41 protein-coding genes and 1 pseudogene (1 of these 42 cut by a window edge) are annotated in these 46,000 nt (G+C 72.2%); 24 read left to right on the plus strand and 18 right to left on the minus strand.

Going from position 1 to position 46,000, the window contains the following annotated elements; translation table 11 throughout:
- A protein-coding gene (locus tag ACGF8B_RS17005; protein ID WP_392739295.1) for an MFS transporter crosses the window boundary here: on the minus strand, nt 1-1,022 show its 5' portion. The gene continues 244 nt to the left of window position 1, outside the view; only the first 1,022 of its 1,266 coding nucleotides appear in the window; the start codon lies at nt 1,020-1,022; its stop codon lies beyond the left edge, outside the window.
- Between the two features lie 390 nt (nt 1,023-1,412).
- On the opposite strand from ACGF8B_RS17005, the gene ACGF8B_RS17010 reads away from it, so the two are divergent.
- Genes ACGF8B_RS17010 through ACGF8B_RS17045 form a run of 8 tightly spaced genes read left to right on the plus strand, consistent with a single transcriptional unit; the run spans nt 1,413 to nt 8,410 of the window.
- Nucleotides 1,413-2,888 carry a 2-hydroxymuconic semialdehyde dehydrogenase gene (locus ACGF8B_RS17010; RefSeq protein ID WP_392739045.1) on the plus strand — a complete coding sequence of 492 codons (1,476 nt, stop codon included), beginning with the start codon at nt 1,413-1,415 and terminating at the stop codon, nt 2,886-2,888.
- Nucleotides 2,885-3,700 (plus strand): 2-keto-4-pentenoate hydratase, encoded by an 816-nt coding sequence (locus ACGF8B_RS17015; protein ID WP_392739048.1) that lies wholly within the window; start codon nt 2,885-2,887, stop codon nt 3,698-3,700. The genes ACGF8B_RS17010 and ACGF8B_RS17015 overlap by 4 nt, the downstream gene beginning before the upstream one ends.
- Nucleotides 3,697-4,653 (plus strand): acetaldehyde dehydrogenase (acetylating), encoded by a 957-nt coding sequence (locus ACGF8B_RS17020; protein WP_392739051.1) that lies wholly within the window; start codon nt 3,697-3,699, stop codon nt 4,651-4,653. Before ACGF8B_RS17015 ends, ACGF8B_RS17020 begins: the two co-directional genes overlap by 4 nt.
- On the plus strand, nt 4,650-5,681 hold the full coding sequence (dmpG, locus tag ACGF8B_RS17025; RefSeq protein WP_392739053.1) for a 4-hydroxy-2-oxovalerate aldolase: 1,032 nt from the start codon (nt 4,650-4,652) through the stop codon (nt 5,679-5,681). The genes ACGF8B_RS17020 and dmpG overlap by 4 nt, the downstream gene beginning before the upstream one ends.
- Nucleotides 5,678-6,442, plus strand: a complete 765-nt coding sequence (locus tag ACGF8B_RS17030) for a 2-keto-4-pentenoate hydratase (RefSeq protein ID WP_392739055.1) — start codon at nt 5,678-5,680, stop codon at nt 6,440-6,442. Before dmpG ends, ACGF8B_RS17030 begins: the two co-directional genes overlap by 4 nt.
- Nucleotides 6,442-6,888, plus strand: a complete 447-nt coding sequence (locus ACGF8B_RS17035) for a RidA family protein (RefSeq protein ID WP_392739058.1) — start codon at nt 6,442-6,444, stop codon at nt 6,886-6,888. The genes ACGF8B_RS17030 and ACGF8B_RS17035 overlap by 1 nt, the downstream gene beginning before the upstream one ends.
- The gene (locus tag ACGF8B_RS17040; protein ID WP_392739061.1) at nt 6,885-7,406 is read left to right on the plus strand and encodes a 3-hydroxyanthranilate 3,4-dioxygenase; all 522 of its coding nucleotides are present in this window, start codon (nt 6,885-6,887) and stop codon (nt 7,404-7,406) included. The genes ACGF8B_RS17035 and ACGF8B_RS17040 overlap by 4 nt, the downstream gene beginning before the upstream one ends.
- A 2-nt stretch (nt 7,407-7,408) precedes the next feature.
- Entirely contained in the window at nt 7,409-8,410 is a 1,002-nt protein-coding gene (locus tag ACGF8B_RS17045; protein WP_392739064.1) for an amidohydrolase family protein, read from the plus strand.
- A gap of 99 nt (nt 8,411-8,509) precedes the next feature.
- Here ACGF8B_RS17045 and ACGF8B_RS17050 read toward each other — a convergent pair whose 3' ends face one another.
- Both ACGF8B_RS17050 and ACGF8B_RS17055 read right to left on the minus strand, forming a co-directional pair.
- Nucleotides 8,510-9,463, minus strand: a complete 954-nt coding sequence (locus ACGF8B_RS17050; RefSeq protein WP_392739067.1) for a LysR substrate-binding domain-containing protein — start codon at nt 9,461-9,463, stop codon at nt 8,510-8,512.
- A 117-nt stretch (nt 9,464-9,580) separates the two neighbouring features.
- Nucleotides 9,581-11,236, minus strand: coding sequence for an FAD-binding dehydrogenase (locus ACGF8B_RS17055; protein ID WP_392739069.1), 1,656 nt, complete (start codon nt 11,234-11,236; stop codon nt 9,581-9,583).
- A 211-nt stretch (nt 11,237-11,447) separates the two neighbouring features.
- Between ACGF8B_RS17055 and ACGF8B_RS17060 the strand changes: the two genes are divergently transcribed.
- The 6 genes from ACGF8B_RS17060 (at nt 11,448) to ACGF8B_RS17085 (ending at nt 15,187) form a co-directional block, all read left to right on the plus strand.
- Nucleotides 11,448-12,341: a DMT family transporter gene (locus ACGF8B_RS17060; RefSeq protein ID WP_392739072.1), complete on the plus strand. Its 894-nt coding sequence runs from the start codon at nt 11,448-11,450 to the stop codon at nt 12,339-12,341.
- A gap of 70 nt (nt 12,342-12,411) precedes the next feature.
- Entirely contained in the window at nt 12,412-13,041 is a 630-nt protein-coding gene (locus ACGF8B_RS17065) for a TetR/AcrR family transcriptional regulator (protein WP_392739074.1), read from the plus strand.
- A gap of 68 nt (nt 13,042-13,109) precedes the next feature.
- Entirely contained in the window at nt 13,110-13,883 is a 774-nt protein-coding gene (locus ACGF8B_RS17070) for a glucose 1-dehydrogenase (RefSeq protein ID WP_392739077.1), read from the plus strand.
- Nucleotides 13,884-13,918: 35 nt separating this feature from the next.
- Nucleotides 13,919-14,440 carry an NUDIX hydrolase gene (locus ACGF8B_RS17075; protein WP_392739079.1) on the plus strand — a complete coding sequence of 174 codons (522 nt, stop codon included), beginning with the start codon at nt 13,919-13,921 and terminating at the stop codon, nt 14,438-14,440.
- 43 nt (nt 14,441-14,483) lie between these two features.
- Nucleotides 14,484-14,879 carry a YidH family protein gene (locus ACGF8B_RS17080; protein ID WP_392739082.1) on the plus strand — a complete coding sequence of 132 codons (396 nt, stop codon included), beginning with the start codon at nt 14,484-14,486 and terminating at the stop codon, nt 14,877-14,879.
- Entirely contained in the window at nt 14,876-15,187 is a 312-nt protein-coding gene (locus ACGF8B_RS17085) for a DUF202 domain-containing protein (RefSeq protein ID WP_392739085.1), read from the plus strand. Before ACGF8B_RS17080 ends, ACGF8B_RS17085 begins: the two co-directional genes overlap by 4 nt.
- A 40-nt stretch (nt 15,188-15,227) precedes the next feature.
- Here the strand turns inward: ACGF8B_RS17085 and ACGF8B_RS17090 are convergent, their stop codons facing one another.
- Together ACGF8B_RS17090 and ACGF8B_RS17095 are read right to left on the minus strand one after the other, a co-directional pair.
- Nucleotides 15,228-16,184: an NADP-dependent oxidoreductase gene (locus ACGF8B_RS17090; protein ID WP_392739087.1), complete on the minus strand. Its 957-nt coding sequence runs from the start codon at nt 16,182-16,184 to the stop codon at nt 15,228-15,230.
- A 63-nt stretch (nt 16,185-16,247) separates the two neighbouring features.
- Entirely contained in the window at nt 16,248-17,537 is a 1,290-nt protein-coding gene (locus ACGF8B_RS17095; RefSeq protein WP_392739089.1) for a glucarate dehydratase family protein, read from the minus strand.
- Between the two features lie 153 nt (nt 17,538-17,690).
- On the opposite strand from ACGF8B_RS17095, the gene ACGF8B_RS17100 reads away from it, so the two are divergent.
- A complete protein-coding gene (locus tag ACGF8B_RS17100) occupies nt 17,691-18,713 on the plus strand; it encodes a phosphotransferase family protein (protein WP_392739092.1) in 1,023 nt (340 codons plus the stop codon).
- A gap of 7 nt (nt 18,714-18,720) precedes the next feature.
- Entirely contained in the window at nt 18,721-19,935 is a 1,215-nt protein-coding gene (locus ACGF8B_RS17105; protein ID WP_392739094.1) for an acyl-CoA dehydrogenase family protein, read from the plus strand.
- 21 nt (nt 19,936-19,956) lie between these two features.
- On the opposite strand, the gene ACGF8B_RS17110 is transcribed toward ACGF8B_RS17105, so the two are convergent.
- Together ACGF8B_RS17110 and ACGF8B_RS17115 are read right to left on the minus strand one after the other, a co-directional pair.
- Nucleotides 19,957-24,633: a HEAT repeat domain-containing protein gene (locus ACGF8B_RS17110; protein WP_392739097.1), complete on the minus strand. Its 4,677-nt coding sequence runs from the start codon at nt 24,631-24,633 to the stop codon at nt 19,957-19,959.
- 73 nt (nt 24,634-24,706) lie between these two features.
- Nucleotides 24,707-24,871, minus strand: coding sequence for a hypothetical protein (locus ACGF8B_RS17115; RefSeq protein WP_392739099.1), 165 nt, complete (start codon nt 24,869-24,871; stop codon nt 24,707-24,709).
- A gap of 74 nt (nt 24,872-24,945) precedes the next feature.
- On the opposite strand from ACGF8B_RS17115, the gene ACGF8B_RS17120 reads away from it, so the two are divergent.
- Entirely contained in the window at nt 24,946-25,824 is an 879-nt protein-coding gene (locus ACGF8B_RS17120) for a LysR family transcriptional regulator (RefSeq protein ID WP_392739100.1), read from the plus strand.
- Between the two features lie 145 nt (nt 25,825-25,969).
- On the opposite strand, the gene ACGF8B_RS17125 is transcribed toward ACGF8B_RS17120, so the two are convergent.
- From ACGF8B_RS17125 to ACGF8B_RS17135, 3 genes are read right to left on the minus strand one after another with little or no spacing between them, the layout of a single operon-like run.
- Nucleotides 25,970-26,563, minus strand: coding sequence for a TetR/AcrR family transcriptional regulator (locus ACGF8B_RS17125; RefSeq protein ID WP_317865567.1), 594 nt, complete (start codon nt 26,561-26,563; stop codon nt 25,970-25,972).
- Between the two features lie 37 nt (nt 26,564-26,600).
- The gene (locus tag ACGF8B_RS17130; RefSeq protein ID WP_392739102.1) at nt 26,601-28,259 is read right to left on the minus strand and encodes an AMP-binding protein; all 1,659 of its coding nucleotides are present in this window, start codon (nt 28,257-28,259) and stop codon (nt 26,601-26,603) included.
- A 32-nt stretch (nt 28,260-28,291) separates the two neighbouring features.
- The gene (locus ACGF8B_RS17135; protein WP_392739105.1) at nt 28,292-29,056 is read right to left on the minus strand and encodes an SDR family oxidoreductase; all 765 of its coding nucleotides are present in this window, start codon (nt 29,054-29,056) and stop codon (nt 28,292-28,294) included.
- 185 nt (nt 29,057-29,241) lie between these two features.
- On the opposite strand from ACGF8B_RS17135, the gene ACGF8B_RS17140 reads away from it, so the two are divergent.
- Nucleotides 29,242-30,507, plus strand: a complete 1,266-nt coding sequence (locus ACGF8B_RS17140) for an exo-beta-N-acetylmuramidase NamZ domain-containing protein (RefSeq protein WP_392739107.1) — start codon at nt 29,242-29,244, stop codon at nt 30,505-30,507.
- 59 nt (nt 30,508-30,566) lie between these two features.
- Here ACGF8B_RS17140 and ACGF8B_RS17145 read toward each other — a convergent pair whose 3' ends face one another.
- Entirely contained in the window at nt 30,567-33,389 is a 2,823-nt protein-coding gene (locus ACGF8B_RS17145; RefSeq protein ID WP_392739108.1) for a penicillin acylase family protein, read from the minus strand.
- Nucleotides 33,390-33,659: 270 nt separating this feature from the next.
- On the opposite strand from ACGF8B_RS17145, the gene ACGF8B_RS17150 reads away from it, so the two are divergent.
- Nucleotides 33,660-34,259: a hypothetical protein gene (locus tag ACGF8B_RS17150; RefSeq protein ID WP_392739111.1), complete on the plus strand. Its 600-nt coding sequence runs from the start codon at nt 33,660-33,662 to the stop codon at nt 34,257-34,259.
- Nucleotides 34,260-34,477: 218 nt separating this feature from the next.
- On the opposite strand, the gene soxR is transcribed toward ACGF8B_RS17150, so the two are convergent.
- The gene (gene soxR, locus ACGF8B_RS17155) at nt 34,478-34,951 is read right to left on the minus strand and encodes a redox-sensitive transcriptional activator SoxR (protein ID WP_392739113.1); all 474 of its coding nucleotides are present in this window, start codon (nt 34,949-34,951) and stop codon (nt 34,478-34,480) included.
- Between the two features lie 132 nt (nt 34,952-35,083).
- Between soxR and ACGF8B_RS17160 the strand changes: the two genes are divergently transcribed.
- A complete protein-coding gene (locus ACGF8B_RS17160; protein ID WP_124718635.1) occupies nt 35,084-35,545 on the plus strand; it encodes a MaoC family dehydratase in 462 nt (153 codons plus the stop codon).
- 135 nt (nt 35,546-35,680) lie between these two features.
- On the opposite strand, the gene ACGF8B_RS17165 is transcribed toward ACGF8B_RS17160, so the two are convergent.
- The 3 genes from ACGF8B_RS17165 to ACGF8B_RS17175 form a co-directional block, all read right to left on the minus strand.
- Nucleotides 35,681-36,304 (minus strand): TetR/AcrR family transcriptional regulator, encoded by a 624-nt coding sequence (locus ACGF8B_RS17165; RefSeq protein WP_392739115.1) that lies wholly within the window; start codon nt 36,302-36,304, stop codon nt 35,681-35,683.
- Nucleotides 36,305-36,385: 81 nt separating this feature from the next.
- Nucleotides 36,386-36,676, minus strand: coding sequence for a YiaA/YiaB family inner membrane protein (locus tag ACGF8B_RS17170; RefSeq protein ID WP_326764734.1), 291 nt, complete (start codon nt 36,674-36,676; stop codon nt 36,386-36,388).
- A 91-nt stretch (nt 36,677-36,767) separates the two neighbouring features.
- A complete protein-coding gene (locus tag ACGF8B_RS17175; protein ID WP_392739117.1) occupies nt 36,768-37,919 on the minus strand; it encodes an acyl-CoA dehydrogenase family protein in 1,152 nt (383 codons plus the stop codon).
- Between the two features lie 65 nt (nt 37,920-37,984).
- Here ACGF8B_RS17175 and ACGF8B_RS17180 point away from each other — a divergent pair, with 65 nt between their 5' ends.
- From ACGF8B_RS17180 to ppk2, 4 genes are all read left to right on the plus strand, one after another.
- Complete coding sequence (locus ACGF8B_RS17180; RefSeq protein WP_392739119.1) at nt 37,985-38,659, plus strand: TetR/AcrR family transcriptional regulator; 675 nt, start codon at nt 37,985-37,987, stop codon at nt 38,657-38,659.
- A gap of 15 nt (nt 38,660-38,674) precedes the next feature.
- A complete protein-coding gene (locus ACGF8B_RS17185; RefSeq protein ID WP_392739121.1) occupies nt 38,675-39,397 on the plus strand; it encodes an ArsR/SmtB family transcription factor in 723 nt (240 codons plus the stop codon).
- A 33-nt stretch (nt 39,398-39,430) separates the two neighbouring features.
- Nucleotides 39,431-40,408: a DMT family transporter gene (locus ACGF8B_RS17190; protein ID WP_392739123.1), complete on the plus strand. Its 978-nt coding sequence runs from the start codon at nt 39,431-39,433 to the stop codon at nt 40,406-40,408.
- Between the two features lie 145 nt (nt 40,409-40,553).
- On the plus strand, nt 40,554-41,447 hold the full coding sequence (ppk2, locus tag ACGF8B_RS17195; RefSeq protein ID WP_392739297.1) for a polyphosphate kinase 2: 894 nt from the start codon (nt 40,554-40,556) through the stop codon (nt 41,445-41,447).
- A 28-nt stretch (nt 41,448-41,475) separates the two neighbouring features.
- On the opposite strand, the gene ACGF8B_RS17200 is transcribed toward ppk2, so the two are convergent.
- From ACGF8B_RS17200 to ACGF8B_RS17210, 3 genes and pseudogenes are all read right to left on the minus strand, one after another.
- Nucleotides 41,476-42,558 carry a Zn-dependent alcohol dehydrogenase gene (locus ACGF8B_RS17200; RefSeq protein ID WP_392739125.1) on the minus strand — a complete coding sequence of 361 codons (1,083 nt, stop codon included), beginning with the start codon at nt 42,556-42,558 and terminating at the stop codon, nt 41,476-41,478.
- Between the two features lie 122 nt (nt 42,559-42,680).
- The gene (locus ACGF8B_RS17205; protein WP_392739126.1) at nt 42,681-44,069 is read right to left on the minus strand and encodes an aldehyde dehydrogenase family protein; all 1,389 of its coding nucleotides are present in this window, start codon (nt 44,067-44,069) and stop codon (nt 42,681-42,683) included.
- An 83-nt stretch (nt 44,070-44,152) separates the two neighbouring features.
- Nucleotides 44,153-45,886, minus strand: a pseudogene (locus ACGF8B_RS17210) (ABC transporter ATP-binding protein); the annotation flags it as partial.
- Nucleotides 45,887-46,000 lie beyond the last annotated feature (114 nt).

Raw genomic sequence — 46,000 nt, forward strand, 5'->3', positions numbered from 1 at the left:
ACGTTGACGGGGAAGGTGTCGACGATGATGCTGCCCTGCACGCAGTGGGTGACCGGGATGATGAGGCCCATGCCGAGCAGCGCCACCACGGCGAGGGCGGAGTTGCCGGTGTTGATGAGCGGGAAGAAGGCGACGCACCAGACGAGGATGGCGGCGGATCCGGCGATGAACATGGTCCGGCGGCCGTGCCGGTCGGCGATCTTCGTCCACACCGGAATGGTCACGAACCACAGGGCCGCCGCGACCGTGACGCTCACGATGAGGAACTGCTTGTCGTAGCCGAGGTGCTGGGAGCCGTAGGAGAGCGTGAAGACCATGAACACGTAGGCGACGGCCGAGTTGGCCACGACGGCGAGCAGGGTCAGCGCGAGCCGGGGGAAGCCGACCTTCATCGATTCGGCCAGCGGGAACCTGACCACTTGGTCCTGGGCCCGGACACGGTCGAACGACGGCGACTCGGTCACCCGCAGCCGGATCACCAGTCCCACGGCCACCAGGACGAAACTGAGCAGGAAGGGGATGCGCCAGCCCCATGAGGTGAACGCGTGGTCGCCCATGACCGCGTTGGTGACCAGGAAGATCACATTGGCCAGGACCAGGCCGCCCGGTGTGCCCATCTGCGGGAAGCCCGCGTAGAGGTTCTTCTTGCCCGGTGGCGCGTGCTCCATCGACATGAGGGTCGCTCCGGCACCTTCGCCGCCGAGCCCGATGCCCTGGACGATGCGCAGCGCGACCAGGAGGACCGGGGCCCAGAAGCCGATGGATCCGTAGCTCGGGATGGCGCCTATGAGGGTGGAGCCGATTCCCATCAGGACGAGCGAGACCACCAGCGTCGCCTTGCGGCCGATGCGGTCTCCGTAGTGGCCGAAGACCAGACCGCCCAGGGGGCGCGCGATGAAGCCGACGGCGAAGGTGCTGAAGGCGGCCAGCGTGCCGGCGGCGGGACTGAGCGAGGGGAAGAACTGCTCGTTGAAGATGAGGGCCGCGGCTGTTCCGTAGAGGAAGAAGTCGTACCACTCCAGCGTGGTGCCCGCGAGCGTGGCGAGGGCGGTTCTGCCGGCAGTGGCTCGGGCGCCGCCCGAGTGTTCTTCGTGAGGCGAAGTGTTCACGGGGTGACCTATCACTTGGATGGCGGGCTGTGGGCGGTTCGCCCCGGACAGCCGCTACGACGGCCGGGCTTCACCCGTCGTTAACCGTGGATCCTGATGGTCCGAGAAATGACACACAAATACCGAATCCGGGATCTGCCATACCTGTTCGGGTATAGGAGAACATCCTCGCGAGCATACGGATGACCGTTCAGTGATCCCGCGCGCACATCCGTCACGGACAACCCGGTATTTCATTTCGGGTATGGCTCGGCACGAGAATCGCATTTGTCCGGCATGGCTGTGCGAATCACAGTGGGACGCATGACGGCAGAGACTGGGCGGTGGATCCGCAACTTCGTGGCCGGGCAGTTCGTGGAGCCCGACGAGAACCGCAGCTTCGACAAGACCGATCCGGCGACCGGCCGGGTGTTCGCCCGGGTGCACGAGGCGGACAGGGACCTGGTGGACCGCGCGGTGAACGCGGCCAGGCGCGCCCTGCACGACGGGTGGGCGACGACGCCGGTACGGGAGCGGGCCGCGCTGCTGCGCCGGGCCGCGGACCGGATCGAGGAGCGCTTCGAGGAATTCGTCGCGGCGGAGGTCGCCGACACCGGCAAGCCGGTCACCCAGGCCCGGGAGCTCGATGTCGCCCGCGCGCTGACGAACTTCCGCACCTTCGCCGACGTGGTGGCCGCCGCCGGCCAGGAGTCCTTCCTCACCGACCTCGCGGGCGGCCGGCAGGCGCTCAACTACGCGGTACGCAAGCCGCTCGGCGTCGTCGCGGTCGTCGTCCCGTGGAATCTGCCCCTCCTGCTGCTGACCTGGAAGGTCGCCCCCGCCCTGGCCTGTGGCAACGCCCTGGTCGTCAAGCCCAGTGAGGAGACCCCGGCCACCGCCACGCTGCTGGCCGAGGTACTCGCCGAGGTCGGGCTGCCCGCCGGGGTGTACAACGTCGTCCACGGCTTCGGCGGCGACTCCGCCGGTGAGTACGTGACCTCGCACCCGGGGATCGACGGGGTGACCTTCACCGGCTCGTCGGCCACCGGCTCGCACGTCATGAAGACCGTCGCGCCCCGCGTCCGTCCGGTCTCCTTCGAGCTCGGCGGCAAGAACGCCGCCGTCGTCTTCGACGATGTCGACATCGACGAGGCGCTGGCCGGGCTGACCAGGTCGGTCTTCACCAACACCGGCCAGGTCTGCCTGTGCACCGAGCGGGTCTACGTACAGCGCTCGGTCTTCGCCGATATCGCCGAGGGGCTCGCCGAGCGGGCCCGGGGCCTGCGGCTGGGCGACCCACTGGACGAGCGGACCACCACCGGGCCGCTGATCTCCCGGACCCACCGGAACAAGGTGCTGAGCTACTTCGAACTGGCCGAACAGGCCGGGGCGAAGGTGCTCACCGGCGGCGGCGTGCCGCAGCTCGGTCCCGGACTCGCGGGCGGCTCGTGGATCGAGCCGACGCTGTGGACGGGCCTGACCAACGCCGACCGGCCCGTGCGCGAGGAGATCTTCGGCCCGGTGGCCGCCCTGATCCCCTTCGACACCGAGGCGGAGGCCGTCGCCCTGGCCAATGACACCGAGTACGGTCTCGCGGCTTCCGTGTGGACCAACGACCTGCGCCGCGGCCACCGGGTGGCGCAGTCCATGAACGTCGGCATGGCCTGGGTCAACACCTGGTTCCTGCGCGATCTGCGCTCCCCCTTCGGCGGTGTCGGGCTCTCCGGCATCGGCCGCGAGGGCGGCGAATCCTCCCTGCACTTCTACACCGAGCCGACGAATGTGTGCGTACAGCTGTGACCGATCACGACACCCCTGGCCTGCCCGCTCGGATCGAGGCGGCGGCGGCACGCCTCACCGCCGCCGCCGGATCACGGACCCCGTGCGCTCCCGTCCGGGAGTTCCTGGGCCGCGAGGACATCGACGCCGCCTATGAGGTGCAACGCCGGATCGCGGCCGGCCGGAGCGCCGCCGGGGCCCGGGTGGTGGGTGCCAAGATCGGCCTCACCGCGCCCGCCGTGCAGCAGCAGTTCGGCGTGTTCCGCCCCGACTTCGGGGTGCTCTTCGACGACATGATGTACGCCCACACCGAACCGCTGCCGCTGAACCGCTTCCTCCAGCCGCGTGCGGAGGGCGAGATCGCTTTCGTGCTCGGCCAGGACATCGACCGGCCCGGGGCCGGCGTCGCCGACGTACTGCGGGCCACCGAGTTCGTCCTGCCCGCCATCGAGATCGTCGATTCCCGGATCACCGGCTGGGATCTGGCCATCACCGACACGGTCGCCGACAACGCCTCCAGCGGCGCGTTCGTGCTCGGCACCACTCCGTATCCGCTGAGCGGGCTCGACCTGTCCCGGGTCGGCATGGTGCTCCAGCGGGACGGCGAACCGGTCTCCTTCGGCGCGGGACACGCCTGCCTCGGCTCCCCGGCCGTCGCCGTGGCCTGGCTGGCACGCGAACTGGCCGCCCGGGAGCAGCCGTTGCGCGCCGGGGACGTCGTCATGTCCGGGGCACTGGGCCCGATGGTGCCGATCGGCGGCCCCGGCCGGTACCGGCTGGCGCTGGACGGGCTCGGCGAGGTCGAGGCAGTCATCGAGGAGGAGACCAAGTGAGTTCCACCGCATCCGGCACCGTCCCGGTGGCCGTCATCGGGTCCGGCAACATCGGAACCGACCTCATGATCAAGGTGCTGCGGCTCTCGAAGACGCTGCGCATGGGCGCGATGGTGGGCATCGACCCGGACTCGGACGGCCTGGCCCGCGCCGCCCGGCTCAAGGTGGCCACCACGCACCGCGGTGTCGACGGGCTGGTGGAGCTGCCCGGATTCGCCGACATCAAGGTCGTCTTCGACGCCACCTCGGCCAAGGCCCACGTACGCAACGCGCGGATCGCCGCGGAGCACGGGAAGCTGATGATCGACCTCACTCCGGCGGCTCTCGGACCGTTCGTGGTGCCGTCGGTCAATCTGGACGAGCATCTCGCCGCCGGGGACGTCAACATGGTCACCTGCGGCGGCCAGGCGACCATTCCGGTCGTCGCCGCGGTCTCCCGGATCGCGCCGGTCGCCTACGCGGAGATCGTCGCCTCCATCGCTTCGAAGTCGGCCGGTCCCGGAACCCGGGCCAATATCGACGAGTTCACCGAGACGACTGGTGAGGCGATCCGCCTGGTCGGCGGCGCCGAGGTCGGCAAGGCCATCATCGTGCTCAACCCGGCCGAGCCCCCGCTCGCCATGCGCGACACCGTCTTCTGCCTCGTCGAGGGCGGGCTCCGCGACGCCGACCGGGACCGGATCGTGGCCTCCGTCGAGCAGATGGCGCAGTCGGTACGGGAGTACGTGCCCGGCTACCGGCTCAAGCAGGACGTCCAGTTCGACCCGGTCGAGGACACCGTCGTCCCGGCCCTGGGCCGGCGGGTCACCGGGGTCAGGGTCTCGGTGTTCCTGGAGGTGCTCGGCGCCGGCCACTACCTGCCCGACTACGCGGGCAATCTCGACATCATGACCTCCGCCGCGGTCCGCACCGCGGAGAAGATCGCCGCGCTCCGAGGATGGGTGACCTCATGAAGCTGTACGTCCAGGACGTGACCCTGCGCGACGGCATGCACGCGATGGGGCACATGTACACCGTCGACCAGGTGCGCCGGATCGTCGCCGCGCTCGACCGGGCCGGGGTCGCGGCCATCGAGGTCGCGCACGGCGACGGGCTCGGCGGTTCGAGCGCGAACTACGGGTTCGGCGCGCACAGCGACGAGGAGTGGATCGAAGCCGCGGCGGACGTCCTCGAACACGCGAAGCTGACCACCCTGCTGCTGCCCGGCATCGGCACCATCGACCATCTGCGCCGGGCCCATGCGCTCGGGGTACGCAGTGTGCGCGTCGCGACACACTGCACCGAGGCCGACGTGAGCGCGCAGCACATCTCCTGGGCCCGGGAGAACGGGATGGATGTGTCCGGGTTCCTGATGATGAGCCATCTCAACTCCCCCGAGGGCCTGGCCCGTCAGGCCGCGCTGATGGAGTCGTACGGGGCGCACTGTGTCTATGTCACCGACTCCGGCGGGCGTCTGACGATGCGCGAGGTCGCCGCCCGGGTCGACGCGTACCGCGAGGTGCTCGACGGGGCGACCGAGATCGGCATCCACGCCCACGAGAACCTCTCGCTGTCGGTCGCCAACAGCGTGACCGCCGTGGAGCACGGCGCCTACCGGGTCGACGTGGCACTGGCCGGTCAGGGGGCCGGGGCCGGGAACTGTCCGGCGGAGCCGTTCGTCGCCGTCGCGGACCTGCTGGGCTGGGAGCACGGCTGCGACCTGTTCGCGCTCCAGGACGCCGCCGACGACATCGTCCGCCCCCTGCGCGACCGGCCGGTCCAGGTGGACCGGGAGACCCTGACGCTCGGCTACGCCGGTGTCTACTCCAGCTTCCTGCTGCACGCCGAACGCGCGGGGCGGCGTTACGGGGTCGACACCCGGGAGATCCTCCTGGAGGTCGGCCGGCGGCAGATGGTGGGCGGTCAGGAGGACCTGATCGTGGACATCGCACTGGACCTGGCCGCGCGGCGCGCGGCCGGCACGGAAGGGAACGGAAAATGATCCCGGCAGAGCTGACCGGCACACTGGCGCGGCGGCTGGACACGGCACAGACGTCCCGCAGGGACACCCCGAGCCTGGCCGACAGCCACGAGTTCGACATCGATGACGCGTACGCGGTGCAGGCGGCGCTGCTGGAGCTGCGGGTGGGCCGCGGCGAGCGGGTCGTGGGGGTGAAGCTGGGGTTCACCAGCAGGGCCAAGATGGCTCAGATGGGTGTCTCCGACGTGATCGTGGGCCGGCTCACGGACGCCATGCGGATCGCAGACGGCGACGAGGTCGACCTGTCGCGCTTCATCCACCCGAAGGTCGAGCCCGAGGTCGCCTTCCGGCTCTGCCGGGACGTGGATCCGGAGGATCCGGCGACGGACATCGAGTCGTGCGTGGATGCCGTGGCCCCGGCCGTCGAGATCATCGACTCGCGTTACCGGGACTTCCGGTTCACCTACAGCGATGTCGTCGCGGACAACACCTCCGCGGCCGGCTACGCGATCGGGCCGTGGCGGCCCATGACGGACGTCGCCAACCGCGCGGTGCGGCTGCGTACCGCGGCGACGGAGACGGTGGGATCGACCGCCGCTGTTCTCGGTGACCCGGTGCGCGCGCTGCACGCCCTGCTGGACATGTGCCGTCGCCGCGGGATTTCGCTGAAGGCGGGTCAGGTGGTGCTCGCGGGCGCCGCCACGGCGGCCGTGCCGCTGGTGGCGGGGGTCACCGAGTGTGATGTGGCGGGCATCGGGTCCGTCACGGTGAAGGGGTTGTGATGAGCGGTTCACGGGTGATCGAGGGCAAGGCCGCTCCGCGCGGGCGGTTCCCCCATGTGAAGGTCGTCGGGGACCTGGTGTTCGTCTCCGGCACCAGTTCCCGCCGGCCGGACAATACGTTCGTGGGTGTCGAGGCCGACGGGTTCGGCACCACGGAACTGGACATCCGGGCGCAGACCCGGGCGGTGATCGAGAACATCCGGGACATCCTGGCCGAGGTGGGCGCGGAGCTCTCCGACGTCGCCCAGATCACCACCTATCTGGTGTCGATGAACGACTTCGGCGGATACAACGAGGTCTACGGCGAGTTCTTCGACGAGCGTGGACCGACCCGGACGACCGTCGCGGTGCACCAGTTGCCGCATCCCCATCTGCTGATCGAGATCCAGGCGGTCGCCCATCTGCCGCGGCCGCGCCAGTCACACAGCACGGAGGTGTCCTCATGACCGCCATTCCCCCGGTCATCGATTTCCAGGGCTGGATCACCGAGCACGAGCACCTGCTCAAGCCGCCGGTGAACAACCGCACCATGTCCCTGGGCCAGGACTTCATCGTCCAGGTCGTCGGCGGGCCCAACCAGCGGACCGACTTCCACCTCGACCCGTACGAGGAGTGGTTCTACCAGGTCAAGGGCGATATGCATGTCGACCTCATGACCGAGGACGGACCGCGGACCGTACGCATCCGGCAGGGCGAGGTCTGGCTGCTGCCCGGCAATGTGCCGCACTCCCCGCAGCGGCCGGACGCCGGGTCGATCGGGCTGGTCATCGAGCGGGTCCGGGAGGAGGGCACTCTGGAGCGGTTCCAGTGGTACTGCCCCGAGTGCGCCACGAAGATCCATGAGGTCGAGCTCCAGGTGCGGGACATCGTCGCGGATCTGCCGCCGGTCTTCGCCGAGTTCTACGGCGACGAGAAGGCGCGTACGTGCCCCGAGTGCGGTGCTCTGCATCCCGGGAAGGGCTGAGCGTGGACCGCACGATCGACGTACACACGCATTACGTTCCGCGCGGCTGGCCGGATCTGACGGCCGAGGCCGGTCCGGACGCCCCCTGGCTGCGGATCGAGTCCGAGTCGGACGCCATGGTCATGATGGGTTCCAGGGAGTTCCGGCGGATCCGGGCCGATGCCTGGGACGCCGGGACCCGGCTGCGGGACATGGACGCGGACGGGGTGCACCGACAAGTGGTCTCCCCCACTCCGGCGTTCTTCACCTACGGGCGCAGCGGGGCCGAGGCCGCCAAGGTCTCACGGATCTTCAACGATCTCGCGCTGGAGATCACCGCGCCGGCGCCGGACCGGCTGATCCCGTTCTGCCAGGTGCCGTTGCAGGATCCCGACGCGGCCTGCCGCGAGCTGGAACGGAGCATCGCCAACGGCCACCGGGGCGTGGAGATCGGCAATCATGTCGGGGATCGCGACCTGGACAGCGAAGGGGTCGTCACCTTCCTTCAGCACTGCGCCTCGCTCGATGTGCCGGTGTTCGTGCACCCCTGGGACATGGCGAGTTCGCCGCGGCTGGACCGGTGGATGGCGCAGTGGCTCACGGCCATGCCCGCCGAGACGCATCTGTCGATCCTCGCCCTGATCCTGGGCGGGGCCTTCGACCGGATCGACGACCGGCTGAAGATCTGTTTCGCGCACGGCGGCGGCTCGTTCGCGTTCTGGCTCGGCCGGATGGAGAACGCCTGGCACGGCCGGCACGACGTCATCGGCACCTCCGAGTACCCGCCCTCGCATTATCTGGGCCGTTTCTACGTCGACTCGGTGGTGTTCGACGATCGTGCCCTGCGGCTGCTGGTCGACACGGTCGGTGCGGACCGGGTGATGGTGGGCAGCGACTATCCGTACCCGCTGGGGGAACGGCCGGTCGGTGAGGTGGTCCGCAAGAGCTCCTTCCTGGACGACCGCAGCCGGGAGCTGATCACGCACGGCAACGCCGAGCACTTCCTGGGGCTCACCCGTCCCTAAGGGCTGTCCCGCAATTCCTGGCGGGACAGCCCTTGGGGCCTTTCGCCGAAATCGCCGCACGGCCGCCTTCGGGCGGCGGCGGCGGTTCGACGGCACGGCCTACAGCGGACCGTCGCCGCCGGCCGCGCTCTGCGACGCCATGCCGGCGGCGATGTCCTCCAGGCTCCGGATCAGCGCCTGCGCGGACGGGCCCAGCGCCCGGGCGGCCGACAGGGTCAGCCCGACGCTGTGCCCGATCGGGTCCAGCGGCACCGCCAGCCGGACGATACGGGGGTCGTCCCGGATGATCAGACCGGGCAGCGCCGCGACGACATCGGTCTCCAGCAGAAGCTGGCGCACGGTCAGGAACGAGGTCGTCTCGACCCGGTTCATCGGCAGCGGCATGCCGTGCCGGGCGAAGAACTCCTCGATCTCCCGTCGCAGCGCGGTCTCCGCGCCCGGCAGGATCCAGGGATAGTCCGGCAGGTCCGCAAGCTCCACCGCACTCTGCCCGGCGAGCGGGTGCGAGGCCCTGACCACGAGTTCGACCGACTCGTCGTAGAGCTTGCGGCGCACCGTCCGCTCGTCGGAGGGGACCGTGAGCCGACCGACGACGAAGTCGATCCGGCCGGCCTCCAGTTCCAGGAGCAGAGCCTCCGGCGACGCCTCCCTGACGATCACCGTCAGATAGGGGCGTTCCTTCTTGATGTCGGCGATGGCTCGCGGCAGAAGCACGTTCGAGCCGGCCAGATGGGTGCCGACGATGACCGTGCCGCGGTCGGCGTCGGCCAGCTCCACCACATGGCGGCCCGCCTGCGCGAGCTGGGCGAGCACGGACCGGGCGTGCTCGGTGAATGCCTCTCCGAACACGGTGGCGGTGACGCCCCGGGGCCCGCGTTCGTAGAGCGGGACGCCGAGGATGTCCTCCAGCTCGTGCAGACTGCGGGTGGCGGCGGGCTGGGTCACGTGCAGCTCCGCGGCGGCGCCGACGACGCTTCCCTGCCGGGAGAGCGCGTCGACGAGAACCAGGTGGCGGAGCTTCAGCCGACCGTCGAGGAGACGCGGGATCTTCACGCCACGACTCTATCCACGCCCGCCGGGGGCGGGTCCGGCCGCCCTGGACCGTACGCAGCGGTACGGAACTGGCTGCGGGCCGGTACCGGCACCGCGGGGCCGCCCCGGCCGATGGCCCTAGCCGACCGCCTTCGCCGCCGCCCGCCCGGCCGCGCGGCCGGAGAAGATGCAGCCGCCGAGGAAGGTGCCTTCCAGCGACCGGTAGCCGTGTACGCCGCCGCCGCCGAAGCCGGCCGCCTCCCCCGCCGCGTACACACCCTCCAGCGGGGTGCCGTCCGCGGTGAGCACCCGGGAGGACAGGTCCGTCTCCAGGCCGCCGAGCGACTTGCGGGTCAGGATGTTCAGCCGGACGGCGATCAGCGGGCCGGCCTTGGGGTCGAGGATGCGGTGCGGCGCGGCGGTGCGGATCAGCTTGTCGCCGAGGTAGGTGCGGGCCCCTCGGATCGCGGTGATCTGGAGGTCCTTGGTGAAGGGGTTGGCGACCTCGCGGTCGCGGGCGGTGATCTCGCGGCGCAGTTCGGCCTCGTCGATCAACGGCTTCTCGGTGAGGGCGTTCATGCCCCGGACGAGCGCGGCGAGGTCCTTCTCGACGACGAAGTCCGCGCCGTTGTCCATGAACGCCTTCACCGGGGCCGGTACGTCGGCGCGGGCCCGGCCTATGACGTCGCGGATCGACTTTCCGGTGAGGTCCGGATTCTGCTCGGAGCCGGAGAGCGCGAACTCCTTGCCGATGATCTTCTGGTCGAGGACGAACCAGGTGTGGCCGTGGCCGGACCTCATGATGTGTTCGAGGGTGCCCAGGGTGTCGAAGCCCGGGAAGAGCGGGACCGGGAGGCGCTTGCCGGTGGCGTCCAGCCAGAGCGAGGACGGTCCGGGCAGGATTCGGATGCCGTGCCTGGCCCAGATCGGGTTCCAGTTCTCGATGCCCTCGGTGTAGTGCCACATCCGGTCGCGGTTGATGTGGTGGGCGCCGGACTCCTCGGCGATGCCGAGCATGAGCCCGTCGACATGGGCGGGGACGCCGGAGAGCATCTTCGCGGGCGGGGTGCCCAGCCGCGCGGGCCACTGCTTGCGCACGAGGTCGTGGTTGCCGCCGATGCCGCCGGAGGTGACGATCACCGCCTGGGCCCGCAGCTCGAACGTGCCGGCCGTCTCCCGGCTGCTCGCGGTGCCCCGGGCCGCCCCGCTCGGCTCCAGCACCTCGCCGGTCACGGTGTCGACGGCGCCGGCGGTACGGCCGAGGCCGGTGACCCGGTGACGGAACCGGAACCGTACGAGGCCCTTGGCGACGCCCTCGCGGACCCGGCGCTCGAAGGGGGCGACGACGCCGGGGCCGGTGCCCCAGGTGATGTGGAAGCGGGGCACGGAGTTGCCGTGGCCGTTCGCGTCGTAGCCGCCGCGCTCGGCCCAGCCGACGACGGGGAAGATCCGCAGCCCCTGGGCGTGCAGCCAGGAACGCTTCTCACCGGCCGCGAAGTCAACGTACGCCTCGGCCCACTTCCGCGGCCAGTGGTCCTCCTCGCGGTCGAAGCCCGCCGTGCCGAGCCAGTCCTGCAGGGCCAGCTCATGGCTGTCCTTGACCCGCATCCGGCGCTGCTCGGGCGAGTCGACGAGGAAGAGGCCGCCGAAGGACCAGTGGGCCTGGCCGCCGATCGACTGCTCGGGCTCCTGGTCGAGCAGGATCACCGAGCGGCCCGCGTCGACCAGCTCGGCGGTGGCCACCAGGCCCGCGAGCCCTGCCCCGATCACGATCACATCAGCGTCGTACGCCATGGGTTCCATCCTTGTCGGGGCGATCCGGTCACGGCCACGGTCGGGCTCCGGCACCATCTCCCGGCGCCGGAAGTTACTCGTGCGTCAGATCTTCGGCACCGCTCGCTCCGGCGTCAACCGCCCGGTCGGCGGCGCTCCGGCCGCACCCCCGGGGCGCAGGCGCTATCGTCGAAACAAATCACCCACTTCTGGCCTGACTTGAGGTAGAAGCGTGTCGGTGCTGGTCGTCGTGCTCGCCGTGAGTGCCGCCTGCTGCCTGGGATTCGGATTCGTCCTGCAGCAGGCCGCCGCCTCGCACGCCCCGCGGAGCGACTACCTCTCGCCGCGGCTGCTGCTCGATCTGATGCGGGTGCCGAGCTGGCTGGCCGGAATCGGGCTGATGGTCTGCGGCATGGTGCTGGGCGCCCTGGCCCTGGGCAAGGGCGAGGTGTCCGTGGTCGAACCGCTCCTCGCGACCAATCTGCTCTTCGCCATGGCCCTGTCGCGCCATCGGACCGGTCAGCGGCTCGGCCGTCAGGGCTGGGCCGGCCTCTGGCTGCTGGCCGGCGGGGTCACCGCCTTTCTGCTGGCGGGTCAGCCGCAGGGCGGCGAGGCGGTGACCAGCGCGCTGCGGCACTGGCTGGTGATCGGTGTCGTCGTGGGCGCCGCCCTGCTGCTCACCGCCTTCGCCAAGGGCTCCGACTCGGGGGCCGCCCCCGCGCTGCTCGCCGTGGCGGCCGGGCTGCTGTACGGACTCCAGGACGCGCTCACCCGGGTCACCGGCCAGCGGCTGTCCGACGAGGGGTGGACGGCACTGGTGACGGCGTGGCAACCGTACGCGGTGCTGGTGCTGGGGGTGACCGGGCTGCTGCTGGTGCAGAGCGCCTTCGAGACGGGCCCGCTCCGGGTCTCGCTGCCACCGCTGACCGCCGCCCAGCCGCTGGCCGGGATCGCCTGCGGGGTCGGTTTCCTCGGCGACCAGCTGCGCACCGACGCCGGCGCGCTGGCCTGGCAGGCGGCCGGTCTGGCGGCGATCGTCGCCGGGATCGTGCTGCTCGGGCTGCATCCGGCCATGCCGGAGGGGCCGGTGGGCGGGCGCCGTGAGAAGAGCCTCCAGCCGAACTGAGCGGGCCCGCCCGGCCGCCGGGGGCGTCCGCCCGCTGGTTTTTAATAATGGCCAGCATTAGAGTGTTCGCATGGCACGAACCTCCGGACAGGAGACCAGGGAGAAGCTGATCCGCGCGGCCGAGGAGGTCTTCGCGGCGCAGGGCACCGACGGCGCCCAGCTGCGGGACATCGTCCGGCTGGCCGGGCAGAGCAACCCTTCCGCGGTCCAGTACCACTTCGGCTCCCGGGCCGGGCTGCTCGACGCGGTGATGGCCGGCCGCCTGGCCCGTACCGAACGGGTGCTGACGCCCCTGCTCGCCCGGCTGGGCGAGGACTGCGGCGTACGGGAGCTGCTCACCGCGCTGATGACGGCCGAGGCGAGCCTGCTCGCCGACGACCGCGGCCGCCGCTGTCTGCGGATCTCGGCCCAGCTCACCCATGAGACCGGGCTGCGGACCGGCCGGCTGCACCCCGCCCTGGACGGCACCAACTACGGGCGGCTGATCGGCCGCATCGGGGACCGCCTGGGCGCGCTGCCCGGCCCCGTCCGCCTGGAGCGGCTCGATCTGGCGCTCACCCTGATCGGGGCGGCGATGGCCGACCGCGCCCACCAGCGTCTCGACGGCGTCGAGTCGCTGACCGGCGACGAGCTCTTCCTCGCCGATCTCGTCGAGACCACCCACGCGTTCCTGCACGCCCCCGTGCCGGGCCACGCGTGACCACCCGCGCCACCCGCACCACTCATCACCGGCACCACATGCCACCTGCACCACATGAAGGAAGCGACATGACCGACAAGAGCAAGCTCAGCGACAAGACCGTCATCATCACCGGCGGCGCCCGGGGCCTGGGTGCCGAGGCCGCTCGCCTCGCGGTGGCGAACGGGGCCGATGTGGTGATCACCGACGTGCTCGACGAGGAGGGCGCCGCCACCGCCGCGGAGCTGGGCGCCAAGGCCCGCTTCGTGCACCACGACGTGACCTCCGAGGAGGACTGGCAGCGCGTCGCGGAGTTCGCCGTCACCGAGTTCGGACGGATCGACGGCCTGGTCAACAACGCCGGGGTGTCGACCGGCATGCCGCTGGAGACCGAGTCCGTCGAGCACTTCCGCAAGGTCATCGACATCAACCTGACGGCCGTCTTCATAGGCATGAAGACCGTGATCCCGGTGATGAAGGAGAACGGCGGCGGTTCGATCGTCAACATCTCCTCGGCCGCCGGTCTGATGGGCCTCGCCCTGACCTCCAGCTACGGCGCCTCGAAGTGGGGCGTGCGCGGCCTGACGAAGGTCGGCGCGGTGGAGCTGGGCACGGCGAGGATCCGGGTGAACTCCGTGCACCCGGGCATGGTCTACACGCCGATGACCGCGTCCGTCGGCATCCAGCAGGGCGAGGGCAACTACCCGAACACCCCGATGGGCCGGGTCGGCGAGGCCCCCGAGATCGCGGAGGCGGTCGCCTTCCTGCTCTCGGACGCCGCCTCGTACGTCACCGGTGCCGAGCTGGCCGTGGACGGCGGCTGGACCACGGGTCCGACCGTCAGGTACGTCATGGGCCAGTAGCCCGTCCCGCGATGGCCTGATGTTGGATGAGGAGCATGACTCCTTCTGACGAGATCCTGGACATCGTCGACGAGAACGACGTGGTCGTGGGGCGGGCCCCGCGCGGTGAGGCGACCGCGCGGGGCCTTCGCCATCGCTGTGCCTTCATCGAGGTCCGGGACGCGGAGGGCCGGCTGTTCGTCCATCGCAGGACGCCGGGCAAGCTGGTCTTCCCGTCGCACTACGACATGTTCGTCGGCGGGGTGGTCGGTGCCGGAGAGTCGTACGACGAGGCGGCGCTGCGGGAGGCCGAGGAGGAGCTGGGAGTGTCCGGGCTCCCCCGGCCGGAGCCGCTCTTCAAGTTCCTCTACGAGAGTGCCGGGCAGTCCTGGTGGTCGTACGTCTACCGGGTACGGTGCGAGCTGCCGGTGAATCCGCAGGTGGAGGAGGTCGCCTGGCACACCTTCCTCACCGATGACGAGCTGGCCCGGCGGATCGGCGACTGGGAGTGGGTGCCGGACGGCCTGGAGGCGTACCACCGGCTGCGCGCCTTCCGGGCGGGCGGAGCGGCCTCCTGAGCGCGGCGCCCGGCATCCACGAAGCGGCAGATAAGGTTCACGCGTGAACGAGTTCGTACAGAGTCTGCGGCTGTGGTTCGCGCCGCAGCGCATCCGCGACGAGGGCGACACCCCGGACTACCGGTTCTCGCTCGCCAACGAGCGGACCTTCCTCGCCTGGATCCGGACGGCTCTGGCGCTGATCGGCGGCGGCTTCGCGGTCGACCAGTTCCTGCCGGAGCTGGCGTGGGGCGTCCGGGCCGGTCTGGCGCTCGCGCTGCTGGCGGCCGGGGTGCTGTGCGCGCTGCGGGCGGTCAACCACTGGGTGCGGTGCGAGCGGGCGATGCGGCGCGGCGAGGACCTCCCGGTCTCGCGGTTCCCGACGCTGCTCGGACTGGCCGTCGGGGTCGTCGCGGTGGCGATGGTGGTGGTGGTCTTCTTCGGCTGGGAGGGCCGGTGACCACGCCGGGGCGCGACCCCGGCCTCCAGCCCGAACGGACCCGGCTGGCCTGGCGGCGTACGACGCTGTCGTGCACGGTGGTGGCGCTGCTGGCGGTCAGGCAGGCGTTGCACGGCGGGGCGGGCCCGGCCGCGATCGTGGCGGTGTCGCTGAGCGCGCTGGCCTGGCTGGGATTTCTGCGGGTGGCGCATCTGCGGGTGCTCGGGATGGGGACCGCGCGGCCGCGTCCGCTGTCGGCACGCGGCGCACTGACGGCGGCGGCGTGCACGGTCGCGCTCGCGGTGTTCGCCGCGGCCATGCTGTTCTGACCCGGTCCCCGGAGGCTCCCGGGCTCCGGGTGCGGGGCCGTCAGGCGTCCGGGCCGAGGTCCGGGACCTCCCAGTCCACGGTGACGACGATCTTTCCGCGGGTGCGCCCCTGTTCGTTGAGCCGGTAGGCGTCCGCCGCCCGCTCCAGCGGGAAGACCCGCTCCACATGGACCGAGACGATGCCCTGTTCGGCCAGTTCGGCCAGATGGGTGAGGTCGGTCGCGTCAGGGCGTACGTAGGCGTAGTGGCCGCCGTACGCGAGGACCTCGCCGTCCGCGATGGAGGCCAGGCGTCCGCCGGGCCGCAGCACCTCGGCGGAGACCCGGAGCGCCTCCCCGCCGACGGTGTCGAACGCGGCGTCGACACCGTCCGGGGCCAGGGCCCGCAACCGGTCGGCGAGGCCGTCCCCGTAGGCCACCGGTTCCCCGCCGAGCTGCCGGACGTACGCGTGGTTGTGCTCGCTCGCGGTGCCGATGACGCGGGCGCCCGCGTGCCGGGCGAGCTGGACCGCGAAGGAGCCCACCCCGCCGGCCGCCGCGTGGACGAGGACCGTCTCGCCCTCCCGGATCCGCAGGGTGCGGTGCAGGACCTGGTAGGCGGTGAGACCGGCCAGCGGCAGTCCGGCCGCCTCCTCGAAGCTCAGGCTCAGCGGTTTGCGGGCCAGGGTGCGCACGGGGGCGGCGACGTACTCGGCGAGGGTGCCCCGGCTCAGGAAGTCCTCCCGCACGTAGCCGATGACCTCGTCGCCGACCGAGAACTCGTCGACGGCCATCCCGGGCTGCACGACGACGCCGGACACGTCCCAGCCGGGGATCACCGGGAACACGGCCTCCAGCGCGGCGTCGAGGTAGCCCTCGCGGGCCTTCCAGTCGACCGGATTGACGGCCGCGGCCCGCACCTTCACCAGGACGGTGTCCGGGCCGACCCTGGGGTCGGGCCGCTCGCCGTACTCCAGCACCTCGGCCCCGCCGTACCCGCTGTAGCTGATCGCCTTCATGCCCCGACCATCGGTGCGGGTCCGGGCACCCGCAACTCAGGCCCGCCGCCCGGGCGGCGGGGGTCACCAGCGCGGGATCGCCGGTGTCCGCCATGTCGGCTCGGCCTTGCGCATGGCGGCCGCGTCGTCGCGCTCGCGCATCGTGCCGTCGTCGTCGAGCCAGCGCCGGTGGAGTGCGGCCAGGCGTTCGCGGTCGAGTTCGACGCCGAGGCCGGGCGCGTCGGACACGGTGAGCCGGCCGTCCTCGAAGACGTGGCGGGCGGTGATGACGTCCTCGGTCTGCCAGGGGTAGTGGCTGTCGCAGGCGTAGTCCAGGTTGGGCACGGTGGCCGCGACATGGGTCATCGCGGCGAGGCTGATGCCGAGGTGGGTGTTGGAGTGCATGGAGAGTCCGACGCCGAAGGTGCGGCAGATCCCGGCCAGCTCACGGGTGCGGTGCAGCCCGCCCCAGTAGTGGTGGTCGGAGAGGACCACCTGCACGGCGCCCCGGGCGAAGGCCTCCGGCACCTCGGCGAGGGTGGTCACGCACATGTTGGTGGCCAGCGGCACGCCGGTGCCGGCGGCGACCTCGGCCATCAGGTCCGTGCCGCTCGCCGGGTCCTCCAGGTATTCGAGTACGTCCTTCAGCTGCTCGGCGACGTACAGCGAGGTCTCGACGGACCAGGCGCCGTTGGGGTCCAGGCGCAGCGGCCGTCCGGGGAACTCCTGGGCCAGGGCGCGGATCGCGGCGATCTCCCGGTCGGGTTCGAAGACCCCGCCCTTGAGCTTGAAGGAGGAGAAGCCGTACTCGCGGGCGAAGCGCCGGGCCTGGGCGACGACTCCGGCCGGGTCGAGGGCGGCGCCCCAGTCGTCCTTCTCGCCGCCGTCGGGGTGGGCGGCCCAGCGGTGGAAGAGATAGGCGCTGTACTCGACGCGGTCGCGGACCTTCCCGCCGAGCAGGGCGTGCACGGGCAGGCCGAGAGACTTGCCCAGTGCGTCCAGGCAGGCGACCTCGAAGCCGGAGACGACGGAGAGCCGGAGCTTGTCGGCGGTCTGGACGCCGCGCAGTCCGCCGGCGTCGACCCGGTCGTCGGCGGCGCGCGAATCGCCGCACACCTCGTCGGCCAGAGCGAACAGGCCGTTCAGATCGCTGACCGGGCGTCCGGCGAGGGCGGTGGCGAGCGGCCGGGCCAGTTCGAGGTACTTGCCGTCCCCGTACGTCTCGCCGATGCCGGTGACTCCGCCGCGGGTGACGACCTCGACGATGAGCCGCGGGGTGTAGGGCTGGTGGACGCCCTGGGTGTTGAGCAGCGGCGGGTCGGCTATCAGGATCGGAGTCAGCCGGACTTCGTCGATCAGCAGCTCTGTATTCATACGTGAACCTTATTCAGAGATACGACTGAACGCCAGACTCCGGGCCAAGTCGCGACCGAGTCCGGTCGCTGGATCCCGGGCACCCACTGGACGACATACCGACTGGTCGGCATGATGGTCTCCGACCGTCTTTCACCCCCGGAGGTGTGCACGATGAGCCCAGTCCACCCGCCAGGTCTCGACCTCGACCGGCTGCGCGGGCATCTCGACCGCGACCGGCCGGGCCTGGTGAGCGGACCGCTCGAAGCCCGGATCATCGAGGGCGGCCGGTCGAACCTGACGTACGTCGTCACGGACGGCACCGGCCGCTGGGTCGTCCGCAGGCCCCCGCTGGGCCATGTGCTGGCCACCGCGCACGACATGAAGCGCGAGCACCGGGTGATCAGCGCCCTGCACCCGACGGCCGTTCCGGTACCCGAACCGGTGCTGCTCTGCGAGGACGACTCGGTGATCGGGGCGCCCTTCTACGTCATGGAGTACGTCGAGGGCACCCCGTACCGCACCGCCGGGCAGCTCGCCCCGCTGGGCGCCGAGCGCACCCGGGAGGCGGTCCTCGGACTCGTCGACACCCTGGTCACACTGCACTCCGTGGACCCCGGATCCGTCGGACTCGGGGACTTCGGGCGGCCCGAGGGCTTCCTCGACCGGCAGCTGCGCCGCTGGGGCAAGCAGCTGGACGCCTCGCGGGGCCGCGAGCTGCCCGGCATCGACGAGCTGCATGCCGCGCTCGGCCGCGAGCTGCCCGCCTCCCCCGCGCCCACCGTCGTGCACGGCGACTACCGCCTGGACAACGTCCTGATCGGCCCGGACGACGAGATCAGGGCCGTACTCGACTGGGAGATGTCGACGCTCGGCGACCCGCTGACCGACCTCGGGCTGCTGGTGATGTACAGCTCCGATCTCGGCCTGGCCGATTCCCCGGTCTCCACCACCAGCGGCGCGGCGGGCCACCCCTCCCCCGCCGAGCTGATCGAGCGCTATGCCGCCCGCTCCGGCCGGGACACCTCCGCCATCTCCTGGTACACCGCGTTCGCCTGGTTCAAGCTCGCCGTGATCCTGGAGGGCATCCACTACCGCTACACCCTGGGCCGGACCGTCGGCGCCGGCTTCGACCGCATCGGCGATCTCGTCCCCGTCTTCATCGAGCACGGCCTCACCACCCTCCAGGAAGGCTGATCACCCCATGGACTTCGCATTCGACGCCCGCACCGAAGAGCTGCGCGGCAGACTGCTCGCCTTCATGGACGAGTACGTGTACCCGGCCGAGAAGACCGCGGACGAGCAGCGCGCACTGCTGGCCTCCCCGTGGGACACCCCGCAGGTCGTCGAGGACCTGAAGGCCGAGGCGCGCAGGCAGGGGCTGTGGAACCTCTTCCTGCCGGACGCCGAGTACGGGGCCGGGCTGACCAACCTCCAGTACGCGCCGCTCGCCGAGATCACCGGCCGTTCCCCGCAGTTGGCGCCGACCGCGCTGAACTGCGCGGCCCCGGACACCGGGAACATGGAGGTGCTCTTCCAGTTCGCCACGGACGAGCAGAAGAAGCGGTGGCTGGAGCCGCTGCTGGCCGGTGAGATCCGCTCGGCGTTCGCGATGACGGAGCCCGAGGTCGCCTCGTCGGACGCGACGAACATCGAGACCCGGATCGTGCGGGACGGCGGTGACTACGTCATCAACGGCCGCAAGTGGTACATCTCCGGGGCGATGAACCCGGACTGCGAGATCTTCATCGTGATGGGCAAGACCGACCCCGACGGCCCGGACATCCGCCGCCAGCAGTCGATGATCCTGGTCCCCCGCGACACCCCCGGCCTCGAAGTGCGCCGCGCCATGCGGGTGTACGGCTACGAGGACCACTACCACGGCGGTCACGCGGAGGTCGTGTTCACCGATGTGCGGGTGCCGGCCGCGCATCTGATCGGCGAGGAGGGCGGCGGCTTCGCCATCGCCCAGGCACGGCTCGGACCGGGCCGGATCCACCACTGCATGCGGCTGATCGGCATGGCCGAGCGGGCCATCGAGCTGATGTGCAGGCGGGCGGTGTCCCGTACCGCCTTCGGCAAGCCGCTCGCCCAGCAGGGCGTCGTGCAGAACTGGATCGCGGACGCCCGGGTCACGGTGGAGCAGCTGCGGCTGCTGGTGCTGAAGACGGCCTGGCTGATGGACACGGTCGGCAACCGGGGCGCGCACACGGAGATCCAGGCCATCAAGATCGCCACTCCGCGCGCGGTGGTCGACATCCTCGACCGGGCGGTGCAGCTGCACGGCGCGGGCGGGGTGGGCCAGGACTTCCCGCTGGCCGAACTGTGGGCGGCGGCACGGACGTTGAGGCTGGCGGACGGCCCGGACGAGGTGCACCAGCGCTCGCTGGCCCGGCGGGAGATCAAGCGGTACGTGTAGGGCCGGGTGCCGCGGGCACTCTCAGCGCTCACCGGCCCTGATCCGGTCCAGTACGTCCGTGTAGCGGGAGCGCCGGTCGGGCCGGGCATGGGCGGCGGCCCTGCGCAGGGCGGGTACCGCCGCCCCGCCCAGCTCGACGAGCGCCTCGGCCGCCGCCCGGCGCACCACGGCAAGGGGGTGTCCGAGGAGGTCCGTCACGGTGGGGAGCGCCGGCTCCCAGCCGGCCCGGCAGAGCGTACGGATCGCCATCCGCACCACATCGGGCCGGGGGTCGTCGAGCAGAAGCCCGGTGTGGCGCAGATGGGTCGGCCGGTCGAGCATCGTCCGCGAGGTCCGGTGGGCGCGCAGCCGGACCTTGGACCGGGGGTGACTGAGCAACTCACCCAGCAGGTCGGTGAGTTGACGGTCCTGGTCGGGCTCCGGGCCGGTGTGCTCCCCGGCGAGTTCGGTGAGCGCCCGGCAGATCTGCTCCGGTGTGCCGGTCGCGGCCAGGTCCAGCAGCTCCTGCCGGGTCGGGCGCCGCCCGGCTCCGGCGGGTACCGCCGTGCCGCGGTCACGGAGCGCCGCCAGTGCCGCCGCGTCCTCCCGCTCCGCGTCCGGCGCGCGCAGCGGGCCCTCGACGAGCAGGAGCCGGTCGGCGAGATCGTCGCGCCCCTCGGTGCGCAGGCGTCGGCGGGTCCGCGTAGTTGCGGGGGTGCGCAGGAGCGGACGGCCGACGAGCAGGTCCAGGAAGCCCCGGGCCCCGGTGTCGAGGCGGTCCTCCAGGGCTGCGGCCAGCACGTCGGCGGGGCAGGCGCGCAGCGCTTCGGCGACGGTCCTGGCCACCGCGGGCGGGGCGTGCTCCCACCACTCCAGCAGCAGCGGGAGCAGCCGTTCCAGTTCCCACGGATCGAGCCGGGCGGCGAGCGCCACCCGGTCGGGCAGGACGCCCTCCTCCCGCAGCTCCGCCTCGCCGATCGCTCCCAGCAGACCGGCCGGGCCGGGGCCGGGCAGGTCGATCCGGCCGCGGAGGTACGCGCGCAGCACCGGCAGTCCGGCCTCCGGTTCGGGCCACCGCGCCAGCGCGAGGGCGGCGGTCCGTCTGCGGTCCGCGTCGGCCGATCCCAGCATGGCCAGCAGCCTTTCCCGCAGGGCGGCCGAACGGGGCTGGTCGAGATCGTCGACGCGTGCCCGCCGTGGCGCCGGGGCCGGCGCGTGGACGGTCTCGGTGATGGTCCAGGGCGGTGCGTCGATGGGCTGGAGCAGCGTCATCCAGTCGAGCAGCGCGGCGCGGACCCCGGGGCCGGCACCCCGGTGGGCCTCGATCAGGGCGGTCAGCCGGTCCCGCGAGGGGACCGAGCCGTCGTCCCTCCGGCGGAACTCCTCCAGCGTGCCCGGGGTGCGGACCGCCTCGTCCAGCGCGGCCCGCCATGCCCGGGCACCGGCGGGCGGCGCGTCGCCGGCGGCCGTCTCCGGGACGGCGAAGGCCGCACGCAGCACGGCGGCCCCGGCCTGCCGGGGGTCGGTGCCGAGCCGGGCGTCCGCGAGGGCCCGGTCGAGGTCGGCACGGTCCGGGACCGCGCCGAGGCGGCGCAGCAGCGTCAGCGTGTACCGGTCCGGTGTCGCGGGTGCGGGGCGCAGTGCCCGTACGGCGGCGACGGCGGCCGGCTTCTCGGTGGCCGGCAGCTTCGGCGCGACCGCTTCGAGCAGGGCGATCAGGTCGTGCCGGTCGCCGTCCCGGGCGTCGGCGAGCGCGTCCAGCAGGACCTGGGCGGACCGGGCGAACACCATGAGCTCCGCGTCCCGGGGCTCGTCGCGGAGCCGCACCACGCCCCCGGCCCCGGTGCAGAGCCGTATCGCGAACCGCACCAGTTTGTTCCGTGTTGCCGCCCGGCTTTGTGTTTCCACCTTGTTCCGTGTTTCCGCGCCCCCGGATCCCGGCCGGGGGCGGGCGAGCCGGAGCCAGTCGGCCAGCATCGGGCGGAGCTGTTCCGCCTGGTCGTGGCGGAGCTGCCCGTCCCGTTCGGCGAGGCGCAGCGCGACCTCCGGGTCCCAGCCCCGAACCACCAGTGCCCTGATGTCACGGTCCGACTCCTCGGCCGCCGACGACGGCTGCTCGGCGGCCGGGACGGTGATTCCGTGCCGGGCCAGGGCAGGCGCCAGGTCCCGTACGGTGCCGGAGGCCAGTCCGACCCGGCGGGACGCCACCAGCGAGAGCAGAGTGGCCGCCACCGGTGAGGCCTGCTCCTCCAGCGCGAGGACCGCGCGTGCGGTGAGGCTGCGGCCGAGGCCCTCCAGGAGCAGTTCACGGGTGCCGTCGTCCCGGCTGTGCTCGGCGGCGGCGAGGAGGGTGGCCGCGCAAGCGTCGCCGAGGACGGCGTGCAGGGCCTCGACGAGCCTGCCGCGCAGCCCGGGGTTGCCGTCGTGTCCGAGCCGGAAGAGGAGCTTCGGGAGTGCCGCCGGGGTGCCCGCCCGGACCAGCGCCTCGGCCGCCGTCTTCCTGATGTTCATGTTCGGATGGTCGAGGCAGCCGGCGATCGCGGCGCTCGCCCAGTGGGCCCGGGCGTGGCCGAGGGCGAGCAGCGCCTGCCGGACGGTCTGGATGTCCGGCGCGGCCGTCAGCGCGATCAGCGTCGCCGACAGGGCCTGGGCGTCCTCGCCGGCGGCGTCGCGGGCGAGGAGGGCGATGACGTGCTTGCGTACGTGCCGGTCGCGGTGGCGCAGCAGCCGGTGCACCCTCGCCCGGGTGCCCGTCCAGGGGGTCCGCAGGAGCAGTTCGAGCAGGATCGCCTGCTCGCCGTCGGACAGTCCGGGCCTCTCCAGCAGGTCCAGTGCCATGGTCGCGGCGAGCGCGTCGCCCGCCTCTCGCGCGTCCGTGGCGCCGAGCAGGCAGACCGGCCGGATCGCGCCGCGTTCGTGGAGTCTGCGGCCCAGGGCGCTCACCGCGTCCAGGACCTCCTGCGGCACCACCGGCTCACCGGCCGGCTGCCCGTACTCTCCCGTCCGGCCGGGCGCGCCCTGCTCCCCTGCCGCGGCCTGCTCCGCCACGATGCGCAGCAGCAGGTCGGCGATGACCGGGAGGGTGCCGGCGTCGCCGTGGGCCGCCAGCCGGCACAGCGCGGCCTCCGGCGCGTCCGGGTCCAGGTGGGATCTCAGCAGGGCCAGTTCCCGCTCGTCCGGGCCGCCGAGGCCGGCCGCGACGCGGGGCGGCAGATCGACGGGGTCCAGCCGTGCGAGGAGCTCGCGGCGGAGCTCCGGATCGCGGTTCAGCAGCCACAGCAGTTCGAGGGCACGGTTGCGTACGGAGCGCAGATGGGGCGCCGTCCCGCCCGAGGTGAGGCCCAGCCCGTCGCGCAGGGCCTCGGCCGTGCGGTCCCCGCCGATCGCCTCCAGGGTGTCCAGGGCCGCCGCCGGGGCAGCGGGCAGCAGCGCGATCACGGCCTCTTCGGCGTCCGCGTGGCGCAGTTCGCGGATCGCGTCGAGGAACGGCCCGGGGGCGGAGGCAGCGGGCAGGACGCGTGCGATCGCGTCCCCGATCGGCAGGTCGCCGGCCCCCTGTCCGGCCAGGGCCACCAGCAGGGCGAGCCGTCGCGGCCAGCCCGGATCGTCGGCCGGTACGTCGGTCAGTACCCGGAGCGTCTCCTTGCGGGCGGTGAAGAGGATCGTCGCCACGTCGCGGGGCGGGATCGAGTGGTCGGCCAGGGCCAGGCCGACGACGGCGGTGACGTCCGGACCGTCCGGGAAGTGGCCGCGCCGGTGGAGTCCGCGCAGGCAGGTCACGGCCGGTCCGCCCAGCAGCAGGGGATCGCGCGCGGCGACGGCCGTCAGTTCGCCGATGTCGTCGCGCTCCGCCAGGTCACCGAGCAGTTCCAGGCCGCGCCGGCGAAGGCCCGGCGGCAGACCGGGGTCGTCGACGACCCTGCGCAGCAGGCCCCGGTGGCCGTGGCGCGCGGCGGCCGCGAGGGCGGCGTCGGCCACCTCGGACCGGACCGGCACCCCGTCTCCCGCCGGCTCCCGCGCCCCGCCATGCGCGGGGCCGGCCCGCTCGGGGCCGCGGCGCCCGGGACCGGCGGCGAGGAACGGGGCGAGGATTCCGGGCGGCAGCGGATCCGTGGCCGCCCACGGTTCGGCGAGCTCGCCCAGCGCACCGACGACGACCGGGGTGCTGCCCGCGCCCAGCAGGCCGATCAGGTCCTCCCGGACCAGCGCCGGGGCCAGAAGTCCGGTGTGCAGCCCCTCCCGGGCCAGCCGCAGCGCCTCGGCCCGGAGCACCGGATCGCCGCTGCCCGCCAGCTCGTCCACGAGTCGCGCCGGCCGGTGCGTCCCGGCGATGCCCGCCCCGCGTACCGCCTGGTAGAGGAGTTCGCCCGGAGCCTCGTCGCGGAGCACCCCGGGGTCGTGCAGCACATCGGCGCGCAGCCAGGCGATCCGTACCGCCGCCGGCAGCTCCCCGGCCGTGCGCCACGGCGGCCGGGGACGGTCCCCGAGACGGTGGCCGAGCCGTTCGTAGAGCCCGGCCAGGAGGAGATCCGCCTCCGGCAGCCCGGTCAGTGCTGCGGGCAGCAGCCCGGCGAGCGCGTCCGTCTCCCCGTCGTCGGCCGGAGGGCGGTCGGTGAGGCGCTCGGTCAGCAGGATGAGCCCGAGATGACGCTGCCCGGGGTCCTCGTGCCCGATCATTCTCTCCAGGGCATGGAACCGTTCCTCGGCGGACGTCTGCATCTTCGGATGCTAACCGGGCTCCCTCCGGCACCACGAACGGGTTTCGGGCCCGCGCGCCCGCCCGGCAGCCGGCTCAGTAGCCGCCGGACCCGACGTGGTCCGCCAGCGCCAGCTCGCGGACGAAGGCCCTCACCCGCAGCAGGCACCGGGCGGCGAACCGTACGGCCCGCGTGTGGTGCGGACCGTACGCCGCGGTCCAGAGCGCGGGGACGTGCGCGGACGGCTGGATGTGAGTCATACCTCCAGCTTCGGCCCGCATCCGTGATCGGTCCAACAGATGGTTCAGCTGGCTGCGATCGATACCGTAGATGGATGGAGCTACGCCAACTCCGCCACTTCATGGCGGTCGTCACGCACGGCGGTTTCACCGCCGCCGCCCGTGCCGAGCTGATCGTGCAGTCCGCGCTGAGCGCCTCGGTGCGCAATCTCGAACGGGAGCTGGGGGCCGCGCTGTTCGACCGGACCGGCCGGCGGGTGATCCTCACCGAGGCGGGCCGGGCACTGCTGCCGGCGGCCCGGTCGGTGCTCGCCGGGACCGAGGCGGCACGGGAGGCGGTCGCGGCCGTGGCGGGGCTGGTGACCGGCCGGGTCAGGGTCGGCACCATACAGACCCTGACCTGCGTGGATCTGGCGGCCGAACTGGCCGCGTACCACCGGCTGTGGCCCGGGGTGCAGATCTCGCTGCGCGAGGCGACGACGCCGGAGCTGGTCGCGGAGCTGCGGGCCGGTGAGCTGGATCTCGCCTATCTCGCGCCGGACGCCGCCGAACTCCCCGACGGCATCGCCGGGTTCGCGACCTGGCACGAGGACCTGGTGCTGATCACCGCGCCGGGCCACCGGCTGGCGACCGCCGGGCGCACCCTGATCCGCGACCTGCGCGACGAGCCGTTCGTGGACTTCCGGGCGGGCACCGGACTGGAGACCGCGGTGCGGAGACTGGCCGCGCACTGCGGGCTGGAGCGCCGGATCACCTGTGACGTCACGCAGATCCGGCTGCTCGTCGATCTCGTACGGGCCGGCATCGGCGTGGCGATCGTGCCCCGGCGGATCGGCGAGGACGCGGGACTGCCGTGCGTGAGCATCCGCCAGCCGGAGCCGGGCCGGACCGTGGTCCTGGCCGGACGTGCGCCCCGGCCCCGCAACCCGGCGGCGGAAGCGCTCCTGGAGCGGCTGGCGGGCGGCGCCTCGTAGCGCCGGTGGACGGGACGCTCGGCGCCGGACCCTCGGCAGAGGACGCTCGGAGACGGATCGGGGTACGGGCACGGGGCCACTCGGCGCCGGCCCGGCAACCCGGCGGCGGCAGCACTCCTGGAGCGGCTGGCGCAGCCGCCGGGCTTCAGGGGCGCAGCGCGCGCAGCAGCAGGTCCGCCAGGTGGTCGGCGACCTCCTGCTGGCTGAGCGGGCCGTCGGGGCGGTACCAGGTGGACAGGTGGTGGACCGAACCGAAGTGGTAGTCGACGATGAGGTCGGCCGGGGTGGCGGTGGAGAACACTCCGCTGTGCTGCCCCTCCTCCACCAGGGCCCGGAAACGCTCGTGGTAGCGGCGCCGCTCCACCCGGACCTGTTTGTTCTTCTCCGGGCTCAGGTGGTGCATGGACCGGAAGAAGATCGAGGCGTCGTCGAGGTTCTCGATGGTGGTGACGACCACGTCCGCCGCGGCGTCGCGCAGCCGCTGCTCGACGGGGGCGTCGGCGTCGGCGAAGGCGTCCAGGCGCTCCTGCTGGAGGCGGAGCACCCGGGCGTAGACCTCCTGGAGGAGGTCTTCCTTGGAGCCGAAGTAGTGGTAGAGCGCTCCCTTGGTGACGCCCGCCGCCTCGACGATCTCCTGGACCGAGGTGCGGTCGTAGCCCTGCTCGGCGAAGAGCCGGGTGGCGGCGGCAAGCAGCCGCTGAGGGACGGGAGCCGTGTCCCCGTCCGTCGCCTTGGCCATTGCCGCCACCGTCCTTCCGTACCGTGCGTGATTCGGTCTAGCGGGGGGAACGCAGTTCCCGCCTGAGGATCTTCCCACTCGCCGTCTTCGGGAGTTCGGTCAGGATCTCGACCTCGCGCGGGTACTTGTACGCGGCGAGCCGTTCCTCGCAGTACGCGCTCAGCTCCTCGGGCGTGGCGCGGGCGCCGGGCCGCAGGCTGACGTAGGCGCGGACGGTCTCGCCGCGGTAGGTGTCGGGGACGCCCACGACGGCCGCCTCCCGGACCGCCGGATGGGTGTACAGGACGTCCTCCACCTCGCGCGGCCAGACCTTGAACCCGGAGGCGTTGATCATGTCCTTCTTGCGGTCGACGACGTAGAGCCAGCCCGCGCTGTCCATGAAGCCGATGTCGCCGGTGCGCAGTTCGCCGTCCGGGAAGGCGGTGGCGGTGGCCTCCGGCAGCCGCCAGTAGCCGGAGACGACCTGCGGGCCGCGGACCGCGATCTCGCCCTGTTCGCCGAAGGGGACCTCCGCGCCGTTCTCGTCGAGGATCCGGACCACCGTGTCGGGGCCGGGGACGCCGACCGACAGCGTCCCGGAGACCGGGTCGACGGGGGCTTCGCGCTCCGGCGGCACGGAGGCGCACGGGGCGGTGCACTCGGTGAGGCCGTAGCCGTTGCGGATGTACGGGCCGAAGCCCGCCCGGAACTTCTCCACCAGCGCGGGCGGCAGCGGTGCCCCGCCCGAGGAGATCACCCGGAAGGAGGCGAAGTGCTCGGGGGTGGCGTCCGGGTGGGCGGCGAGCGCCATGAAGGCGGTGGACGGGCCCACGGTGTAGGCGGGGCGGTGCTCGGTGAAGGCTTCGAGGACGACGCCCGGGTGGAAGCGGTACGCGAGGACGAGGGTGCCCGCGTTGGTGAGGCAGGCGGCCAGCTGGCACACCATGCCGGTGATGTGGAAGAGCGGGGCGAGCGCGAAGTAGGAGGAGCCCTCGGCGACGGGGTGCCCGGCCCGCTGGCGCTCGGCGTTGACCATGATGTTGCCGTGGGAGTTCATGGCGCCCTTGGGGGTGCCGCTGGTCCCGGAGGTGTAGCTGATCAGCGCCACGTCGTCGGCGGCGGGTCCGCGGCCCTCGGGAGCCTTGGTGCCCCGGCGGGCGACGGCGACCAGGTCCTCGGTGTCCCCGGGCACGGGCAGCCGCTCGAAGCCGAGCACGCGGGCGTCGTTCTGCGTCTGGAGGTCCAGCTCGCTGGTGGTGAGGACGGTCCGTACCGTCGGGGCGCCGGCCGCGGTGTCCCGCAGATACGCCTCCCAGGCCAAGTCCGCGCAGATCAGTGCGGTGACCTCGGCGTCCTTCAGTACGTGGCCGACCTCGCCGGACTTGTACATCGGGTTGAGCGGGACGACCGTGGCGCCGGCCTTCCAGGCGCCGAGCAGCGCGATCACGAACTGCGGGGTGTTCTGCAGCATGATCGCGACGCGGTCGCCGCGCTCCAGTCCCTCGGCGGCGAGGTGGCCGGCCACCGAGTCGGAGAGCGCGTCGGTCTCGCGGTAGCTCAGGCGTCCGTCGAAGTAGGCGAGCGCGGGGTGCCCGGGGCTGCGGGCGGCGGAGTCCCGGAAGGCGTGGACCAGGCTCGCGGCCGGGTGGACGGGGGCCCGCTGGGCCTCGCTGAGCAGGGCGGTCCAGGGCTTGGCCGCGTAGATGGACTCGGTCATGTGCCGGTCTCCTCCCCCCTCGACGGACTCGTTCATGAGCGGGTCTCCTCCCACTTCTGCTGAAGGTGGTTCATGCTGCCGAGCCACTGGTCGGTGTCCTTGCTGCGGGCCCGGTAGTACCCGGCGACCTCGGGGTGCGGCAGGACGAGGAAGCGGTCCTCGGCCATGGCGTCGAAGAGCGCCTCGGCGACCGCCTCGGGCTCGATGGCCCCGGGTGCGAGGACCAGTTCCCCGGCCGACCCGGCGGCGGTGAGCATGTCCGTACGTACACCCTGCGGGCAGATCGCGTGGACCTTGACGCCGCGGTGGCGGTAGGTGAGCGAGAGCCATTCGGCGAAGGCGACGGCGCCGTGCTTGGTGACGCTGTACGGGGCCGCGCCGATCATCGTCAGCAGTCCGGCGGCGGACGCGGTCGAGACGAAGCGGCCGCTGCCGCGCTCCAGCCAGTCGGGCAGCAGCGCCCTGGCCGCGCGGACGTGGGCCATCACATTGACGTCCCATGCCGCGGCCCAGACCTCCTCGTCCGCAAGGACGTCGCCGGGCGAGGCGAGACCGGCGTTGGCGCAGTAGATGTCGACGGTGCCGTCGAGCGCGTCCCTGGCGGCGTCCACGATCCGCGAGGCGTCCCCGGCGACGGCGGTGGCGCCGATCTCCTCGGCCAGCGCCTCGATCCTCGCCCCGTCGAGGTCGTTGACCACGACCCGTGCGCCCCGGGCGGCGAATCCGCGGGCCAGAGCGGCTCCGATGCCGCCTCCGGCCCCTGTGACCACCACGCCCGCGCCCTGCACCGCGCTCATCGAATCCCGCCTCTCCCAGCCGACTTCCCTGGCAGACTAACCAGTCGGTATGCCGGAACGGAAGGGGTGGCCACCGCCTCGGCGCCACTCCCGTCACAACCGTCCCGTCCGGCTCGTTCCGTATGGCCCGAACGCGCGCTAGCGTGCGTGACCATGACAGACGTCGCGATCATGGAGGTAGCCCGATGAGCCTGTCCAGACGTGGTTTGCTGGCCGCCGGCGGTGCGGTGGGGGCCCTCGCGGCGACGGCCGCCGGGACCGGGGCCGCGACCGCCGCTCCCGCCCCGGGCAAGGGGCACCGCCGGGTCCGTACCGGCTTCGACCGGCTGGCGGCGGACGGCTACGCGCTGCTGAAGGGCGAGAAGGTCGGGGTCGTCACCAACCCGACCGGGATCACCTCCGACGTGCGCCACATCGTCGATGTGATGCACCCGGACGAGCGGGTGGACCTGATCGCCGTCTTCGGGCCCGAGCACGGTTTCCGCGGCACCGCGCAGGCGGGCGGTTCGGAGGGGCGCTACGACGACCCGGCGACCGGACTCCCGGTCTACGACACGTACTTGAAGAGCGGGCAGCCGCTCGCCGACGTCTTCACCGCCTCCGGCGTGGACACCGTGGTCTTCGACATCCAGGACGCGGGCGCCCGCTTCTACACGTACATCTGGACGCTGTACGACTGCATGGAGGCGGCCGCTCTCGCGGGGAAACGGTTCGTCGTACTGGACCGGCCGAACCCGGTGACCGGGCGGGCGGCGCTCGGTCCGGTGCTCGATCCGGCGTTCGGCACCTTCGTCGGCCGCCGGGAGATCGCCCAGGCGCACGGCATGACGGTCACCGAGCTGGCCCTGCTCTTCAACGCCCGGTTCCTGGCCGAACGGCCGGTGGATCTGCGCATCGTGAAGATGTCCGGCTGGAAGCGCTCGGACTTCTTCGACGCCACCGGACTGCCGTGGGTGCCGCCGAGCCCCAACATGCCGACGCCCGACACGGCGCTGGTCTACTCGGGGACCTGCCTGTTCGAGGGCACCAACCTCTCCGAGGGGCGCGGTACCACCCGCCCGTTCGAACTGCTCGGCGCCGAGGGCATCGACCACCGCTGGGCGGCGGCCGCGAACGCGCTGGACCTGCCCGGGGTCGCGTTCCGCGAGGCGTACTTCGCGCCGACGTTCTCCAAGTTCCAGGGCAGGACCGTCGGCGGGGTGCAACTGCACGTCCTGGACCGGGAGGTCTTCGACCCGGTACGCACCGGGATCGCGCTGCTGGTGACGGCGAAGCGGACCTGGAGCGGGTTCGAGTGGCGCGCGGACAACTGGATCGACAAGCTCACCGGCAACACCCGGGTCCGCACGATGATCGACGCGGGCGCGGACACGGACGAGGTCGTCGGCGCCTGGGCACGGGATCTGGCCGCGTTCCGGGCCGTGCGCAAGCGGTACCTCCAGTACCGCTGAGCCGTCGCCGGGCGGGCCCGAAGGATCTCGGACCCGCCCGGCACCACGGTCCGGCCCCCCTACCGGTGGGCGGGGAACTCCACCACCTGCTGGTACGTCGGGCGGTTCTGCCAGTGGATCGCCTTCTGGCCGATCCCGCCGAGCGGCCGGTGGACGATCGAGTCGGAGCACCACTGCTCGCCCGCCCCGCAGTTGTCGTCCCCGGGGTAGACCTCCGTCGCCGGCCGGGCCACAGCCTGCTTCAGGGCGGCGAGCAGTGCGTCACGGCAACCGCTCGCATCGCCGTTGCCGCAGTACGTCCTGGCCAGCGGCCCCTTGACCGGCTGGCCCAGGACCTGGCGCAGGTCCTTGTCCACGAAGCCCCACCAGCCGTACTGGAACGCGGATCCGCTGTGCGCCCCGCTCGGCCCGTGGCTCGCCGCCGGTGACTCGTCGGTGGCGAGGCTGCCGGTCAGCGCTCCGTACAAGTCGTCACCGAGCCCCGGCCTGAACTCGGTCTCGACCAGTTTCGGCCACCACGCGTCCATGATCCGCACCGCGTCGGCGTGGGTGTACGTGTGCGAGCCGGGGCTGCTCTCCCGGCGCTGCGAGCCCGCCGCCCGCCAGGACTCCAACTGCTGGACCGCGCCGTTGAGTTCGGGGTCGGTCACCGGCTTCGAGCGGATCACCTTCAGCAGTTCGGGCAGCAGTTGCTCGCCGCGCAGATCCGTGACCGCGGCCTCGGCCATGGCCCGGGTGAGGGACGCGCGGGTCACCCCGCCCTCCTCGACCAGCTTCGCCACCCTGTCGTCCAGCAGATCGCCCCGGTGCACGGCGCCGAGACCGAAGCCCGCGGCGGCATAGCCCTTGGCCTGCCTGTTGTTCCAGGAGATGTAGTAGTCCTGCCCGCTGGAGTGCGGGTGCTCGGCGAACGGGGTGTACGCGGCGGTGTTGGCGGCCGGTTCGTACCCCTGCCACTCGTAGGCCCGCTCGGCCCGCACCGGCAGTGCCGGGTCGACGCCCGGCGCCCGCACCGGGTTCATGCCGCTGTTGTAGTAGGCGGCGGTGCGGGAGTCGGCGTAGAACCAGTTGAAGGCGTAGTCGATGTTGCTCGCCGCCTGCTGGAAGGTGGCGGCGTCCTTGACGTACGACGGATCGTTGAGCATCTGGAAGCCGATGATCGAGTCGGCCTCGTGGCGGTAGGTGGTACGCAGCGAGGTGTACGCGACGGGCTTGCCGCCCACGGTGGCGCGGTGGGTGACGATGCCGTAGTTCGTGCGCCTCGCCTGCATCCGGTAGGAGCCCTTCGCCGTGGAGTCGGCGACGGTCGGCTTCCAGGAGTTGGTGTGCTCCAGCGTCTCCATGGCGGTGCAGGTGCCGCGGTAGAGGTAGTGCGTGGAGTCCTTGGTGGGCGTGGAGCCGTCGGGCTCGCACAGATCGATGGCGTAGGTGTCGGTGATGTCCTGGCCGGCCGAGGTGGCGCTCCAGGCGTAGTCCTGGCCGCGGCCCATCTGGATGTACATGCCGACACCGGCGAAGGAGACGCCGCGGGCGCTGATGCCCGGCCCCTGGAGTTCCTGGAGCATCATCAGCTGCGGGGCGAAGTAGCCGGTCTGCGGCCCGAACACGGCGATGGGGTTTCCGCTCGCGGTGTTCTTCCCGGAGACCAGCAGGGCGTTGGACATGCCGCGCTTCTGGGCGCCGGATCCCGAACCGGGCAGCGAGCCCTCGGGGATGACGCCGTCGTCGTAGATGCCCTGGGCCTTCTTGAGCGGAGCCGGGGCCTTGACCGGGGTCTTCCTGTCGGTGCCCGCGGAGCCGGTGCGGTCGTAGATCACGGGTTCCGCGGTGACGGACCCGGCATCGGGCAGTGCGGTGCCGCGTGCCTTGTCGGGCTTGCCCGCGTACGGGAACGAGGTGCCGTCATGGATCGTCAGCACGGCCTCGGGGTCCTCGCGCTGGCGGAAGGATTCCCAGACCTCGGTGCCCTCGGCGACGCCGTACTTCTGCTGGGCGGCCAGCAGCGAGAGCGCCGCCTGCACCTCCCCGCCACCGCCGCCGCCGAACTGACCGCCGACCACCGAGGCGATGGAGATCAGGTCGGTCAGCTTGAACGGCTGTATCTCGCCGACGTTGGTGATGGCGTCGATCTTGCCGGTGAGGACGTACTCGCCCGGGAAGTAGCGGCCGTTCTTGGACTTCTCCCGGTAGGCGTTGATGCCGTCGACATACGCCTGGGCGTCCGCCATGGCCTGCTCGCCACGGGCGCCCTCACGGGTCCTGATCTGCTCGACCTGGGCTTCGAGGTCCGCCTCGGTGTACGGGGCCTGTGGCCAGAACTGCTGCTCCAGGCCCTGGTTGGCGAGGGCGCCGCCGGCGAACGAGGTCAGCTCGCCGCGTCCGATGTGGCGGAAGAGGTCCATCAGCCAGAGCCGGTCCTGCCCGGCGGCGAATCCGGCGCCGAACTCGGTGCCGTAGCGGGTGGTGCCCTTGATGTGCGGGACACCGGACGCCTTGTCACGGGTGATGGTGACGTCGTCGCGGGGCGAGGTGACGGACTCGACCTGGTCCTTCGGCACACCGAACGAGGCATCGTTGAAGAAGTCGGTCAGCTTCTGGTCGGTGAGACCCGAGTGTCCGGCCACCAGGCCGTTGTAGCGGTCGAGTTGGTCGTCGCTGTGCTTGGGATGCGTACCGAACGCCTTGTTGCCGAGGATCTCGACGAGGGTGGCGTTCCCGTTCTCGCCCGGGGGCAGGATGTCGTCGCACTGCCCCTGGCAGTAGTCGGTGACGGGGTCGGGTTCCGCGGCGCCGGCCTGCGGCGAGGCCGCGAGCAGGGTGGTGCCGAGTGCGAGGACCGCCGCTATGGTGGCGGCTCTGAGCTTGACGGTGCGTGGGGGCATGCGGGCTCCTCCGAGAGGCTGTGCGCCGGAGGTTACTGGCGGTATGACCCATCGGTAAGGTGAACAACCGTCACTTTTTCTGAATCGTCACATGCCACTCGGTCCGCGGCGTCCCGGCGCCGGCGGCCTCACTTTTCGGACGATGTCGTGTCCCGAGGGATCCGAATCGGGGAGCCGTACGTCCATTCTCAGGGCCTTTCGTTTACGTCCGGCCCGACCCGGACGAAAGGCCCTGGACGCCGAAGTACGAGCGACGGAGGTGACGGTGCGGTGGCGGGATTCCGGAGTCTTGCGAGACAGGTCCGCGATCCACGGAGCGACCTGGCACTGCGGCGGTATTCGCTGCGCAAGTGCCTGGAGAGGTTCGCCCCTTACGGACATCGGGCGACCTGGGACCATCTGTGCGTGCGGCACGGCATCGGGCCCGAGGACCGGTCCCCCGATCCGGCGCGGCTGATGCGCGCGCTGGACGAGCTGGAGGCGGCGCGGGCGGTCTGGCTCGGTTACGAGGCCGGGTTCGCCGAGCGCCGCAGGCGGGAGAAGCGCGACGGGCTGCGCCGGCCCGGCGCGTTCGACGACTGGCACCGGCGTACCTGGGGCGGCAACGGGGTCGCCCGCTGCGAGGACCCGGCGGTACATCCCTCCCGGCCGCTCGCCGAGGTACTGCGCCGGCTGATCGCGGCGCTGGAATCGGCCCCCGGCACGGCCTGCCCGGTGTGCGCGGGCACCGGCCTGCGCTGGCTCCACGAGCCGTGGTCGGGCCCGGTCTGCGCGGACTGCGGGATCGTGGTGCCGCAGCCGGTACTCACCCCGGCGGCGCTGTCCAGGGCCCGCAGCACGGGACGACGGGATCTGGCCTCCGCGGCGTGACCCGCGCCGGGACGAGCCGACGGGCCCACGGGGGACCGCTCGGCACACACCGGCCCATGGACGCCCGGCCCCCCGGACACCCGACTCGCAGACACCGGCCCCCGGACACCGACTCGCAGACACCCGGCACCTGGACGCCCGGCCCGCGGACGCCCGACCCACCGGCACTCGGCCTGCGGGCACTCGACCCATGGGCATCCGGCCTGCGGGCGTTCGACCTACGGGTGTTCGGCCTGCGGGTGCTCCGGCATCAGGCGCGAGCCGCTGATCCGCCGGCCGGAGATGTCGTCCGGATTGGACAGCACGCAGTTCTCCAGCGACAGGCAGCCGCAGCCGATGCAGTCGGTGAGGTGGTCCCGCAGCCGCGCCAGCCGCTCGATGCGGTCGTCGAGTTCGGAGCGCCAGGCCACGGAGAGCCGCGCCCAGTCGTCGCGGTTCGGGGTGCGCTCCTCGGGGAGTTCGGCGAGGGCGTCCCGGATGGTGGCGAGCGGGATGCCGACCCGCTGAGCCGCGCGGATGAACGCCACCCTGCGCAGCGCGTCCCTGGTGTAGCGACGCTGGTTGCCGCTGGTGCGGCGGCTGCCGATCAGGCCCTTGGCCTCGTAGAAGTGCAGGGCCGAAACAGCGGCGCCGCTGCGCGCGGAGAGCTGTCCGACCGTGAGTTCATGGAGCGTCTGTGGGATCTGGGGCACCCCTCCAACCCTACTGGCCCGCCCCGGGCCGGGTCCGTCGTTGACAGGAACGCACCCGCCAACCATGCTGAGCAAGCGCTTAGACAGCGCGACGAGGGACGGCCCGGAGCTGGAAAGGCAGGGACCAGGGACATGGCAGAGCCGAGGATCTTCACGTCCGCGCAGGAGCTGCGCGACGGAGTGGGCGAGCAGCTGGGACACAGCGACTGGCTGGAGATCGAGCAGAAGCGGATCGACCTCTTCGCCGAGGCCACCGGTGACCACCAGTGGATCCACGTGGACCCGGAGCGGGCCGCCGCCGGACCGTTCGGCAAGACGATCGCGCACGGCTATCTCACGCTCTCGCTGCTGCCGACGCTCGTACCGCAGATCATGCGGGTCGAGGGCATGAAGATGGGCATCAACTACGGGACGAACAAGGTCCGTTTCCCGTCCACCGTGCCGGTGGGCTCGCGGCTGCGCGCGTCGGCCGTCCTGAAGAGCGTCGAGGAGGCCGGCGGCGGGGTGCAGGTCACCGCCGTCGTCACGGTCGAGCGCGAGGGCGGCGACAAGCCGGTGTGCGTGGCCGAGTCGGTGTCGCGCTACTACTTCTGACCTCCGACGCGTCCGGCTCCGGCACGTCCGGCCCGGCACATCCAGTTCGGCACATCCAGTTCGGCACATCCGGTCCGGCCCGTCCGGTCCGGACGGGCGTCCGGCCCGGCGGCGGTCCGCCGCCGGGCCGTCGCGCTACCGCTTGGCCGCGACCATGCGCAGCACGAGGTCGGCGTAGAGCTCGCCGACCTCGTCCGGCGTCCGGCTGCCCTGCTCGTTGAACCAGCGCGCCACGTCGATGCAGAGCGAGAGCACCGCGAGCGTGGTGCCCGGCACGTCGGGGACGTCGAACTCCCCCGCCTGCACGCCCTCACCGATGATCCGGCGCACCACCGCGTCGCTCCTGCGCCGCAGTTCGACGATCTCGGTGCGATGCTCCTCGCCGAGGGCGTCGAGTTCGTACTGGACCACGCGGGCGGTGGTGTGCTGCTCGGCGTGCCAGCGGACGAAGGACCGCACCGCCTCGGCCAGCCGCTCGGCCGCCGTGCCCCCGCCGTCGGCGGCCGCTTCCAGGACGAACAGGGCGCGGTCGTGGCCGATCCGGCTGATCCGGTGGAGCAGTTCTTCCTTCGTCTTGTAGTGGATGTAGAGCGCGGCGGGACTCATCCCGGCCCGGCCCGCGATGTCGCGGGTGGTGGTGGCGTGGTACCCGCGCTCGGCGAAGGCGTCGACGGCGGCGACGAGCAGCCGCCTGGCCGCCTCGGGCGTCACCTCGGCCCACGGCGCGCTGTCGCCGTCGGTCTCCTCCGCCGTGCTCATCGTCACTCGCCCCTCTCATCAGCAGGACGAACACCATACCCCGAACCTGAGCAAGCGCTTAGGGCCCGTCCGGCGGGATCGTCAGAGCTTCTGGAAGGGGTCGTGCTCGGCGAGGATCTTCTCCAGCCGGGCCTGGTCGACCCGGCTGACGATCTGCCCCGCCTCCTGCCGGTCACGGATGACCTTGGCCAGGGTGAAGCAGGAGGTGACGAGGTAGAGGACGCCGATCGCGAGGAATCCGCGCACCCAGGCGTCGGCGTCCAGGAAGTAGATGCCGAGACTCACCGCGCCGATCGCCACCCCGAAGGAGGCGACGGCCTGACCGTAGAAGGCCGCGGTGCTCTGCTGCTTGACCGATGTTGTCTCACTCATGGAGCCCAGCATCGGCCGACGTGGCGTGCGCCACATCCGTTCCCGTACTCAGCCGGGTACTCAGACGCCCGTTCGAGTCGCGGCGCGGGGTTCAGAAGGCGGAGACCCCCGTGAGCGCGCGGCCGATGATCAGCTTCTGGATCTGGCTGGTGCCCTCGTACAGGGTCATCACCCGGGCGTCGCGCAGCAGTTTGCCGACCGGGTACTCGTCGATGTAGCCGTAGCCGCCGAAGACCTGGAGCGCGTTGTTGGCGGCGCGGACCGCGGCCTCCGAGGCGAAGAGCTTCGCCTTGGAGGCGGCGGTGGCGAAGTCCTCTCCGCGGTCGACGAGGTCGGCCACCCGCCAGGTCAGCAGCCGGGCGGCGTCCACGTCCACGGCGATGTCGCTGATGAGCTCCTGGACGAGCTGGTAGCTCGCGATGGACTTGCCGAACTGTTCACGCTCGGCGGCGTAGCCCACGGCGGCGTCCAGGGCGGCCTGGGCGATGCCGACACAGCCGGCCGCGACCGACATCCGCCCCTTGGCCAGGGCGGACATGGCGATGGAGAAGCCCTTGCCCTCCGGACCCAGGAGCGCCGAGGCGGGCACCCGGACGTCCTCCAGGACCACCTCGGCGGTGGCCTGGCCGCGCAGGCCGAGCTTGCCGTGGATGGTGCGGCGACCGAGACCGGGGGTGTCGGTGGGGACCAGGAAGGCGGATATGCCCTTGTGGCCGGGGGTGTCGTTGGTGCGGGCGAAGAGCAGCACGACGTCGGCCCAGGTGCCGTTGGTGATGAACATCTTGCTGCCGTTGATGACGTAGTCGGCACCGTCCCGGACGGCCCTCGTCGTCAGGTTCCCGGCGTCCGAGCCGGTGCCGGGCTCGGTGAGGCCGAAGCAGCCGATCGCCCCGCCCGCGGTGAGCCTCGGCAGCCAGTGCCGCTTCTGCTCCTCGTCGCCCCAGGCGGCGATGGTCTTGGTGACCAGACCGAGGGAGACGGAGACGATGCCGCGGACCGAGGAGTCACCGCGGCCGAGCTCCTCGGTGACCAGGCAGTAGGCGAGGTGGTCGCCGCCGGAGCCGCCGTACTCCTCGGGAACGGTCAGCCCGAGGAAGCCCACCGAGCCCAGCTTCTTCACGATCGACCTGTCGACGTTCTCGGCCCGGTCCCACGCCACGGCATGCGGGGCGATCTCACGGGCGACGAAGTCCTTGGCGAGCTGCCGGACGGCTTCCTGCTCCTCGCTGAGCTCCAGGTTCATCCTTCGACTCCCACACTTTAATTAGCACTGCTAGTTTTTCGCTTGCAGGCCCTACTATGTGCCGCATGGCCCGACCGCGCAAGCCCCTCCTCAGCAGAGACCGCATCGTCGTGACGGCGAGCGCGCTCGTGGACTCCGAGGGGCTCGACGCCGTCTCCACCCGTCGGCTCGCGGCCGAACTCGGGGTCAGCGGGCCCTCGCTCTACAACCACTTCCGCAACAAGGACGAGATCCTGGACGCCGTCGCGGACGCCGTGTCCGCGCAGGTCGATCTGTCGATGTTCGACGAGTCGGACACCCGCGACTGGCGCGCCGCCCTGCACGACTGGGCCGTCTCCTATCGTGCGGCGCTCACCGAGCACCCGCACATCGTTCCGGTGCTGGCCCAGGGCCCGGGGCGCCGGCCGGCCGGTCTCCGGGTCGCCGACGCGGTGTTCGGCGCGATGGTCAGGGCCGGCTGGCCGCCCGCCCAGGCCACGTACATCGGGGCGCTGATGCGCTACTTCATCACCGGTTCGGCACTGGGCTCCTTCGCCCGCGGCTTCGTCGACGACGAGACGGCGTACGACCCCGCCGACTACCCGCATCTCGGCCAGGCCCATCTGCTGGCCGAGCGCCGCCAGAAGGTCGATGAGGGGGCCTTCGAGACCGGGCTGCGGGCCCTGGTCGACGGTCTCTCGGTCCAGTACGAGCTGCTGGTGCCGGCCGGGACGGTTCGGCCCGCGCCGAAGCGTTCCTGACGCATCCTGGTCCACATGGCACGCACGGCACACCCCGACCCGGCCGCACCACGGCTCGCCGCCCTGGCCGCGCTCCTCGCCGACGAGACCCGCGCCGCCTTCTGCCTGGCCCTGCTCGACGGCCGCGCCTGGACCGCGGGTGAGCTGGCCCGGCACGCCTCCGTGGCGCCGTCGACCGCCAGCGAACACCTCGGCAAGCTCGTCGCGGGCGGTCTGCTGGCCGAGGAGCGGCAGGGCCGCCACCGCTATCTGCGGCTGGCCGACGAACGCACCGCGCAGCTGGTCGAGGACCTGGCGGCCCACGTCGTCCCCGGCTCACCGCCCGAGCCGCCGCGCTCCCTGGGCGCGGTGAGCGCGGGCAGCGCGCTGGCCCGCGGCCGCACCTGCTACGACCACCTCGCGGGGCGGATCGGCATCGCGATCGCCGATGCCATGACCGCACGGGGGCTGCTGGCACAGGACACCGGCTTCGCGCTCACCGGCGAGGGTCTGCGCTGGTTCGACGAGCTGGGCATCGCCCTGGAGACGGGCTCCCGGCGTCCCCTGGTACGGAGCTGCCTGGACTGGACGGAGCGCAGGCCGCATCTGGCCGGTGCGGCGGGTGCCGCGCTGTGCCGCCACGCGCTGGACGCCGGGTGGTGCGTACGGATCGGGTCCGGCCGGGCGGTGAAGGCCACCCCGGCCGGTGAGCGGGCGCTGTACGAGCGCCTCGGCATCGAGCCGACGACAATTCGGTAGGGGCCGAACGGTCGCGGCCCTACTGTCGGGGCCATGACCACACAACCGGCCCCCTCCCCCGCCGCCCACCGTGACTGGCGGGCCACCGCCGCGGCGTGCACCACCGTGCTGCTCTGGGCCTCCGCCTTCGTCTCCATCCGCAGCGCCGGCGAGGCCTACTCGCCCGGCGCGCTCGCCCTCGGCCGGCTGCTCGCCGGCTCGCTGGCGCTCGGCGTGCTCCTGGTGGTGCGGCGCGAGGGGCTGCCTTCGCGGGCCGCCTGGCCGGGGATCGTCTGGTCCGGGCTGCTCTGGTTCGGGCTGTACATGGTGGTGCTCAACTGGGGCGAGCAACAGGTCGACGCGGGGACGGCCGCGATGGTGGTGAACATCGGGCCGTTGCTGATCGCGCTGCTCGGTGCCCGGATGCTGGGCGAGGGGCTGCCCCGCAGGCTGCTGGCGGGCATGGCCGTGTCGTTCGCGGGCGCCGCGGTGGTGGGGCTCTCGATGTCGGGGGACGGCGGTGCGTCGGTGCTCGGCGTGGCGCTGTGCCTGCTGGCCGCCGTGGCGTACGCGACCGGGGTGGTACGCCAGAAGCCCGCACTGCGGCACGGCTCCGCGCTGCAGATCACCGCCTTCGGCTGCCTGGTCGGCACCGTCGCCTGTCTGCCGTTCTCCGGTGCGCTGATCTCCGACGCCGCCGACGCACCGCTGTCCGCCACGCTGAACATGGTCTATCTGGGCCTCTTCCCGACCGCTCTGGCCTTCACCACCTGGGCCTACGCGCTCGCCCGGACCACGGCGGGGCGGATGGGCGCCACCACGTACGCGGTGCCGGCGCTGGTGGTGCTGATGTCCTGGCTGGTACTGGACGAGGTGCCCGCGCCGCTCACCGTCGGCGGCGGACTGCTCTGCCTGGCCGGGGTGGCGGTCTCCCGGATGGGTCCGCAGACTGGCCTGACGCGAAAAGATCCGGCACCGCCGGTGGAGGGACGCCGACATGACGCGGAACACCGGGAAGCCGGCCGGCCCTGAGCGGTCGGAGCAGCGGGACGCGAAGAGGCAGGGCGCCCAGAAGCAGCGGGGCGTCCGGAAGCAGCGGACCGGGGACCGGGAAGCCGTGCCGGCCGCACTCACCGAGGCGGCCCGGCACGGCGGCCCCGGGCTCGCCGGCTTCCGGGTGTCCGACAGCGGTGACGACGATCCGGTCCTGGTGACGCCCGAGGGCCGGGCGCGGGACGCCTGGCGGGAGGACTACCCGTACGGCCACAAGCTCGGCCGGAAGGCGTACGAGAAGTCCAAGCGCGCCCTGCAGATCGAACTGCTCAAGCTCCAGCACTGGGTGAAGGAGCGCGACGAACGCCTCGTCATCCTCTTCGAGGGGCGGGACGCGGCTGGCAAGGGCGGCACGATCAAGCGGTTCACCGAGCACCTCAACCCCCGCGGCGCGCGAGTGGTGGCGCTGGAGAAGCCCACCGAACGCGAGCGCACCCAGTGGTACTTCCAGCGGTACACGGCACATCTGCCGTCCGCCGGGGAGATCGTGCTCTTCGACCGGTCCTGGTACAACCGGGCCGGTGTGGAGCGGGTGATGGGGTTCTGCTCCACCCGCGAGTACCTCGAATTCATGCACCAGGCACCGGGATTCGAGCGGATGCTCGCCCGGGACGGCATCCATCTGGTGAAGTTCTGGTTCTCCGTCTCCCGCAACGAGCAGCGCAACCGGTTCATGATCCGTCAGATCGATCCGGTGCGGCAGTGGAAGCTCAGCCCGGTCGACCTCGCCTCGCTGGACAAGTGGGACGCGTACACGGAGGCCAAGGAGCTGATGCTGTTCCACACGGACACGGCGGACGCGCCCTGGACCGTGGTGAAGAGCAATGACAAGAAGCGGGCCCGGCTGGAGGCGATCCGGCACGTGCTGCACCGCTTCGACTACCCGGACAAGGACGCGGCGGTGGCCCACGAGCCGGACCCGCTGATCGTGGGTCCGGCCTCCCGGCTCTTCGAGCAGGGCGAGATGGACGCCCGGCTGCTCACCACGGAGAGGGCGGCCGCCGGGCCCACGGGCTGAGCCCGGCGAGGGATCACGGGACGGGCCGTCAGAACACCACCAGGGCCCGTCCGCCCTTGCCCGCGATCATGTTGTCGAACGCCGCCGGGATGGCGTCCAGGGTGATGCGTTCCGTCACCAGGGCGCCCAGGTCGAGCCGGCCCTCCCGGATGTGGCCCGCCAGGACCGGCAGGTCGCGCGCCGGGTCGGAATTGCCGTAGACGCAGCCGGAGAGGGTGCGCCCCCAGTGGAAGAGTTCCAGGGCGTTGAAGGTGACCTGCTGGTCCTTGCCGCCGATGCCGACGACCGTGGTCCGGCCGCCGCGGCGGGTGGACTCCCAGGCGGTGCGGATGGTGGTGGCGCGTCCCACGCACTCGATGGCGGCGTCCACCCCCTGCTTGCCGGTGAGGGACCTGATCTCACGCGCGGTGTGCTCCGAGGCGACCACGTAGTCGGTGGCACCGGCCCGGCGGGCCAGCTCCTCCTTCTGCGGGGAGACGTCGACCGCGACGATGCGCGAGGCACCGGCGATGCGGGCGGCCTGGAGCGCGGCCAGCCCCACTCCCCCGGCACCGAACACCGCGACCGTCTCGCCCTCCCGCAGCTTCGCCGAGTGGTGCACGGCGCCGTACCCGGTGAGGACGGCGCAGCCCAGGAGGGCCGCGTCGGTGAGCGGGATGCCGTCCGGAACGGGCAGTACGCAGCCGGCGGCGACCACCGTCTCCTCGGCGAACGCGGCGACGTTGAGACCGGGGTGCAGTTCGCTTCCGTCGTCCGCGCGCCTGGCGTGCACCGCGCCCGCGCCGTTCAGGGCGTTCGCGCAGAGCCAGACCTCGCCCAGCGCGCAGGCATGACAACTTCCGCAGGAGGGAGCCCAGTTGAGGACGACACCGTCGCCGGGTGCCACATGGGTGACGCCCTCACCGACCGCGACGACGGTGCCGGCGCCTTCATGACCGAGGACGGCGGGGACGGGCACCCGCATGGTGCCGTCGCAGAGCGAGAGGTCGGAGTGGCAGACGCCGGCGGCGGCGAGGGCGACCCGCACCCGGCCGGGGCCGGGCTCCGGGAGTTCGATGCCGGTGATCTCCAGGGGAGCTCCGACGGCGGGCAGTACGGCGGCGCGGACCACGAACAGGCTCCTGACGGTGGGCGACGGAGGAACGGGGCGGTGCGGAGAAGCAGAGCTGTGCGGAGGAACGGGACGATGCGGAGAAGCAAGGCTGTGCGGAGGAACGGGGCGGTGCGGAACGGTCAGAACTGGAGGGACTTGGTCTGGAGGTACTCCGCGAGCCCGTGGGAGCCGAGTTCGCGGCCGACGCCGGACTGCTTGTAGCCGCCGAACGGGGCGAGCGGGTTGAACCGGCCGCCGTTGATGTCGACCTGCCCGGTGTCCATCCGCCGGGCGAACGCCACCGCCTCGGCCTCGTCGCCCGCCCAGACCGCGCCCGCGAGGCCGTACACGGTGCCGTTGGCGATGCGCAGGGCGTCGTCCTCGTCCTCGTAGCGGATGAGCGAGACGACCGGGCCGAAGATCTCCTCCTGCGCGACGGTCATCTCCGGGGTGACATCGGCGAACACGGTCGGGCTGACGAAGTAGCCCTGTTCGCGCGGGGCTTCGGGGCCGCCCGCGACGAGGCGGGCACCCTCCGCCACCCCCTTCTCGATGTAGCCGCGCACCCGTGCGTGCTGCTTGGCGTTGACGAGGGGGCCGATGCGGTCGCCGTACTTGGCGGCGGCCTCCGCGGCGAGCGCGACCGCCTCGTCGTACTGCGAGGTGTGGACCAGCATCCGGGTCCAGGCGCTGCACGTCTGACCGGAGTTGCCCATGACGTTCGCGACGCCGACGGCGACCGCCTTGGCCAGGTCCGCGCTCGGCAGGATGACGTTGGCGGACTTTCCGCCCAGTTCGAGGGCGACGCGCTTGACGGCCGCGCCGGCCGTGGCGCCGATCTTCCTGCCGACCGCGGTGGAGCCGGTGAACGAGACCAGATCGACGCCTTCGTGCTCCGCGAGGGCCTGTCCGGCGACCGGGCCGAGGCCGGTGACCAGGTTGAACACGCCTGCGGGGACGCCCGCCTCGTGGACGGCCTCGGCGAAGAGCTGGGCGGTCAGCGGGGTGTCCTCGGCGGGCTTGAGGACGATCGTGCAGCCCGCCGCGAGCGCCGGGGCGACCTTGGCGACGATCTGGTGCAGCGGGTAGTTCCACGGGGTGATCGCACCGACCACGCCCACCGGCTCGGCGTACACGGTGGAGTTGCCGACCTTCTCCTCGAAGGCGTACGAGGCGGCGAGCCCCGCGTACGAACCGGCCACCAGGATCGGCACGCCCGCGTGCACCGCCTGCGAGAACGGCAGCGGCGCGCCGAGCTCGGCGGTGACGGTCTCCGCGATCTCGTCCTTGCGGGCCACCAGCACATCACGCAGGGCCGCGATCCGCGCGGCCCGCTCGGCGGGCGCGGTGGCCGCCCAGGCGGGGAGCGCGGCGCGGGCGGCCCGTACCGCGGCGTCGACGTCCTCGGCCCCGCCGGCCGGGACCTCGGCGATGACCTGTTCGTCCGCCGGGTTCACCACCGCGATGGCGTCCCGTCCCGCGGCGGGCCGCCAGGCTCCGCCGATGTACATGCCGTCGTGGGCCTTCATCGCTGTTCCTCCCGGACACGGTTGCGGACGGGGCGTCCACTCCCAAACTAGCGCTGTTAGTTTTGGCGCGCCAGAGACGCCCGTCACGCCGAGGGCTGCGCGTCGAGCTGCCCGTGCTCCGTACCGGGGTTCTCGAACTGGGTGCGGTACAGCTCCTCGTACCGGCCGCCCGCCGCGAGGAGTTCCTCGTGCGTGCCCCGCTCCACGATGCGCCCGCTCTCCACGACCAGGATGAGGTCGGCCGCCCGTACGGTGGAGAGCCGGTGGGCGATCACGACGGCGGTGCGGCCGGCGAGTGCCTCGGTGAGCGCCTCCTGGACGGCCGCCTCGGAGGTGTTGTCGAGGTGGGCGGTGGCCTCGTCGAGGATGACGACGCGCTGGCGGGCCAGCAGCAGGCGGGCGATGGTCAGGCGCTGGCGTTCGCCGCCGGAGAGCCGGTAGCCGCGTTCGCCGACGACGGTGTCGAGCCCGTCGGGCAGCGAGGCGACGAGTCCGTCCAGTCGGGAGCGGCGCAACGCGTCCCACAGGTCCTCCTCGGCGGCGCCGGGGCGGGCGAGCAGCAGGTTGGCGCGTACCGACTCGTGGAAGAGGTGGCCGTCCTGGGTGACCATGCCGAGGGTGTCGCGCAGGGTGTCGGAGGTCAGGTCGCGCACGTCGACGCCGCCGATGCGCACCGAACCCCCGTCGGTGTCGTACAGCCGGGGCAGCAGTTGGGCGATGGTCGACTTGCCGGCGCCGGAGGAGCCGACGAGGGCGACGGTCTGGCCGGGTTCGGCGCGGAAGGAGATGCCGCGCAGCACCTCGTCGCCGCCCCGGGTGTCGAGGCTCGCGACGTCCTCCAGGGAGGCGAGCGAGACCTTGTCCGCGGAGGGGTAGCCGAACCGCACCTGGTCGAACTCGACGGACACCGGGCCGTCCGGGACCGCCCGTGCGTCCGGCTTCTGGTCGATGAGGGGCTTGAGGTCGAGCACCTCGAAGACCCGCTCGAAGCTGACGAGCGCGCTCATCACCTCGACGCGCGCCCCGGCGAGTGCGGTGAGCGGTGCGTACAGCCGGGTCAGCAGGAGGGCCAGGGCCACCACCGCGCCGGCGTCGAGCTGCCCGCGCAGTGCGTAGAAGCCGCCGAGCCCGTAGACCAGGGCGAGGGCGAGGGCGGACACGAGGGTGAGGGCGGTGATGAACGCGGACTGGGCCATCGCCGTGCGTACGCCGATGTCGCGCACCCGGCCGGCCCGGACGGCGAATTCGGCGGACTCGTCGGCGGGGCGGCCGAAGAGCTTGATCAGGGTGGCGCCGGGTGCGGAGAAGCGCTCGGTCATCCGGGTTCCCATCGCGGCGTTGTGGGCCGCGGCCTCCCGCTGGAGTCTCGCCATCCGGGAGCCCATCCGGCGGGCCGGCAGGACGAACACCGGCAGCAGCACCAGTGCGAGCACGGTGATCTGCCAGGAGATGGAGAGCATCACGCCGAGCGTGAGCAGCAGGGTCACGACATTGCTGACGACGCCGGACAGCGTGTTGCTGAAGGCCCGCTGGGCGCCGATGACGTCGTTGTTGAGGCGGCTGACGAGCGCGCCGGTGCGGGTCCGGGTGAAGAAGGCGACCGGCATGCGCTGCACGTGGTCGAAGACGGTGGTGCGCAGGTCCAGGATCAGGCCCTCGCCGAGATTGGCCGAGAGCCAGCGGCTGAACAGGCCGAGCGCGGCCTCCGCGACGGCGATCACGGCGATCAGGAGGGACAGCCGGGTGACGGTGCCCGACTCCTTGCCGGTCACGATCGCGTTGACGACGCGGCCGGCGAGGACGGGGGTGGGGGCGGCGGGCCCCCCCCGCCCCCCCCGGCGGGCCCCGCAGAGGGCGCCCCCGCGCCCGGGCGGGGGGGGGGACGCCGGGCGGCGCCCCCGGGGGTTGCGGGGGGAGGGGGGGCGGTGCGC

This window comes from Streptomyces sp. NPDC047917 (assembly GCF_043204345.1).
Lineage (GTDB): Bacteria > Actinomycetota > Actinomycetes > Streptomycetales > Streptomycetaceae > Streptomyces > Streptomyces sanglieri.

Bases quoted from the DNA above. Each gene is read 5' to 3' on its own strand.
- ACGF8B_RS17100 (WP_392739092.1), top strand. From the start codon at position 17,691: ATGAGCCCAGTCCACCCGCCAGGTCTCGACCTCGACCGGCTGCGCGGG.
- ACGF8B_RS17065 (WP_392739074.1), top strand. From the start codon at position 12,412: ATGGCACGAACCTCCGGACAGGAGACCAGGGAGAAGCTGATCCGCGCG.
- ACGF8B_RS17120 (WP_392739100.1), top strand. From the start codon at position 24,946: ATGGAGCTACGCCAACTCCGCCACTTCATGGCGGTCGTCACGCACGGC.
- ACGF8B_RS17160 (WP_124718635.1), top strand. From the start codon at position 35,084: ATGGCAGAGCCGAGGATCTTCACGTCCGCGCAGGAGCTGCGCGACGGA.
- ACGF8B_RS17095 (WP_392739089.1), bottom strand. From the start codon at position 17,537: ATGAATACAGAGCTGCTGATCGACGAAGTCCGGCTGACTCCGATCCTG.
- ACGF8B_RS17175 (WP_392739117.1), bottom strand. From the start codon at position 37,919: ATGAACCTGGAGCTCAGCGAGGAGCAGGAAGCCGTCCGGCAGCTCGCC.
- ACGF8B_RS17055 (WP_392739069.1), bottom strand. From the start codon at position 11,236: ATGGCGTACGACGCTGATGTGATCGTGATCGGGGCAGGGCTCGCGGGC.
- ACGF8B_RS17075 (WP_392739079.1), top strand. From the start codon at position 13,919: ATGACTCCTTCTGACGAGATCCTGGACATCGTCGACGAGAACGACGTG.
- ACGF8B_RS17010 (WP_392739045.1), top strand. From the start codon at position 1,413: ATGACGGCAGAGACTGGGCGGTGGATCCGCAACTTCGTGGCCGGGCAG.
- ACGF8B_RS17165 (WP_392739115.1), bottom strand. From the start codon at position 36,304: ATGAGCACGGCGGAGGAGACCGACGGCGACAGCGCGCCGTGGGCCGAG.
- ACGF8B_RS17125 (WP_317865567.1), bottom strand. From the start codon at position 26,563: ATGGCCAAGGCGACGGACGGGGACACGGCTCCCGTCCCTCAGCGGCTG.
- dmpG (WP_392739053.1), top strand. From the start codon at position 4,650: ATGAAGCTGTACGTCCAGGACGTGACCCTGCGCGACGGCATGCACGCG.
- ACGF8B_RS17180 (WP_392739119.1), top strand. From the start codon at position 37,985: ATGGCCCGACCGCGCAAGCCCCTCCTCAGCAGAGACCGCATCGTCGTG.
- ACGF8B_RS17070 (WP_392739077.1), top strand. From the start codon at position 13,110: ATGACCGACAAGAGCAAGCTCAGCGACAAGACCGTCATCATCACCGGC.
- ACGF8B_RS17035 (WP_392739058.1), top strand. From the start codon at position 6,442: ATGAGCGGTTCACGGGTGATCGAGGGCAAGGCCGCTCCGCGCGGGCGG.
- ACGF8B_RS17190 (WP_392739123.1), top strand. From the start codon at position 39,431: ATGACCACACAACCGGCCCCCTCCCCCGCCGCCCACCGTGACTGGCGG.
- ACGF8B_RS17040 (WP_392739061.1), top strand. From the start codon at position 6,885: ATGACCGCCATTCCCCCGGTCATCGATTTCCAGGGCTGGATCACCGAG.
- ACGF8B_RS17110 (WP_392739097.1), bottom strand. From the start codon at position 24,633: ATGCAGACGTCCGCCGAGGAACGGTTCCATGCCCTGGAGAGAATGATC.
- ACGF8B_RS17135 (WP_392739105.1), bottom strand. From the start codon at position 29,056: ATGAGCGCGGTGCAGGGCGCGGGCGTGGTGGTCACAGGGGCCGGAGGC.
- ACGF8B_RS17115 (WP_392739099.1), bottom strand. From the start codon at position 24,871: ATGACTCACATCCAGCCGTCCGCGCACGTCCCCGCGCTCTGGACCGCG.
- ACGF8B_RS17090 (WP_392739087.1), bottom strand. From the start codon at position 16,184: ATGAAGGCGATCAGCTACAGCGGGTACGGCGGGGCCGAGGTGCTGGAG.
- ACGF8B_RS17170 (WP_326764734.1), bottom strand. From the start codon at position 36,676: ATGAGTGAGACAACATCGGTCAAGCAGCAGAGCACCGCGGCCTTCTAC.
- ACGF8B_RS17205 (WP_392739126.1), bottom strand. From the start codon at position 44,069: ATGAAGGCCCACGACGGCATGTACATCGGCGGAGCCTGGCGGCCCGCC.
- ACGF8B_RS17105 (WP_392739094.1), top strand. From the start codon at position 18,721: ATGGACTTCGCATTCGACGCCCGCACCGAAGAGCTGCGCGGCAGACTG.
- ACGF8B_RS17130 (WP_392739102.1), bottom strand. From the start codon at position 28,259: ATGACCGAGTCCATCTACGCGGCCAAGCCCTGGACCGCCCTGCTCAGC.
- ACGF8B_RS17140 (WP_392739107.1), top strand. From the start codon at position 29,242: ATGAGCCTGTCCAGACGTGGTTTGCTGGCCGCCGGCGGTGCGGTGGGG.
- ACGF8B_RS17030 (WP_392739055.1), top strand. From the start codon at position 5,678: ATGATCCCGGCAGAGCTGACCGGCACACTGGCGCGGCGGCTGGACACG.
- ACGF8B_RS17185 (WP_392739121.1), top strand. From the start codon at position 38,675: ATGGCACGCACGGCACACCCCGACCCGGCCGCACCACGGCTCGCCGCC.
- ACGF8B_RS17145 (WP_392739108.1), bottom strand. From the start codon at position 33,389: ATGCCCCCACGCACCGTCAAGCTCAGAGCCGCCACCATAGCGGCGGTC.